We start from the raw sequence: 55,995 nt of genomic DNA on the forward strand, positions 1-55,995 counted from the left end.
GCAACGCCGCGCTGAATGGCATCAGCGAGAAACTGACCTGCATCGAAGGCGACGTGTTCGAGGCGCTGCGTGAGCTGAAGGCCGCCGAAGAACGCTTCGACGTGATCATTGCCGACCCACCCGCCTTCATCAAGCGCAAGAAGGACCTGAAAAACGGCGAAGCGGCCTACCGCCGCCTCAACGAGCAGGCGATGCGCATGCTGAGCAAGGACGGCATCCTGGTCAGCGCCTCGTGCTCGATGCACCTGCCCGAGGACGACCTGCACAACATCCTGCTGACCAGCGCCCGTCACCTGGACCGTAACCTGCAGCTGCTCGAGCGTGGCGGCCAGGGGCCGGACCATCCGGTGCACCCGGCCATTGCCGAAACCCGCTACATCAAGAGCATCACCTGCCGGTTGCTGCCCAACAGCTGATACGCACGGCCGGGGCGCAACGCGCCCCGGATCGGTGTCAGATTTCCAGCACCTGCGACGCGATCCCGAAGTACACCAGCACTCCCGCCGCATCGGCGACCGAGGTCACCAGCGGACCACTGGCAGTCGCCGGGTCGAGCTTCAGGCGAGTGAACAGAAACGGCAGGCTCATGCCGATCAGGCTGCCGATCAGCACGATCACCAGCATGCTGCTGGCCACGATCAATGCGACATCCGCGCCACCTCGCAATGCCCCCAGCGATGCCACCGCCAGGGCCATGGTGCCGCCGAGCGCCAGCGCCACCGCACATTCGCGGCCGAGCATGCGCATCCAGTCGCGCATGACCACCTCCCCCGTCGCCAGCGCCCGCACCATCAGGGTGGCCGACTGCGCCCCGGCGTTGCCTCCGCTGTCGACCAGCAGGGGCAGGAAGAACACCAGTACGATATGCGCGGCAATAGTTTCTTCGAAGGCGGCAATACCGGCACCGGAAAACAGGTTTCCGAACACCAGCAGCACCAGCCAGAGTACTCGCTTGCGGTACAACAGGCCGACAGTGGCATGGCGTAGATTGCCGACGTGATTGGTGATCGATGCACCTTTATGGAAGTCTTCGGTCGCCTCCTGGCGAAGCTTTTCCAAAGCTTCGCTGGCCTGGTCGCGCCCGAGCGGTTGATTACAGCGGATGCAGCTGGTGCAAATAGAGTACATGCGAGTCTCCAGGCGCCGATGCAGGCACCCACGAGCCTCGAACCCAGGGGGTCAAGCCTTCGCAAGCCCTGGCGACGACGCGCTCAGTGCCAATTTGCAGGTTCGCGATGAACTGAAACTGGGAAGGTCCATTGAGGTGATTTCTCGTGAAGCCGCACATGCGGCGCGGCGGATGATAGCCAGTCCGGCTGGCGAGGTCTGCCTCGCGGGGGGTGTTTCGGACGCGCCCTACAAGCAGTCGGGAATCCATCCCAAACCACCGCCCAGACACATCTTCATTCCCTCTCCGCGCCAGCGGTGTAGAATCGGGCTATTCATCGCCAGTCATCCCCGGCGGGTTTATGAGCTCTGGCCAAGCACGCGGCGATCCCGCGCGGTCTTCGGCCCCATCCGTGCCAGTGGCAACCGGCCTGCGGCGCAAAGGACAAGAGAAGCTCACTCCCCTTTTTGTGACCTGATTAAGCCGCCAGGAGTGTTTCATGCCTGATTACCGTTCCAAGACTTCCACCCAAGGCCGCAACATGGCCGGCGCCCGCGCCCTGTGGCGTGCCACCGGGATGAAGGACGAAGACTTCAAGAAACCGATCATCGCCATCGCCAACTCGTTCACCCAGTTCGTCCCGGGCCACGTGCACCTGAAGGACCTGGGCCAGCTGGTCGCCCGCGAGATCGAACGCGCCGGTGGCGTGGCCAAGGAATTCAACACCATCGCCGTCGATGACGGCATCGCCATGGGCCATGACGGCATGCTCTACTCGCTGCCGAGCCGCGAGATCATCGCCGACGCCGTCGAGTACATGGTCAACGCCCACTGCGCCGACGCCATTGTCTGCATCTCCAACTGCGACAAGATCACCCCCGGCATGCTGATGGCCGCCCTGCGCCTGAACATCCCGGTGATCTTCGTCTCCGGCGGCCCGATGGAAGCCGGCAAGACCAAGCTGGCCAGCCACGGCCTGGACCTGGTCGATGCCATGGTCATCGCCGCCGACTCCACTGCCAGTGACGAGAAGGTCGCCGAGTACGAGCGCAGCGCCTGCCCGACCTGCGGTTCGTGCTCCGGCATGTTCACCGCCAACTCGATGAACTGCCTGACCGAAGCCTTAGGTCTCGCCCTGCCGGGCAACGGTTCGACCCTGGCCACTCACGCCGACCGCGAGCAGCTGTTCCTTACTGCAGGCCGCACCATCGTCGAGTTGTGCAAGCGCTACTACCAGGAAAACGACGAGTCGGTGCTGCCGCGCAGCATCGCCAACTTCAAGGCGTTCGAGAACGCCATGATGCTGGACATCGCCATGGGCGGTTCGACCAACACCATCCTGCACCTGCTGGCTGCAGCCCAGGAAGGTGAAGTCGAGTTCGACCTGCGCGACATCGACCGCCTGTCGCGCAAGGTACCGCAGCTGTGCAAGGTGGCGCCGAACATCCAGAAGTACCACATGGAAGACGTGCACCGCGCGGGTGGCATTTTCAGCATCCTCGGTTCGCTGGCCCGTGGCGGCCTGCTGCACACCGACCTGCCGACCGTGCACAGCCGCAGCATGGAAGAAGCCATCGCCAAGTGGGACATCACCCAGACCGATGACGAAGCCGTGCACACCTTCTTCAAGGCAGGCCCGGCCGGCATCCCGACCCAGACCGCGTTCAGCCAGTCGACCCGTTGGGAAACCCTCGACGACGACCGTGAAAACGGCTGTATCCGCAGCTTCGAGCACGCCTACTCGCAAGAAGGCGGCCTGGCCGTGCTGTACGGCAACATCGCCCTGGATGGCTGCGTGGTGAAAACCGCCGGCGTCGACGAGTCGATCCACGTCTTCGAAGGCACCGCGAAGATCTTCGAAAGCCAGGACAGCGCCGTGCGTGGCATCCTCGCCGACGAAGTGAAGGCCGGCGACATCGTGATCATCCGTTACGAAGGCCCTAAAGGCGGCCCGGGCATGCAAGAGATGCTCTACCCGACCTCGTACCTGAAGTCCAAGGGCCTGGGCAAGGCCTGCGCCCTGCTCACCGACGGCCGCTTCTCCGGCGGTACTTCGGGCCTGTCGATCGGCCACGCCTCGCCGGAAGCCGCTGCTGGCGGCGCCATCGGCCTGGTGCGCGACGGCGACAAGGTGCTGATCGACATCCCCAACCGTTCGATCAACCTGCTGGTCAGCGACGAAGAGCTGGCACACCGGCGCATCGAGCAGGACAAGAAAGGCTGGAGGCCGGCTGAAGTGCGCCCACGCAAGGTGACCACCGCACTGAAGGCCTACGCCCTGCTGGCGACCAGTGCCGACAAGGGTGCTGTGCGTAACAAGGCGATGCTCGAAGGGCTGTGAGGCTCTGACCGCATAAAAAAACCGGCGCCTGGAGCGCCGGTTTTTTTTTGTTCATTAATGATCAATGAAGCGAGGCGGCTGAGCCAGAGCGAAACATTGACAGCTTGTGAAGAGCGATCCCAAGTGACTCATCATCGAACAATTTGCTTTTTCGAGCAGCGGCACCAGCCCCTCCAGACCAACTTTTCAGATGTTCGCGAACTGCCGGGACTGTCGGTTCTACACCATCCACATGCAAAAGCCAATCAACAGTGGCCAGTAGCTCCATACCAAAGGGAGACTCGAAACCATCGATCAAATCAGCCGTGAATTCCAACGCTGGCAAATAGGCCTTGGCTTCACTGTTCAAATACGCCTGCACAAATGACTTGCGCCCCTCATCAAACCAGATCACGTCCAGAGGGCCTGCATCGCTGATCCGCTTTCCGCAGTGCAAATAGCTGCCATCAAGGTTATCTAGCAGGTGCTCAAGTCGGTTCGCGTAAGGGCCATACTTATGAGCAACAAACTTCAACGCCAATGGGTTAATGCCTGGCGTGAATCGCTCGATTGATCGCTCCAGAAACCAGGCAAGCTTCTGGACTTCGAGCAAGCTGCACTCCATGCCAAGCACCCAGTAGCGGCGCACCAGCTCTGCAATCAAGGCTCGAGCCGGGGTTAGCTCCTCAACACCACTGCGTTTGGAAACGTTTTGATAATTTGCCGTGGGCTCGAAAACAAGAATATCCGCATCCAGATCATTCAGAACGCTCTGAATCTGTTCTCGCACCACAGCCCAAGGCAACCCTCCGTTGCCAGCGCCAAGGGGAGGGATAGCAATCGATGCCACTTGGTTTTCGACAATGAAGTTGCGCAAATCATGGAGACCATCGACGATCCAGCCAATTTGCGAGGGTGAACGCCAGTGCTGCTTGGTTGGAAAATTCACAATCCAGCGCGGCCCGTCCAGCTCACGTACTTCAGTGACAAACATCTTCCCGGTAACTACTTCTTTCGCTTTGCAGGCAGCAGCATACTGGCGATAGTTCTCGGCAAAACGCTCCTTGAACATCAGCGCAATACCCTTCCCCATCACCCCTACGGTGTTGACTGTATTAACCAGCGCTTCGGCCTTGGCCTCCAGCAGGTTACCTTGCATAAAGCGAATCATCAGAAGTACCACCTAGGGCGAGCATATACCGGGAGATTCAGCTGACGCTGCTGAACCTCCTTGTCGACACGACTCTTCAAAGCTTCGTTGTAGCAGACAATGCCCAGAAGGCCAGCGACCGGGACATGTCCATGGATAAGGGCCTCAGCCTGATAACGTTCCATTTTTCGAGGGTCATCAGGATCACGTTTGAAGTCCCTGCGCTGCAAAATCTCCCAATCGATCTTGTCCAGCTGCGTGAGGTCGCTGTAGTAGCCAGCCCAATGCGGGTAGGCATGGGCGTCCGTGAAGACAAACCGCAGACCTAGCGACTGCGCATGGTACAGGCTGGAGACAAGAATCACGATCTCTTCGTTCCGCCGCTGAGGAACGCCCCACCCCGATTGGATGTTCTTCATCATCACGGAGAACGGGGTGAAGTAGAAGGGAACATAATCAGACAATGTACCACCTGGAGAGACAGGCACGACCCTGTGGCTTCGCTTGTCTATGAGGTCAGGATTACCAATGCTCACGTAGTGCCCCGAACGACGGTCGGACGACATGGGGAATAGACCGTTATCCAGCAGCCAGCCCAGGTTGTCTCGGTGCACGATTCGCCAAATCAGCGCTTTGGAAGCGTTCAGGTTGCTGTAAAGCATCAGGAGAACATGGCTCTCATGACCTTGACCTCAGTGCCAACCTTGCTACCCCTGTTAGCGTTCACCGCTTCAGCAACCTCTTCTGAAGGAACAAAAATCATGAAGAACGATGCTGCCGGCACCGCATGCGGAGACAGACACTCTGCCATGCATACGTTCTTGCAGTCTTGGTCTTGATAGTCACGTCTGTTCATCATTTGCCAGTCTATAGCAGCAAAGCCTGCATGGTAATCGAGAAGCCTGAATTCCGTGCCTGCCAAAGGGTGACAAGGAATGACCTTCCAGTTAGCACGCTCCGCCAAGGATCGGCGAACTGTGATTAAGACAAATTGCTTGTGAAAGTGATCGCGCTGAACACGCCCGTCAAAGGGGTTGCGAGCAAACCAGTGGAATGGAACGTAGTTCTCCAAGCCGTGAGTTCCACGCCCTTTGATGATTTCTCGGTCAGCCACATCATGAAAGCCTGTCAGCTGAGAACGAGGCAGCAAACCATGCTCGAAAATAGAAGGGATATTCTCCAGACTTGTCAGGTGATAGAGCAGCTTACCGCTTTGGATTTCCTCAGGCATTTCCCTATCCTTGGATGGCAAAAAGATACCATTTAGCCATTAGCGTAGCTGCTCATTCTGATTTCTGACTGAGATCTACTGAATCTGCTCCGGTGTCACGATCACCCAGTTCTTGTCGGCCGTCACCGGCAACCCTTCCTTGGCCTGCGCCGCCGCGTGCTTCGCGATCATGCCGTTCAACTGGTCCATGTACTTGGCCTTGCGATTTATCCACAGGTGGATGCCGCCCTTGTTCACATCCACGCCATGGAACTGCATGTAACCATCACTGGTTGGGGTATCGCCGCCCACCAACACTGGCTTTTTCCATTCGTCGATGTAGGTCAGGATCGCCGCCTGCTTGCCTGCCATCCAGGTGGCCGGGGTCCACAGGTAAGGCGTCAGCTCCAGCCCTTCGTTGGCCTTGGCGTCATATTGCCCGGCGCTGATCTGCTTGCGCGCCGTGGTCAGCTGGCCGTTGGCGCGGTCCTTGAGCAACAGGCTGACACCAATCACGTTCTGCGGTTTGACGTTGTAGCCGTACTTGGGGTCGGAAGCGACCATGCGCACCAGCTCTTCGGAGGCTGCCGAGATCACGTAGACCTCGATGCCGTTCTCCATCAGCTTGTTGTACAGCTCGGCCTGGCCGGTGAAGACCTTCGGCGGCTGTACCTCGATGGCCTTGACCTGGTCGCCTTCGAAGTAGGTGCTGGGGATTGGCTTGTTCAAGGCCATCATCTCATCGACCTGAGCCTTGAGCTCCTTGAGGGTGAAGCCTGCAAACACCTGCGCGACCCATGGGTAGCAGACCATGTCGTCGATCTCGCACAGCCGGTAGTAGTAACTGAACAGGCTTTCCTTGTGCTCGGCCGTGTCCTTGAACGGGATCAGCTTGAGTGACGGGTCGAGTTTGTCGCGGGTCAGCAGGCCCTTGTTTTCCATGAACGGCAGCAGCGCTTCTTCGAGGTCGTAGCGGTAGCTGGTGTTGTCCATGTCGAAGACGGCGTAGTTACCTTTGTTGGCATTGGCGGCAATCATCGCGTCGAGCTGTCTGGCGGCATCAGCAGGCCAATGCTTGAGTTCGGTGGCGAAGCTTTCGACACTGAACAGCAGGGACAAACCCAGGGCGAGGGCTTTCGGAGCGAACTTCATGTGCGAATCTCCTGAAATGACCCAGAAAAACTAGTGCAACATGCGCCGATTCCTGCCTCTCACAACGACCCTGACAGAACCATAAACGTCGTGTTCATTGCTATCCGCGACAGCCTGTTATTCCATATACGACTAAGCAAATTACTTATGGATATAAATTCGTTTCTTTTCAGGCTGTTAGCATTTCCGTTCGCAATCGCTCACCAGAGGCGATGCCTCTTCTGCTTTTTCCTGGAGCTTCAATGAATCTGCCGCTGTCCCTCAACCTGCTGGCGTTCCTGGCCCTGCTGCTAGGCCTGGCGCAAACCGGCCGCACCGATTGGAGCCTGGCCAAGAAAGTCCTGCTGGGCCTGGCACTGGGCGTCGCGTTCGGCTTGGCCCTGCACAGCATCTACGGCGCCGGCCACCCGGTACTCAAGGCCACTATCAGCTGGCTGGACCTGGTCGGCAACGGCTACGTCGGCCTGCTGCAGATGATCGTCATGCCGCTGATCTTCGCCTCGATCCTCAGCGCCGTGGCCCGTTTGCACAATGCGTCGTCGCTCGGCCGCATCAGCGTGCTGAGCATTGGTACCCTGCTGGTGACCACGGCCATCGCCGCCTTGATCGGTATCGTCCTGGCCAACCTGTTCGGCCTGAGCGCCGATGGCCTGGTGGCCGGCGCCCAGGAAAGCGCGCGCATGCAGGTTATCCACAGCGACTACGCAGGCAAGGTTGCCGACCTGAATATCCCGCAGCTGCTGCTGTCGTTCATCCCCAGCAACCCGGTTGGTGACCTGGCACGGGCCAAGCCGACTTCGATCATCAGCGTGGTGATCTTTGCCGTGTTCGTTGGCCTGGCCGCACTGCAGCTGATCAAGGACGACGCCGAGAAGGGTGAGCGCGCCCTGCCGGCCATCGATACCCTGCAGGCTTGGGTAATGCGCCTGGTACGGGTGGTGATGAAGCTCACCCCCTATGGCGTACTGGCGCTGATGACCAAGGTAGTGGCCAGTTCGAACCTGGAAGACATCCTCAAGCTGGGTAGCTTCGTGGTGGTGTCGTACCTGGGCCTGGCCTTGATGTTCGTGGTCCATGGCATCATTCTCGCCGTCACGGGCGTGAGCCCGCTGCGCTTCTATCGCAAGGTCTGGCCAGTGCTGACCTTTGCCTTCACCAGCCGCTCCAGCGCCGCGAGCATCCCATTGAACATCGAGGCGCAGACGCGTCGCCTGGGTGTGCCGCAGTCGATTGCCAGCTTCAGTGCATCGTTCGGCACCACCATTGGCCAGAACGGCTGCGCGGGCCTGTATCCAGCCATGTTGGCGGTGATGGTAGCGCCAGCGGTGGGCATCGATACCTTCGACCCGCTGTGGATCGCGACCTTGGTGGCGATCGTGACGCTGAGTTCGGCGGGCGTGGCTGGCGTCGGAGGTGGTGCAACCTTCGCCGCGCTGATCGTGCTGCCGGCCATGGGCTTGCCGGTCGAGCTGGTGGCGCTGCTGATTTCAGTGGAGCCGCTGATCGACATGGGCCGCACGGCGTTGAACGTGAATGGGTCGATGACGGCGGGCGTGGTGACCAGCCAACTGCTGAAAGAGACCGACAAGGCAGTGCTGGCCGGCGATGAGCATGCCGAGCTGAGCCATAGCTGACGACAATCGGGGCCGCCGGGCGGCCCCAAACCGCTCAAACCTTGTCCCAGACCTCGAAGTGATAGGCAGGCTTGCCTTCTTCGGCCTGGGCCTCGCTCGACACCAACGTCCACTGGCTTTGGTCAAACGCGGGAAACCAGGCATCCCCTTCCGGCGACAGTTCGACCCGCGTCAGGTACATCCGGCTCACCAGCCCTTTCTCCAGCGCCTGCCCATAGAGCTGCGCCCCGCCAATCAGCATCAGCTCGCCGACGCCCTGCTCACGTGCCCACTGCTCGGCCCGGGCCACCGCCGCCTCCAGCGAGGCGTACACCTCGGCCCCGACCAGTTCCAGACCGGCCTGCCGGCTGACCACGATGTTCAACCGCCCCGGCAACGGCCGGCCCAGCGAATCCCAGGTCTTGCGCCCCATGATGATCGGCTTGCCCAGGGTGGTGGCCTTGAAGTACTTGAAGTCCCCCGGCAGGTGCCAGGGCATGGAGTTGTCGATGCCGATCACGCGATTTTCGGCGTGAGCCGCGATCAGGCTGAGGGGGAGTGATGTATTCATGCCAGCGAGGATAGCACCCGGCGTGTGGGTTATGCTTCTGCCCTGAACCACGCAATGGAAGACCTTGTGACTGCACCCACTCCACTGGACACGCGCTGGCTCACCGAAGCGGTACGCCTGCGCGAGGAACATGCAGGCCTGCTGGACGATCAGGAGGCCAACCGCCACGCCCGACAGCAAGGCGGCGACCTGGCAGCACGCATCGAAAGCCGCGCGCTGTTCCTCGCCGAACGCGATGGCATGACCACGGCCCTGCACCACTGGAAGCAGGGCGCCCGCCTGGCGCTGCTGGCCCTGCTGCTGCTGGCCGTATTCAGCGGCGCAGGCCTGGCCTTTGCCGCCTTGGGCGACGGGCAGCGACCGGTCAATGTGTTCTGGGCCCTGGGCAGCCTGCTCGGGCTGAACCTGCTGATGCTGCTGGGCTGGGCCGTGGGCTTTGCCTTGAGCGGCGAGCACGGCGCCAGCCTCGGCCGCCTGTGGTTGTGGTTGAGTGAGCGCTTCGCCCGCGATGCCAAGGCCGCACACCTGGCGCCAGCACTGCTGGTGCTGCTGCAACGCCAGCGCCTGAACCGCTGGCTGCTGGGTGCCCTTGTGCACGGCCTGTGGCTACTGGCGATGGTCACGGCCCTGGGCCTGCTGCTTACCCTGCTGGCAACCCGCCGGTACGGTTTCGTCTGGGAAACCACGCTGCTGGCCGCCGACCCGTTCGTTCACCTGACCCAAGCCCTGGGCGCTCTGCCCTCGCTGCTCGGCTTCGCCGTGCCGGACGAAGCCATGATCCGCGCCAGCGGCGATACCTTCCCCGCCCTGGATGCCGCCCGCCAGGCCTGGGCCAGCTGGCTGCTCGGCGTGGTGCTGGTGTACGGCCTGCTGCCACGCCTGCTGCTGGCCGGGTTGTGCCTGTGGCGCTGGCAGCAGGGCCGTGCCCGGCTGACGCTCGATCTCAGCCTGCCGGGCTATGCGCAGCTGCGCGACGCCCTGATGCCGCGCAGCGAACGCATCGGCGTGCAGGATGCCGCCCCCGATGCGCTGCCGCAGTTCCAGGCCGGCCAACTGGAAAGCGGCAGCAGCGGCGCTTTGCTGGTAGGCCTGGAACTCGATGACCAGCGCCCGTGGCCACCCGTCCTGCCCAAGGCGGTGACCGACGCTGGCGTGCTCGACAGCCGCGAATCGCGCAACAAGCTGCTGGAGCAGCTCAGCCGATTCCCGCCGGCACGCCTGGCCATCGCCTGCGACCCCCACCGCTCCCCCGACCGCGGCAGCCTGGCGCTGCTCGCAGAGCTGGCGCGCAATGCCGGGGCCACACGTATCTGGCTGCTCCAGGCCGCCCCCGGCCAAGCCCTGGATGCCGAACGCCTGGGCGACTGGCACGAGGCCCTCGACCGCCTCGGCCTGCCCCACGCCGACACCTCGCCCCTGACCTGGCTGGAGCATGGCCATGACTGAGCCGCTGAAACTGGCCGTGGTCGGCCACACCAACGTCGGCAAGACCTCGCTGCTGCGCACGCTCACCCGTGACGTCGCCTTCGGCGAGGTCTCGCACCGCCCCAGCACCACCCGCCATGTCGAGGGTGCGCGGCTGTCGGTGGACGGCGAACCGCTGCTGGAACTCTACGACACCCCCGGCCTGGAAGACGCCATCGCCCTGCTCGACTACCTCGAACGGCTGGAACGCCCCGGCGAACGCCTGGATGGCCCGGCCCGCCTCGATCGTTTCCTGCAAGGCAGCGAGGCACGTCAGCGCTTCGAACAGGAAGCCAAGGTGCTGCGCCAGTTGCTGGCAAGCAATGCCGGCCTGTATGTGATCGACGCCCGCGAGCCGGTGCTGGCCAAGTACCGCGACGAACTGGAAGTGCTGGCCGGTTGCGGCAAGCCACTGCTGCCGGTGCTCAACTTCGTCGCCAGCAGCCAGCACCGCGAAGCGGAATGGCGTGAAGCCCTTGCCCGGCTTGGGCTTCACGCATTGGTGCGGTTCGATAGCGTGGCGCCCCCCGAAGAGGGTGAGCGCCGGTTATACGAGAGCCTGGCACTGCTGCTGGAAGACGCCCGCCCGGCCCTGCAACGGCTGATCGATGACCAGCAGGCCCAGCGCCTGGCACGCCAGCACAGCGGCAAGCGGCTGATCGCCGAACTGCTGCTCGATTGCGCCGCCTGCCGACGCAGCGTCGCGGCCGACCCAGCGGCTGAAGCCAAGGCTATCGAAGCCTTGCGCCAGGATGTGCGCCAGCGTGAGCAGCGTTGCGTGGAGGCGCTGCTCAAGCTCTATGCCTTCCGCCGGGAAGATGCCAATGCCGGTGATCTGCCGCTGCTGGACGGGCGCTGGGGCGATGACCTGTTCAATCCCGAGACCCTGAAGTTGCTGGGCCTGCGCCTGGGTAGCGGCGTCGCGGCCGGGGCGGCGGCCGGTGCCGGGGTGGATCTGCTGGTTGGCGGGCTGACGCTAGGCGCCGCAGCGTTGGCGGGCGCAATTGCCGGGGGCGCGCTACAGACCGCACGTAATTATGGGTCGCGGCTGATGGGCAAGCTGAAGGGGCAGCGCGAGCTGACGGTGGATGACACCGTGCTGCGGTTGCTGGCCTTGCGTCAGCAACAGTTGATGGTGGCGCTGGATGGCCGCGGGCATGCGGCGCAGGACAGCATTCGGCTGGGCGAACTGGATGAGAAGATGTGGCGCGAAGGCAAGCTGCCGGAAGCCTTGAACAGGGCCCGGGCGCATCCGCAGTGGTCGACGCTCAACCCTGGGGCGAAGCTCAACCAGGCCGAGCGGCAGGAACAGCTTGAGGGGTTGGCTTCACAGATCTGAATCAGCAGGTTCGGCCTCTTCGCGGGCATGCCCGCGAAGGGGTCGGGTCCGGGCTTATTGCTGGGCCACTTTCTCCGACTTGCCGTCATAGCGCTTGCGCCATTCGCTCAGGATCTCGTCGCGGTTCTTCGAGGCCCAGGCAAAGTCGTTGTTGATCAGGCGCTGCTCATAGTCGGCCGGCAGCTCGGTCTGCGGCTTGGCAATGCCTGGCGCGGCCAGTACGGCAAAGTTGTCCTTGTACAGCTCCATCGCCGCCGGGCTTGCCGAAAAATCGGCGAGGCGCTTGGCCGCGTCAGCCCTGGGCGAGCCCTTGATCACGGCGGTCGCCTCGATCTCCCAGCCCAGCCCCTCCTTCGGCAGCACGATATCCAGCGGCGCGCCCTGGCGCTTGAGCTGCACGGCCGGGTACTCGAACGAAATGCCGATCGGGAATTCACCCGCTGCCGCCAGCTTGCAAGGCTTGGAGCCGGAGTGCACGTACTGGCCGATGTTCTGGTGCAGGGCATCCATATAGGCCCAGCCCTGCGGCTCGCCGAAGGTCTGCAGCCAGGCGCTCACGTCGAGGAAGCCGGTGCCGGACGAAGCCGGGTTGGGCATGACGATCTTGCCTTTGTATTCAGGCTTGGTCAGGTCCTGCCAGCTCAGCGGCTTGCTCAGGCCCTGCTTTTCGGCTTCGACGGTATTGAAGCAGAGCGTCGCGGCCCACACGTCCATGCCGACCCAGGCGGGCGGGTTGGCGGCATCGCGGTAGTTGGCGGAAATCTTGCTCAGGTCTTTCGGCGCGTAGGCTTCGAGCATGCCGTTCTGGTCGAGGATGGCCAGGCTGGAGGCGGCCAGGCCCCACACAGCGTCGGCTTGCGGGCGGTCTTTCTCGGCCAGCAGCTTGGCCGTGATGATGCCGGTGGAATCACGCACCCACTTGATCTCGATGTCCGGGTTGGCTTTTTCGAAGGCTTGCTTGTAGCGCGTGAGCTGCTCGGCTTCCAGGGCGGTATACACCGTCAGCTGGGTGGCTGCGGCCGATGCCTGCAGGCTGAAGACGGTGGATACGGCAGCGGCAAGTACAAGGGGCTTGAACATGATGCGGTTCCTGTGGGAGTGGGCAGTCGGTCAATGGCCGGGGGCGCGCTGGCGCCAGGCCTGGGAGCGGCGCAGCAGGCCGCGTGAAGCACCGGCCAGCAGCAGAGAAGCAGCGGCGCTGGTCAGCAGGATCAGGGTCGACATGGCAGCGGCGCCGCCGACGTTGCCGGCATCGTCCATGTTCAACACGGCGACGGCGGCGAGGATGGTGTCGGGGCTATAGAGGAAGATCGACGCCGACACGGTGGTCATCGCCGAGACGAACAAGTAACGGATGATGTCCAGCAGCGCCGGCAGGCAGATCGGCACGGTGACCCGCACGAAGTGCTTGTACAGCGGCGCCTTGAGCGACAGCGCGGCAGCCTCGAACTCGTCGTCGAGCTGGCGCAGCGCAGTGGCAGCGGTCATCTGCGCGGTGGTCAGGTAATGGGCGATGGTGCACAGCACCAACAGCGTCATACCGCCATAGAACACGTGCAGCGGGTTGCCATTGAGGTTGAAGAAGAACACGTAGCCCAGGCCCAATACCAAGCCAGGCACCGCCATGGGGATGAAGCTGAGCAGCCGCAGGGCCTGGTTGAGCAGGCGCTGGCCCTGGGTTTTCTCCATCAGGTAGGCGCCAGTGAAAATCACCAGGCTGCCGATCAGCGCCGTGCACAGGGCCATGGTCACACTGTTGCGATAGGCCAGCCAGCCGCCACCGGCAGTGTCATCGAACAGGTAGTGCCTGAACGACAGGGTCAGGTTGTACGGCCAGAACGTCACCAGCGACGCGTACACCGCCATGCCGATCACCACCAGCAGCGCCGCGCAAATCAGCAGCACGATGGCCAGAAAGCCGGTATCTCGGCAGCGCGATGGCTTGGGCACGAACACGTGGGCGCGGCCGCTCATTGCCTCTGCCTGGCGCCGACGGAGCCAGGCATCGACGCCGAAGCTGAGCAGCGCTGGCAGCAGCAACACCATGCCGATCAACGCACCGCGGCCGAACTGCTGCTGGCCGACCACCGCCTTGTAGGCTTCCAGCGCCAGCACCTGGTAGTCACCACCGACCACGACCGGCACGCCGAAGTCGGTGATGGTCAGGGTGAACACCAGGCAGAACGCGGCGAACACCGCCTGACGCGTGGCAGGCCAGGTGATGCTGCAGAACGCCCGCCACGGCCCGGCGCCCATGCTCGATGCCGCGTCGAACAGCCGTGCGTCGGCCAGCGCCAGGGCCGAGAGCAGGATCATCAGCGCATGGGGGAAGGTGTAGATGGCCTCGCCGAGCACGATGCCCCAGAAGCCGTAGATGTTGTCGTTGAGCAGGCTGCGCAGCACGCCCTGGTTGCCGAACAGGTAGACCAGCGCAATTGCCGGGAGCATCGACGGCGCCAACAGCGGCAGCAGCGAGATGCCGCGCCACAGGCCCTTGGCCGGGATCAGCGTGCGCTGCAGGGCGTAGGCGAACAGGTACGCCAGCGGCACCACGATGGCCGCCACGGTGAAGGCCACCGACAGACTGTTGCCGAGCAGCCAGTGGAAGTTTTCGCTGGCGAACAGTTCGCGGGCGGCCAACCAGCCTCCACCTTGGCCGGCTTCACCGCTGAAGCCTTTCCAGAAGATGGCCAGCAGCGGCAGCACCACGGCCAGCAGCAACAGGACCAACAGCAGGCTCTTGCCGCCGATGACGAACAGGCGGTCACCCAGGGCGACGTCGCCGCATCGCGCATCCTTGGGCTGGGTCAACGGCAGGGACATGGGCGCGGCCATTCAGGCAAACACCTGCAGGCTCTGCGGCGGCAAGGCCACCCAGATATCCTGCGAACCCAGGCGAGGCATGGCTTCCGGCGCCAGTTCGGCGAGCAACGCATGACCCGGCAGGGCCTTGAGCTCGAAGCTCATGCGGCAGCGGTTGCCCAGGAACGTGATTTCGCGAACCTTGGCCGGGAACAGGTTTTCCTCATGCATCACCGGGTTTACCGTGATCGCTTCCGGCCGACAGAACAACCGGCCGCTGCGGGCGGAGCCGGCGTCCGCCGCCAAGCGCATGCTCATGGCGCCGACCTGGGCATGGCTGTCGCCACTGCGCTGGAACGGTAGCCAGTTGCCCTGGCCGACGAACTCGGCGACGAACGGCGTGGCCGGCTGGTCGTAGATGGCTTGCGGGGTCGCGTACTGCTCGACTCGGCCGTTGTTCATCACCGCAATGCGGTCGGCCATGAGCATGGCCTCGTCCTGATTGTGGGTGACCATCAACGTGGTGATGCCCAGCTGGCGCTGCAACTGGCGAAGCTCGGTGCACAGGTGCTCGCGCACCCGGGCATCCAGCGCCGACATCGGTTCGTCGAGCAGCAGCAGCGACGGCGACGGTGCCAGCGCGCGGGCCAAGGCCACGCGCTGCTGCTGGCCGCCGGACAGCTGGCCGGGGTATTTCTTTTCGCTACCGGACAGGCCAATCAGGTCGAGCATGTCAGCTACGCGCTGGCGGCTCTCGTCGCGACTGCTGCCAGTCAAGCCGTAGGCAATATTGGCTTCGACAGTAAGGTTGGGGAACAGCGCGTAGGACTGGAACAGGATGCCGTAGTCCCGTGCCTGGGGAGGCAGCTCGGAAATATCGCGTTCACCGATGTACAGCGCACCACGGTCCTGGCGCTCGAGGCCGGCAATGCAGCGCAGCAGGGTGGTCTTGCCGCAACCGGACGGGCCGAGCAGGCAGACCAGCTCGCCCGCAGCGATGTCCAGAGACACGTCGTTGAGCGCGGTGAAGGCACCGAAACGCTTGTGGATACCGCGCACTTTCATCTGTGCGCCCGGAGTGGCGTGGTTCATGGCAAGGCCTCATCGAACAAGTGAGGGCCATGCTAGGAAGGCTGTGCGAAGGTTCTGTGGCTTTAGGGCAAAAGCCGGTGATAGTGATATAGGCAGATTTTGTAATGGCCTGACCTACAGGTGCGACCCCACCACTTCCTGCGCCACGCCAAGAAAGGCCGCTGGCAACCTGGCCTGGCGCCGCTCCTTCAGGCAATACAGGTACTCATGCATCACCGGCGCATTGTCCAGCGCCAGCACCCGCAGTTCCGGGTTGTGCGGGACCTCATGGCGGGCAATCACGCTGATGCCGATATTGCGCAGTACCGCCTCGCGGATCGACTCGCGGCTGCCGATCTCCAGCAACGAACCGGCCTTCACCCCCGCCTCATGCATCATCTGTTCGGTCAGCTGGCGGGTGGTCGAGCCCTTCTCGCGCATCAGCAGGCAATGCCCTGCCAGCACCTCGATGGATACCGCCTGCCGATGCGCCAACGGATGATTGCGATGCACCGCCACCACCAGCGGGTCGGTGCCCAACACCCGTCGCACCAGCCGGGCATCTTCCACCAGCTGCGACGAGGCGGCGATATCCACCCGGTAGTCTTCGAGCATCTCCAGCACTTGCTGCGAGTTGCCGATCTCCACCGTCAATTCGACCTGGGGCAGGCGCTCGCGAAAGATCTTCACCAAGTCGAGGATGTAGTACGGCGCGGTGGCAGCGATGCGCAAACTGCCCTGGGCCTGGCCGCTGTTACGCAGCTCGAACTCGATGTCGGCCTCTTGCTGCAGCAGCGCCTTGACCATTGGCAACAGCCGCACGCCCTCCTCGCTCAACACCAGGCGCCGACCGCCGCGGTAGAACAGCTCCACCGCATAGTGGCTTTCCAGGCTGCGGATCTGTGTTGTCACCGTCGGCTGGCTGAGCCCGAGCTTCTTCGCCGCCAGGGTGATGCTGCCCAGTCGGGCCACCATGTAGAAGGCTTTGAGCTCGGCACTCAGCATTGCAGGACCTCATTTGCGCAACAGGCGCAGACCGTTGAACACCACCAGCAGGCTCACGCCCATGTCGGCGAACACCGCCATCCACATGGTCGCCATGCCGGCAAAGGTGATCGCCAGGAATATCGCCTTGATGCCCAGCGCCAGAACGATGTTCTGCCTCAGGATCGCCGCACTTTGGCGCGACAGCCTGACGAACACCGGGATTTTACGCAAGTCGTCATCCATCAGCGCCACGTCGGCAGTCTCGATCGCCGTGTCGGTACCTGCCGCCGCCATGGCGAAACCAATCTCCGCACGGGCCAGTGCCGGCGCGTCGTTGATACCATCGCCGACCATACCGACCCGGTGCCCTTCGGCGTACAACCGCTCGATGCTGTGCAGCTTGTCGGCCGGCAGCAGGTTGCCCTCGGCCCGGTCGATGCCCACCTGCGCGGCAATGGCCTGGGCAGTGTGCGGATTGTCGCCGGTCAGCATGACGGTCTGGATACCCAGCGCGTGCAGTTCGGCAATGGCCTGGCGGCTGCTGTCCTTGACCGTGTCGGCCACGGCGAACAGGGCCAACGGCCCGGAACGGTCGAGCAGCAGCACCACCGTCCTGCCCTGGCGCTCCAGTGTGTCCAGTTGGGCCTCCAGCTCCGGCGAGCACAGGCCCAGCTCCTCGACCAAGCGATGGTTGCCCAGGTGGTAGGTTTCGCCGTCGATATCACCGCGCACGCCACGGCCGGCCAGGGCAGCGAATTCGCTGACCTCGCTCAGCGGCAGGTTCTGCGCCTTGGCAAACTGGGCGATGGCGCCCGACACCGGGTGATCGGAACGGTCGGCCAGGCTCGCCGCCAACGCCTGGGCGCGGCCCTCGAACAGCGGGTCAAGCACCTTGGCATCGGTTTGCACCGGTTTGCCGTGGGTGATGGTGCCGGTCTTGTCCAGGGCGAGGAAGTCCAGCTTGCGGCCGCCTTCCAGGTACACCCCGCCCTTGATCAGGATGCCTTTGCGCGCCGCAGCGGCCAGGCCACTGACGATGGTCACCGGGGTAGAAATGACCAGCGCGCACGGGCACGCCACCACCAGCAGGACCAGCGCACGGTATACCCAGTCGAACCAGGCGCCGGCCGTCAGCAGTGGTGGAATCACCGCTACCGCCAAGGCCACGGCGAACACCACCGGGGTGTAGATGCGCGAGAACTGGTCGACGAAACGCTGCGTGGGCGCACGCGCACCTTGTGCTTCTTCGACGGCCTTGATGATGCGTGCCAGGGTCGATTGCCCTGCGGCGGCCGTCACGCGATATTCCAAGGCACCGGCCTGGTTGATGGTGCCGGCGAACAGTTTGTCGCCCGCCGCCTTTTCCACAGGTAGGCTTTCGCCGGTGATCGGCGCCTGATCGACGCTGGATTGCCCGCTGACCACTTCGCCATCCAGGCCGATGCGTTCGCCCGGGCGCACCCGCACCAAAGCACCGATAGCTACCTCGCGCACCTCCACCTCGCGCCACTGACCATCGGCCTGCTGCACCGTGGCCATGTCCGGAGTCAGCTGCATCAGCCCGCCGATGGCATTGCGCGCACGGTCCAGCGAGCGCGCCTCGATCAGCTCGGCGACGGTGAACAGCACCATGACCATGGCTGCTTCCGGCCACTGGCCAATCAGCACGGCGCCGGTCACGGCAATGCTCATCAGCGCATTGATGTTGAGGTTGCGGTTTTTCAGGGCGATCCAGCCCTTCCTGTAAGTGCCCAGGCCGCAGCCGAGGATGGCCGCCAGCGCAAGCGCAGCCACCAGCCATTGCGGCGCGAGGCTGGCGAAGTGCACGATTTCGGCGGCGATCGCGGCAATACCCGACAGGGCCAGCGGCCACCAACGGGCCTTGTGCGGCTGCGCTGCGGCGCCGCTGCCGTCGTCTTCAGCAGTCAACGGCTCGGCCTTCATGCCCAGGCTGTCGATGGCGCGCTCAATCTCTCCGGTGCCGTTCAAGGTATGACGCACGCCAAGCACGCGGTTGATCAGGTTGAACTCCAGCTGCTCGATGCCCGCCAGCTTGCCCAGCTTGTCCTGGATCAGGGTCTGCTCGGTGGGGCAATCCATGGCGTCGATGCGAAAGCGGCTGAGCTGGGCGTGGCTGCTGGCCTTCTCGCTCAGTTGCACCCACGCGGGCGCAGCGCTTGAGCCACAGCAGCTGTGACCGTGGGCGACATGGCCATGGTCTTGTTCGCCATGGGCATGATCGTGTGGATGCGTGTGTTCGTGGCTGACAGGCTGGTTCATGGGGTCATCCTTAAATTGAGCCTGTTGCCAAGTGAACACCCTGTAGCCACTATAGGGTCAAGCCACTTGCTGGAGATTCGTGATGAAAATCGGAGAACTGGCCAAAGCCACCGATTGCGCCGTGGAAACCATCCGCTATTACGAGCGTGAACAATTGCTGCCGGAGCCGGCGCGCACCGAGGGTAACTACCGGCAGTACACCCAGGCCCATGTCGAGCGGCTGACCTTCATTCGCAACTGCCGAACGCTGGACATGACCCTGGACGAGATCCGCAGCCTGCTACGCCTGCGCGACAGCCCCGACGACGCGTGCGGCAGCGTCAATGCGTTGATCGATGAACACATCGACCATGTGCAAGCGCGGATCGATGGCCTGGTGGCGTTGCAGGAGCAGCTGGTGGAGCTGCGGCGGCGCTGCAATGCGCAGGGGGCGGAGTGCGCGATCTTGCAGCAGCTGGAGACGAACGGCGCGGTATCGGTGCCGGATACCGAGCATTCGCATGTGGGCCGAAGCCATGGGCACTAGATGAAAAAGCGTTCGCGGGCACGCCCGCGAACAGGCCAGCTCAGGCGATCTGCAACTATCAGACCGCCATCGGCGCCGTCATCGGCGCATGGTGCTCATACCCTTCCAGGCTGAAGTCGCTCGGCTCGATCTTCTCCAGCCACTCCGGCTCGTACTTGCCGGTCTTGGCGAACTCCGGCACACGGTCACTGATCACCAGCTTCGGCGCTTCCAGCGGTTCGCGCTTGAGCTGCTCGTTGAGCATGTCCAGGTGGTTTTCATACACGTGGGCATCGCCAATGAAGTAGGTGAACCAGCGCGGGGTGTAGCCGGTGAGGCGGCCGAACAGCGACAGCAGCGCCGCGCCTTCAGTGAGGTTGAACGGCGTGCCCAGGCCCAGGTCGTTGGAGCGGATGTAAAGCGTCAGGGATAGTTCCCTGGTCTCGACATTCGGGTGGAACTGGTACAGCAGATGGCACGGCGGCAGGGCCATTTCGTCGAGCTGGGCGCAGTTCCAGCCGTGGAACAGGATGCGCCGGCTGCCCGGGTCGTTGGCGATGGTGTCCAGGCACTGGCGCACCTGGTCGATGGCCTTGTACAGGATGACGAAGGCCACGCCATCCTCTTCGTCCTGGGCGATGCGGCGGAAACCGGCCTGCTCGGCCATTTCGATGGCTGCCGGGTTGCTCAACGGGATGCGCTTGTAGCCCGGCCACTGGCGCCATTGCACGCCATAGATCTCGCCGAGGTCGTCATGGCCCTGGCGGAACGGGTTGGCCAGCCACTGGGCGTTCTCGTTGGCGTTCTGGTCCCAGACCTTGCAGCCCAGTTCGCGGAATTCACCGGCGTTCTTCACGCCACGCAGGAAGCCGACCATCTCGCCGATCGCCGACTTGAACGCCAGCTTGCGCGTAGTGATGGCCGGGAAGCCTTTTTGCAGGTCGAAACGCAACATGGCGCCCGGCAGGCTGATGGTGCGGATGCCGGTGCGATTGCCCTGCAGGGTGCCGTTTTCGATGACGTCGCGGACCAGGTCCAGATACTGTTTCATGGCTTACCTGTAACGAAAACGGCAGGGGGATCACCCCTGCCGTGGGAATAATCAGGCGGGTTTCGCCGTGGGCTTGCGATTATAAGCCCACCAGATCAGGCCGAGGCCAGCCAGGATCATCGGCACGCAGAGAATCTGACCCATGGTCAGCCAACCCCAGGCGATGTAACCGAGCTGGGCGTCCGGCACCCGGACGAACTCGACGATGAAGCGGAAGATGCCGTAGAACAGCGCGAACATCCCGGATACCGCCATGGTCGGCCGCGGCTTGCGCGAGAACAGCCAGAGGATGAGGAACAGTGCCACGCCTTCCAGGGCGAACTGGTACAGCTGCGACGGGTGGCGCGGCAGCTGGGCCGGGTCGCTGAACGGTGGGAAGATCATCGCCCATGGCACGTCGGTAGGCTTGCCCCACAGCTCGGCGTTGATGAAGTTGCCGATGCGCCCGGCGCCCAGGCCGATCGGCACCAGCGGCGCGACGAAGTCCATCAGCTCGAAGAACGACTTGTTGTTGCGCTTGCCGAACCACAGCGCGGCCAGCATCACGCCGATGAAGCCACCGTGGAACGACATGCCACCTTTCCAGACCTCGAAGATCAGCGTCGGGTTGGCCAGGTAGGCGTGCAGGTCGTAGAACAGCACGTAGCCCAGGCGCCCACCGACGATCACCCCCATCGACAACCAGAACACCAGGTCGGACAGTTTCTCGCGGGTCCAGGTCGGGTCGAAGCGGTTGAGCCGGCGCGAGGCGAGCAGCCAGGCACCGCCGATGCCGACCAGGTACATCAGGCCGTACCAGTGGATTTTCAGTGGCCCGAGGGCTACGGCCACGGGGTCTATCTGCGGGTAAGGCAGCATGGAACTTCCTCTCGATTCAAATCAGAAAGCTGAGGCCGACGCAGAACAGCAAGGCTGCGAACAGGCGTTTCAACAGGCGTGGCGACAGCTTGTGCGCCAGGCGTGCGCCGAAGCGTGCGAAAAACATGCTGGTCACGGCAATGCCGATCAGCGCCGGCAGGTAGACGAAACCCAGGCTGTGGGGCGGCAGGTGTTCCTCATGCCAGCCCAGCAGCATGAAGCTCAGGGCACTGGCCAGGGCAATCGGCAGGCCGCAGGCTGACGAGGTCGCCACGGCCTTTTGCATCGGCAGGCCGCGCCAGGTCAGGAACGGCACGGTCAGCGAGCCGCCGCCGATGCCGAAGATCGCCGAAGCCCAACCGATCACCCCGCCGGCGCCAATCAACGCCGGCTTGCCAGGGATGTCACGGCTGGCCTTGGGCTTGAGGTCCAAGGCCATCTGCGCGGCGATGATCAGGGCAAATACGCCAATGATCTTCTGCAAGTGCGGGCCCTGGATCAGCGAAGCGGTCTTGGCGCCGACCCCGGCGCCGATGAGGATACCGAGGGTCATCCAGGCGAAGATCGGCCATTGCACGGCGCCCTTGCGGTGGTGCTCGAGCACGGCATTGATCGAGGTGAAGACAATGGTTGCCAGCGAGGTGCCGACCGCCAGGTGAGTCAGCACTGAGGCGTCGAAACCTTGCAGGGTGAAGCTGAACACCAGCACCGGCACGATGATGATGCCGCCGCCCACGCCGAACAGCCCGGCCAGCACACCGGCACAGGCGCCCAATAGCAGATAGAGCACGAATTCCATTCGTCGTCCCCGAGAAAACAATCCGGCATGGTAACGGAAGCCGGGCTCGGGGCTCTAGTGAAGTCTGTGACAGGATGGATCGACACCCGTGCAGTGGGTACAGTGGGCAAAAACACAGAGGCCCAACCTATGTGCCTGATCGTATTCGCCTGGCGGCCCGGGCAGGCCCTGCCACTGATCGTCGCGGCCAACCGTGACGAGTTCTACGCCCGCCCGACCCTGGCCCTGGCTGCCTGGGACGATGCGCCCGGGGTATATGCCGGGCGCGACCTTGAAGCAGGCGGTACCTGGCTGGGCGTTGGCCCCCAGGGGCGCTTTGCGGCGCTGACCAATATCCGCGACCCTGGACAGGTGCTGGGGCCGCGTTCGCGCGGCGAGCTGGTGGCGGCATATCTTCAAGGTGAACTGGGGGTAGAGGCCTACCTCGACCAGGTAGCCAGCCGCAGCGGCCAATATTCCGGGTTCAACCTGCTGGTGGGTGATGGCCATCAATTGGGCTACCTGCATGCCCGCGACGTGGCGCCTCGCTTGCTGGAGGCCGGGGTGTATGGGCTGTCCAATGCCGGGCTGGATACGCCATGGCCGAAGCTGGTGAAAGCGCGCGCTGGGCTGGAGGCGCTGCTTGAGTCGGCAGATCCGCAGCGATTGCTGGCGTTGCTGGCCGATAACGAGCCGGCAGCCGACGCTGAGCTACCGGAGACTGGCGTGGGAATGGCGACAGAGAAGTTGCTTTCGAGTGTGTTTATTGCCAGCCAGAACTATGGCACACGGGCGAGTACCGTGCTGATTGTCGATGATCAGGGGAGAAGGCAGCTGGTAGAGCGCAGTTTCGGGCCGTTTGGTGGCCACCTGGGCGAAGTCGAGCTTTTGGTTTGAGGGCCATGGGGCCGTAAAGCGGCCCCAGGACCTCAGAGGGTCTTGTTCGCCCCTGGCCCGATCATGCGCGCCAGCCCGAGGTTCTTCAGGGCCAGTTGCAGGGAGCTGTGGATAACTTGCGGGTTGTCATGGCTCAAGGCTTCGACCAGCAACTCCTTGGCCTTGCTCATGTTCACCTGGCGCAGCATCCACTTCACCTTCGGCAGGTTGGTGGCGTTCATCGACAGGCTGTCGAAGCCCATGGCCATCAACAGGATCGCTGCCGCCGGGTCGCCGGCCATCTCGCCACAGATGCTCACCGGCTTGCCTTCGCCATGCGCATCACGCACCACGGTATTGAGCGCCTGCAGCACCGCCGGGTGCAGGTAGTCGTATAGGTCGGCGACCCGCGGGTTGTTGCGGTCCACCGCCAACAGGTACTGGGTGAGGTCGTTGGAACCGACCGAGAGGAAGTCCACCTGCCGCGCCAGCTCCTTGGTCTGGTACACCGCCGCAGGAATTTCCACCATCACGCCCACTGGCGGCATCGGCACGTCGGTGCCTTCGTCGCGTACCTCGCCCCAGGCACGGTGGATCAGATGCAGCGCCTCTTCCAGCTCGTGAATGCCGGAAATCATCGGCAACAGGATGCGCAGGTTGTTCAGACCCTCGCTGGCCTTGAGCATGGCGCGGGTCTGCACCAGGAAGATTTCCGGGTGATCGAGGGTGACGCGGATGCCGCGCCAGCCGAGGAACGGGTTTTCTTCCTTGATCGGGAAGTACGAAAGCGCCTTGTCGCCACCGATGTCGAGGGTGCGCATGGTCACCGGCAGCGGGTGGAAGGCCGCCAGCTGCTCGCGGTAGATCGCCAGCTGCTCCTTCTCGCTGGGAAAGCGCTGGTTGATCATGAACGGCACTTCGGTACGGTACAGGCCAACCCCTTCGGCACCGCGCTGCTGGGCGCGGGCCACATCGGCGAGCAGACCGGTATTGACCCACAATGGCATGCGATGGCCGTCGGGGGTGACGCACGGCAGTTCGCGCAGGGCGTCAAGGCCTTGAGCCAGCTGGCGTTCTTCCTCGACCACATCGCTGTACTGCTTGCGCAGCACGTCACTGGGGTTGGTGAACACCTCGCCCTTGTAGCCGTCGACGATCATCTCGATGCCGTCGACCTTGGAATATGGCAGGTCGACCAGGCCCATGACCGTCGGGATGCCCATGGCGCGGGCGAGGATGGCGACGTGGGAGTTGCCCGAACCCAGTACCGAGACCAGGCCCACCAGCTTGCCTTCCGGCACTTCGCCGAGCATCGCCGGGGTCAGTTCTTCACTGACCAGGATGGTGTTGTCGGCATATACCAGCGACTGCGAGCGCGCTTCCTGCAGGTAGGCCAGCAGGCGCCGGCCAAGGTCCTTCACATCCGAGGCGCGCTCGCGCAGGTAGTCGTCGTCCATCAGCTCGAAACGGTTGACGTGCTCGCCAACCACCTGGCGCAAGGCACCTTGAGCCCATTGGCCGGTCTTGATGACTTCGATCACTTCGCCACCGAGGGCGGCGTCTTCGAGCATCATCAGGTACACATCGAACAGTGCGCGCTCTTCCGGGCGCAGCTGGGTCGCCAGCTTGGCCGACAGCTTGCGCATGTCTTCACGCACGCCTTCGAGGGCGTTCTGGAACAGTTTCAGCTCGGCGTCGATGTCATCGACGGTCTTGTCCGGCACCACTTCCAGGTCGGCCGGTGGCAGCATGACCACGGCACGCCCCACAGCAGCCCCCGGCGAGCCCGGCACACCGACGAAGCGCGCTTCCTGAATGCCCTTGCCCTGGCGGCCCAGGCCACGAATGGAGCCCGTGGCTTCGGCGTGGGCGATAACCCCGGCGAGCTGCGCGCTCATGGTGACGAGGAAGGCTTCTTCGCCTTCGTCGAACTGGCGGCGTTCCTTCTGCTGGATGACCAGTACACCCACCACACGCCGGTGGTGGATGATCGGCGCACCGAGGAAAGAGGCGAATTTCTCTTCGCCGGTTTCGGCGAAGTAGCGATAACGCGGGTGATCGGCGGCGTTTTCCAGGTTCAGCGGCTCTTCCCGGGTACCCACCAGGCCGACCAGGCCCTCGTTGGGGGCCATGCTGACCTTGCCGATGGAGCGCTTGTTCAGGCCCTCGGTGGCCATCAGCACGAAGCGGTTGGTTTCCGGGTCGAGCAGGTACACCGAGCAGACCTGGCTGCCCATGGCCTCCTTGACGCGCAAGACAATGATCCCCAACGCCGTCTTGAGATCTTTGGCGGAGTTCACTTCCTGGACGATCTTGCGCAGCGTATTGAGCATGGCTCGGGGTCGAACTCCGTCGTCAGTCGCGCGTCAGCAGACGCGGTGCAAGCTCTTTCAGGGCGCGGCGGTAGACTTCACGTTTGAATGTCACCACCTGGCCCAGCGGGTACCAATAGCTGACCCAGCGCCAGCCGTCGAACTCCGGCTTGCCGGTCAGGTCCATCCGCACCCGTTGTTCATTGCTCACCAGGCGCAGCAGAAACCACTTTTGCTTCTGGCCGATGCACAGCGGTTGGCTGTGGGTGCGGACCAGCCGCTGGGGTAAACGATAACGCAACCAGCCGCGGGTGCAGGCAAGAATTTCCACATCGTCGCGTTCAAGGCCAACTTCTTCGTTCAGCTCGCGGTACAGGGCATCTTCTGGCGTCTCGTCAGGGTTGATACCACCCTGGGGGAATTGCCAGGCATCCTGGTTGATCCGTCGAGCCCATAGCACCTGCCCGGCATCATTCGTGAGAATGATCCCAACATTGGGGCGAAAACCATCGGGGTCGATCACGGCAGCAACCTCGCAAACGCATGTCACCGCATTGTTCCACAAAGCCTGCGAGCGCAGCAACGCGCCCGCCACGCTTATGTGCAGTGCGGTGAAAACTCCTCGTATCGCAATGGCGCGCGAAGCCCTGCCCAGGCTTCAGACCGGCTTGGCGCCCATCAACCCGGCGATGGACAGCAAGCACACCCCACTGAACACCGCCAGGGCCAGGGTGAAGCGCAACCCCACCACTTCAGCCTTGCGCAGCCGGTTCAGCCGCACCAGCAGCCACCATCCGGCAAACGCGCCCAAGGTATAGAGGACGCTGGAGGCCAGCACCCAGGTCTGCCCCAGCGGCCACCCCACCAGATGCACCAGCCACCAGCCGGTGAACGGCATGCTCAACAGGCACAGCCCCATCACCCCCCAGACGAACACCAGCGGGCGGCGCAGCAGCTTGGCGTAGGCCTGGGCATCGCCGTGGCGACGGGCACGTATGGTCCAGGCCGTCAGCCCGAGGGCGCCCAGCAGCAACAGCACGGTGGCGATGATGTGCAGGGCCTTGAGGGTGGTCAGGTGTTCCATGTCTTCACGTCCTTGAGCGATAAGCCAAGCTTAGCCGCTCAACCCAGGAACAGCTTGTAGGCCGGGTTGTCTGTCTCGTCCCAGTACGGGTAACCGATCTTGGCCAGCGCCGCCGGTACCAGGTGGCGTTCGTCCTCCGGCACCTGCAAGCCGGCCACCACGCGCCCGTCAGCCGCACCGTGGTTGCGGTAGTGGAACATCGAGATGTTCCAGCGCCCACCCAGTTTGGTGAGGAAGTTGAACAACGCCCCCGGCCGCTCGGGGAACTCGAAGCGCAGCACGATCTCGTCGCTGGCGCCGGCCGAATGCCCACCGACCATATGGCGGATGTGCAGCTTGGCCAGTTCGTTGTCGGTCAGGTCGGTCACCGGGAAGCCTTGTTCGATCAGCTGCTGCACCAGCGCCGCCCGCGGGTCGTTTTCCGGGTGGGTCTGCACGCCAACGAAGATGTGCGCTTCATCGGAGGTGTGCTTGCGGTAGTTGAATTCGGTGATCTGGCGCTTGCCGATGGCCTCGCAGAAGGCCTTGAAGCTGCCCGGGCGCTCGGGGATGGTCACGGCGATGATGGCTTCACGTTTTTCGCCCAGTTCGGCGCGTTCGGCCACATGGCGCAGGCGGTCGAAGTTGACGTTGGCGCCCGAGTCGATGGCAACCAGGGTCTGCCCCGTCACACCCTTGAGCTCGACATACTTCTTGATGCCCGCCACGCCCAGGGCGCCGGCAGGTTCGGTGATCGAGCGGGTATCATCGTAGATATCCTTGATCGCTGCACAGATTTCATCGGTGCTGACAGTCACTACCTCATCCACATGGTGGCGGCAGATGTCGAAGGTGTGCTGGCCAATCTGCGCCACCGCCACGCCGTCGGCGAACAGCCCGACCTGTGGCAGCACCACGCGCTCGCCAGCCGCCATCGCTGCCTGCAGGCAGTTGGAGTCGTCCGGCTCGACGCCGATCACCTTGATTTCCGGGCGCAGATACTTCACATAGGCCGCAATACCGGCAATCAGGCCCCCGCCGCCCACCGGGACGAAGATCGCGTCCAGCTGCCCAGGGTGCTGACGGAGGATTTCCATCGCCACGGTGCCTTGGCCGGCAATGGTGTGCGGGTCGTCATAAGGGTGGATATAGACGAAGCCTTTCTCGTCGACCAGCTTCAGCGAGTAGGCCAGCGCTTCCGGGAACGAGTCGCCATGCAGCACTACCTTGCCGCCGCGCGAGCGTACGCCTTCGACCTTGATTTCCGGGGTGGTCTTGGGCATCACGATGGTGGCCTTGATGCCCAGCTCGCGGGCCGCCAGGGCCACGCCCTGGGCGTGGTTGCCAGCCGAAGCAGTCACCACGCCGCGGGCCAGCTCTTCCTGGGTCAGCTGCGCCAGCTTGTTGTACGCCCCGCGGATCTTGAACGAGAACACCGGCTGCAGGTCTTCGCGCTTGAGCAGAATCTGGTTGCCCAGACGCTTGCTCAGCTGCCCGGCGCTGTGCAACGGGGTTTCGACAGCGACGTCGTAGACGCGCGAGGTGAGGATCTTCTTGACGTACTGTTCGAGCATCGGGAAAGCATCACTGGCCGCGGGACAAGGGCTGCGAGTCTACCCCAGCGCTACGTCGGGCGACCACAGCAAAGCCGCCCGAGCCGTTATACTAGGCTCCTTTGACTACCGCCCTGCCCCTTTCCGGAGCCCGCATGACCCAGGACCAACTCAAACAGGCCGTCGCCCAGGCCGCTGTCGACTTCATTCTGCCAAAGCTGGATGAAAAGAGCGTCGTCGGCGTCGGCACAGGTTCGACTGCCAATTTCTTCATCGACGCCCTGGCTCAGCACAAGGCCGCCTTCGATGGCGCGGTCGCCAGCTCCGAAGCCACCGCCCAGCGTCTGAAGGGCCATGGCATCCCGGTCTATGAGCTGAACAGCGTCAGCGAGCTGGAGTTCTATGTCGATGGCGCCGACGAAAGCGACGCGCACCTGAACCTGATCAAGGGCGGCGGCGCGGCCCTGACCCGCGAGAAGATCGTCGCGGCCGTGGCCAAGACCTTCATCTGCATCGCCGACGGCAGCAAGCTGGTGCCGGTGCTGGGCGCCTTCCCGCTGCCGGTCGAGGTGATTCCGATGGCCCGCAGCCACGTGGCGCGTCAGCTGGTCAAGCTGGGCGGCGATCCGGTGTACCGGGAAGGCGTGGTGACCGACAACGGCAACGTGATCCTCGATGTGCACAACCTGCAGATCAGCAACCCGGTGGAGCTGGAAGCACAGATCAACGCCATTGTCGGCGTGGTGACCAACGGCCTGTTCGCGGCGCGCCCGGCGGACCTGCTGCTGCTGGGTACCGCCGAAGGCGTGAAGACCCTCAAGGCCGAGTAACGGCGTGCGCGAGCGAGCCGAGAAACCCGGTCAGTCGTTCTTCTTGAAGCGATAGAACAGGTTCGGCTCGCTGACCATGTACAGGTTGCCCTGATCGTCCATGGCAACGCCTTCGGCACGCGGGATGGTGTGCTGCAGGCCGTTGAAGCCACCCAGCAAGGTCATGAAGCTGACCTGCTGACCTTGCTCATCAAGCTCCAGCAGCATGTTGGAGTCGGCCGACAACACCAGCAGATGCCCCGTGCGTGGGTCGACGCCCAGGGCCGACAGGTTACGCACGTCGAGTTCGTCGTTGGCCAAGACCTGTTTGTCACCCTTGAGCGGGCTGCGCCCGTCGCTGCTCCAGGTGTACAGCTTCGGCGGCCGCTCCTCACCGATCACCAGGCGCTGGCGCATCGGGTCCCAGGCCACGCCTTCGTAGCCCTTGTTGCGCTTCACCGACTCGCCCAAGTCGTAACTCTGGAAATCCGCGTGGTTCAGCGAAGCGGTCTGGGCGTCCACCTTGACCACGGTGAGGTCGTGCAGGCGTTCATCGGTGATCGCCAAATGGCCGTCTTCCATCACGGCGACGCCTTCCGGGTTGTTCCAGCCCACCAGCGGGATCTTGCGCAGCACGTCGCCGTCGAGACTGAGCTCGACCAGGAACGCGTTCTTGCCCATCACCGCGAACAACGTGCGAGTGTGCGGGCTGTAGGCGATGTCCGAAGCTTCGTCATCGTCCATGCCCGGTAACACTTTGGCGTCGATGTCGACCTGATAGTCCGGCAGCCACACGCTTTCGCTACGCTCGGCGCTGGTTTCGAAGCCTTCCTTGACCCACAGCAGGCCGCGGTCATCCCAGTGCATGGCAACCGCCGCGCCGTAACCGATCACAGCCGCAACGGCCAGGCCGAAGGGCCAGCGCAGGTAGAAGCGGCGCTTGGGGGATGCGGGGGCGCTAGAGTGTGCTGGCATGCGGAAGTCCTGGGGGTACGGGCAAATATCTGCGCATTATCCGCATCGGGTGTGAAAAAACGGTAAACAGGGCCGGCCTCTTCGCGGGTAAACCCGCTCCTACAGGGATCGCGCCGCATCTGATGCCTGCGCTGTAGCTGTGGGAGCGGGTTCACCCGCGAAGCAGGCGACAGGGTTTCAGGTCAGAGCACCCGGCTCTCGAAGCGGCAGACGCCCGGCAGTTCCAGCACCAGCTCGTCACCGACATTGAACGGCCCGACACCGGCCGGTGTGCCGGTCAGGATCACATCCCCCGCCTGCAGCGAGAAATGCGCCGCCATGTACTGGATGATCGGCACGATCGGGTTGAGCATCATCGCGCTGTTGCCGTCCTGGCGGACTTCACCGTTGATGGTCAGGCGCACCGGAATATCGGTCACGTCTTCAAAGGACGCTGCGGAAACGAACGGTGGCAGCACGCAAGCACCGTCAAAGCTCTTGCACAGCTCCCACGGCAGGCCCTTTTCCTTGAGCTTGGCCTGCACGTCGCGCAGGGTCAGGTCCAGCGCCGGGGCGTAGCCGGAGATGGCGTCCAGCACTTCTTCCTCGGACGCACTGGACGACAGCGGCTTGCCCAGCAACACGGCAATCTCGGCCTCGTAGTGCACCGAGCCACGGTCGGTCGGGATCTTGAACCCGCCTTCCAGTGGCACCACGCAGCTGCCCGGCTTGATGAACAGCAGCGGCTCGGCAGGGATGGGGTTGTCCAGTTCCTTGGCGTGTTCAGCATAGTTGCGACCGATGCACACGACCTTGCCCAGCGGGAAATGAATGCGCGTGCCGTCTACGTACTGGTGCTGGTAACTCATGGCCGACTCCTTTGATTACTGCTCTTGTTCAGGAGCGAAGATCTTACCCGGATTCATGATGCCGTTAGGGTCGAAGATGGCCTTTATTGCCTTCATGCAGGCAATTTCTTCGGGCGAGCGGCTGTAGCCCAGGTAGTCGCGCTTGGTCATGCCCACGCCGTGCTCGGCAGAGATCGAGCCGTTGTAGCGCTGGACGATCTCGAACACCCACTTGTTGACCTTGGTGCACGAGGCGAAGAAGTCATCCTTGCTCATGTGCTCGGGCTTGAGGATGTTCAGGTGCAGGTTGCCGTCGCCGATGTGGCCGTACCAGACCACCTCATAGTCCGGATAATGCTCGCTGACGATGGCATCGATATCGCGCAGGAACGCCGGCACCTTGGAAACGGTGACGGAGATGTCGTTCTTGTAGGGCGTCCAGTGGGAGATGGTCTCGGACAGGTACTCGCGCAGTTTCCACAGGTTCTTCAGCTGGGTTTCGCTCTGGCTCATCACCCCATCCAGCACCCAGCCCTGCTCGACACAATGCTCGAAGGTGGTCAGCGCTTGGTTGGCAACCTCCTCGGTGCTGGCTTCGAACTCCAGCAAGGCGTAGAACGGGCAGTCGGTGTCGAACGGGGCAGGCACATCGCCACGGGCCATGATCTTGGCCAGGCCCTTGTCGGAAAAGAACTCGAAGGCGGTCAGGTCGAGCTTGCCCTGGAAGGCATGCAGCACCGGCATGATCGAGTCGAAATCCGGCGTGCCCAGCACCATCGCCGTGAGGTTGCGCGGGGCACGGTCCAGGCGCATGGTCGCTTCCACCACGAAGCCCAGGGTACCTTCGGCGCCGATGAACAGCTGACGCAGATCGTAGCCGGTGGCGTTCTTGATCAGGTCTTTGTTCAGTTCCAGCAGTTCGCCCTTGCCGGTGACCACTTTCAGGCCAGCCACCCAGTTGCGGGTCATGCCGTAACGGATGACCTTGATGCCGCCGGCATTGGTGCCGATATTGCCGCCAATCTGGCTGGAGCCGCTGGAGGCGAAGTCCACCGGGTAATAAAGGCCCTGTTCTTCGGCAAAGGCCTGCAACTGCCGGGTGATTACCCCGGGCTGGCACACCACGGTGCGGTCGAAGGCATTGAAACCGACAATCTGGTTCATGTAGTCGAAAGCGACCACAACTTCGCCATTGGCCGCCACAGCCCCGGCGGAAAGCCCGGTACGCCCGCCGGACGGCACCAGTGCAACGTGGTGCTGGTTGGCCCAGCGGACGATGGCCTGCACCTGTTCTACCGTCTTGGGGAACACGATGGCCGTGGGCGCGGGAGGGTAGTGCTTGGTCCAGTCCTTGCCGTAGGCGTCCAGGGAAACGGGGTCGGTCAGGACCTTGCCAGGGTCGACAAGGGTCATCAGTTCATCAATTACAGCGGGGTGGGTCATCGCTGGAACTCTCGACTTATTCATAGTCACCCTGAGCACACTTCACCTGTCGGGATAAGCTCAGATTGTGTCGCGTATGCTAGCATAGCCCTCCCGCTGTTCATGCTAAGGCTGCCGTAGCGCCTGGCATCAGTCCTCGCCATTTTTTCTCCGGGATACAGGTTTACGCAGATGAGCAAGACTTCTCTCGACAAGAGCAAGATCCGGTTCCTTCTTCTTGAAGGTGTGCACCAGAACGCAGTCGATACCCTCAAGGCTGCCGGCTACACCAACATCGAATACCTCACCGGTTCATTGCCGGATGCCGAGCTGAAGGAAAAGATCGCCGATGCCCACTTCATCGGCATCCGCTCGCGCACTCAACTGACCGAAGAAATCTTCGACTGCGCCAAGAAACTGGTCGCCGTCGGCTGCTTCTGCATCGGCACCAACCAGGTCGACCTGGCAGCGGCCCGCGAGCGCGGTATCGCCGTGTTCAACGCACCGTACTCCAACACCCGTTCGGTGGCCGAGCTGGTGCTGGCCGAGGCCATCCTGCTGCTGCGCGGCATCCCGGAGAAGAACGCTTCCTGCCACCGTGGCGGCTGGATCAAGAGCGCGGCCAACTCGTTCGAGATCCGCGGCAAGAAGCTGGGCATCGTCGGCTACGGCTCGATCGGCACCCAACTGTCGGTCCTGGCAGAAAACCTGGGCATGCAAGTGTACTTCTACGACCCGCTGACCAAGCTGCCGCTGGGCAACGCTGTACAGGTCACCAGCCTCAACGAGCTGCTGGGCCTGGCCGACATCGTTTCGCTGCACGTGCCTGAACTGCCATCCACCCAGTGGATGATCGGCGAGAAAGAAATCCGTGCGATGAAGAAGGGCTCGATCCTGATCAACGCCGCCCGTGGCACCGTGGTCGAACTGGACCACCTGGCTGCCGCAATCAAGGACAAGCACCTGATCGGCGCTGCCATCGACGTGTTCCCGGTCGAGCCGCGCTCCAACGACGAAGAGTTCGAAAGCCCGCTGCGTGGCCTGGACAACGTGATCCTGACCCCGCACATCGGTGGATCCACCGCCGAAGCCCAGGCCAACATCGGCCTGGAAGTCGCCGAGAAGCTGGTGAAGTACAGCGACAACGGTACTTCCGTTTCCTCGGTCAACTTCCCGGAAGTTGCCCTGCCAGCACACCCTGGCAAGCACCGCCTGCTGCACATCCACGAAAACATCCCGGGCGTGCTCAGCGAGATCAACAAGGTCTTCGCCGAGAACGGTATCAACATCTCCGGTCAGTTCCTGCAGACCAACGAGAAAGTGGGTTACGTGGTGATCGACGTTGACGCCGAGTACTCCGACCTGGCGCAAGAAAAACTGCAACAGGTCAAGGGCACCATCCGTTCGCGCGTCCTGTTCTAAGGTCGCTGGCGGCAAAAAAAGGGAGGCCCTGGCGGCCTCCCTTTTTTATTTCACTTCAACAGTGATCTTCTTCGATTCGACACTTGGCTTGAATGGCACGTGATATTGGTCACCCAATACCAGTTGCAGGGTGTGCTTGCCCGGCGTCAAGGTGATGGTCGTTTCGGTTTGCGCCTTGCCGAAGTGCAGCACTTGCGGGCCGGCCGGCAACGCGGTACCGGCTGCCGGCATCAGGCTGGTCGGCAGCGGCATGTCGGCGACAGGTTCCTTGTCCACATCCACCAGCAGGTGATGGTGGCCGGTATGCGGGGTCTGGTCTCCCGCAGGCTTGAGTTGCATGCCCTCGATGCCGAACTTGACGGTGAATGTCGCAGCGACCTGCTCGCCATCTTTGGGGGAAAGGATGGAAACCTTGGCACCCGCCGGCGGCTCCTGGCTCTTCAGGGCATCAGCGGCGCTGGCGAACACCGAGACGCCCATCAGCAAACCCGCTAAGGCAGCACGCGAAAATAGGCTGTTCATTCACTTCTCCTTGATTCATTTATTGACCGCTGCCCGTTAAACGAATGGCGGCGGTAGTTCACGATAGCCCACAAAGACAAATATTTCAGTTAGGGTTAAACCTCGCCAAGGCTTCAGGGTCATAGGCTGCGCTCGACTGCGACGGGGAAGAAAGTCGCGGCGAAAGTTACTCATCTGCTGAAGGAAAAGGGGCAATACATGCGTTCGACCATAGGCGTGCTGCTGGCAGTACTGATCAGTCCATTGGCTCAGGCCGAGCTGATAGACGACATCAACGACCGGGGCGAATTGCGCATTGCCGTGCAGCCCGACAACGCACCCTATTCATTCAAGGATCAGCAGAGCGAACGCCTGACCGGCTTTGAAATCGAGTTTGGCCAGGACCTGGCCAGTGAACTGGGCCTGCGTGCCGATTTTGTCGAGGCGACGGCAGCGGAAGTCCTGCCAGGTGTGGAAAAGGGCACGTACGACATCGCCCTGACCCCGGCGAGCGAATCGCTCAAGTCGGATGGCTCGTTCGATGTGAGCCAGGCATTTGGCGACAAGAAGCTGGTGATCCCATTCCAGAAGGACAACCCGGCGTTCGAGACCGCGTTGAACAAAGCGCTTGATCGCCTCAAGGAAAAAGGACGCACGGAGGAGCTGGAGAAGAAGTGGTTCAAGGCCATGCAGGCAGGCGAGCCAACGCCTGCTGCGCTTGTTCCAGCTCCAGCTCACTGAAGACCTGCACGCCCTCACGCCGCAGCAACGCCGTGGTCACCCCCTCGCCCGGTACCTTCACCCCGCTGAAGGTGCCATCGTAGGTCAAGCGGTTGCCACACGAAGGGCTGCCCGCCTTCAGCACCGCCACCCGAATGCCATGCCGCCGCACCAGCGCCAGCGCCTGCTGTGCCCCGGCGAGAAATTCGCCAGTGACATCCTCGCCGGTCACCGTCAGCACCTGCACGTCACCCGCGAGCACCTGCGAGCCCTGACCACCGGGGATCTCCGCCGGTGGCCGCGGTGTCGGCAAACCGCCCGCCACCTCCGGGCACAAGGGCACCACACGCCCTTCAGCCTGCCACTGCCGCAACACATCAGGATGTCCGCTGGCCCGGCCGTCATAGCGCACCGGCTGGCCCAGCAGGCAGGCGCTCACCAGCACCTTGGGCAGATCAGAACGGGTCATTGCCACGGCGCCGGAACCAGCCGGTCAATGACAGGCGCTCGCGCCTGGCCGGCAGCACTTCGTGCGGCACCTCACCGGAAAGGAATATCGCCAGGCAACCTGCCACCGGCTGCACATCGTGCTCGACATCGTCCGCCAGGAACATGCGCAGCTGCCCGCCGTCCTCCGGCAGCCAGTCTTCGTTCAGATAGAGCACCGCCGACACCATGCGCCGGTCATCGTCGCGGAAGCGGTCCAGATGCCGGCGATAGAACGCCCCCGGTGGATACAGGGCGAAGTGGCATTCGAAATCTTCCAGGCCCAGGAACAGGCCCTGGTTGATGGCCTGACGCAACTGGTCCATCGCCGCCAGGTACTGGTCGCAGGCCTCGGCCTGGCCGGGGTCGATCCACTGGATCTGGTCACCGCGAATGCTCTCGCGCACCTCCTGGGCATCACCGCGCCCGACGCCGGCCGGGTTGAGTTCGCCTTCGGCATCACGGCGCCGGCATTCGGCCGCCAGCGCGCGCACCAGGTCGGCAGGCAGGAAGAGCGCCTGCTGCGACCAGCCACGGGTGGCCAGATCGTCGACGACGGCCGCAAGCATCGGGTTTTCAGGGGAGATGTGCATGGCGCGCATCATATCCATTCGCCCTGTCGGCGCACAGCGCCACTTGGCTGAGAAGCGCTCGGATTGCTCGACAAAACGGCGCCGGGCCTAGGACAATAGCCACCTGCCGACAGGAGTCCTGAATGCACCGTCTGTTTTCCCTGCTTCTGCTGATGATCTGCACCATGCCTGTCTGGGCAGACACCCTTGATCAACTGTACAAGGCCGCCGGCTGGCCCGACCAGCGCGCCCACTTTTCCGATGCCGTGAGCGCGGCCCAGCAGCGCTACCGCAACAGCCTGCCGCCTGCGGTTTACCAGGCGCTGGTCAATAACAGCAACCAGCGCTTCCAGGCCCAGGCGATGGACAACCGTGCCTTGGCCAAGCTGCGCAGTACGTTGCCCAACCCGGCGCCGGCGCTGGCCTTCTTCCAGTCGCCACTGGGGCGCAAGATTGTCGCCGCCGAGCTGCTGGCCACGCGCAAAGACCAGCTGGCCAAGAACGCCAAGGGCCTGCCGAAGATGCAGGCCAGCGACAATCGCTTGCTGGTCATAGGCCACCTGGCCCGGGCCCTGCCAGCCCGCGAAGCCGGCGCCGAAGTCAGCCTGGCGATCGCCGGCGTAGCTGCCGACAGCCTGAGCTCGATGATCCCCGGCCTGTTTGGCGCCAGCCAGGCCCAAAGCCTGCTCGACGGCCAGCGCCAGCGTCTGATGGGACAGATCGGCGAAGACCTGAACAACACCCTGCTGTACGTCTACCGCGACCTGTCCGACGACGAGCTGGAAGAATTCGCGACCTTCGCCGAGTCGCCAGACGGCAAGGCTTATTACCAGGCTGCCGTGGCTGCGGTGCGTGCCGGCCTGGCGGTGGGCCAGAACAGCGCCGACCTCGAATGATCAGCCCAGGCGCTGCTCGATGAAATCGAAGTAACGCCGGCGAATGTCCGGCAGCTCGTTGGCCAGGTGATGGCGAGCTTCGGGCAACATCAGGATCTGTGGCTCGCTGAACTTGGCCTTGAGCACTTCGAGGTTGTAGGGCCAATCCACCGTACCGTCCGCTTCTCCCTGCACGATCAACGGCCGTCGCGCGCAGTGCGGCGCCGCCTCGATACGCTTGACCCAGGCAATCAAGGCGCCGACCCAGGCCGTGGGCAGCCGCCGCGGTTGCAGCGGGTCGGCTTCGAGGAAGGGCAGGAAAGTCGGGTCGTTGGTGTTCTCGCTGAAGCGCCGCTCTATACCGTTGACGAAGTGGCGCAATACCCGATAACTGAATTTCGACCAGCGCCAGGACCGGGGCCGCACCAGCGGCGCCAGCAGGATCACCTCGCCATCGATGGGACTGCGCTCGCCTTGGTTCAGCAAGTGATCGACAGCGATGGCGCCACCGGTGCTTTGCCCGCACAGGTGCCAAGGCCGTGGCAGTTCCAGGCCACGCGCCTGTTCGAACAAGGCCTCCAGCACCTGCTGGTACAACGCGAAATCGCTGATGTTGGCGCGCTCGCCACTGGACAGGCCGTGGCCTGGCAGGTCGCAGCTGATCACCGCGTAACCGAGTTTCAGCGCCCAGTTGATCACATGGCGATAGAGGCCCATGTGGTCGTAGTAGCCGTGCAGCAAGAATAACGTCGCGACCGGCTGTTCAGGCAACCAGACCTGTCCGACCAACTCGAACCCCGCGGCCTGGAAACCGCCCAGCCAGCTCTGCGCCGCCAGGTTCAGGCCATAGAAACGCTGGTAGTCCTGCGCCTGCGCGGCCAACGGCTGGCGTCTGGCCAACGGCGCGAGGCTGGCACGCAGGAGATCGGGGTGAAAGGCAGCGGGCATTGAGTACATCCAAGGCGGAGCGAGTATTGATCTGGGATATTCAGCTGTTGGCCGCATCGTGGCAAGCTTGGGCACCTTTTCATCAGGCAGATGCGCTGCCTGCACCGGTCTCATCGCCGGCACTGTGGATAACTCATGTCGAACCGTGTCAAATGCACACTGATGGTGTTAGTGCTGGTGCTCAGTGCCATTGTACTCTGGCAGGCCTACGCCACCTTCCAGTCCCGCTACCTGCGCCCGTTCGACAACCAGACCACGCTGTTCAACGGCAGCGCGCTGCGACTCCCCCCTGAACTCGCCGGCCCCGGGCCAATTCGCGTGGTGCACTTCTGGGACCCGGCCTGCCCGTGCAACGTCGGCAACCAGCAGCACCTGGGCGACCTGATTGCCCAGTTCGCAGGCCAGGGCGTGACCTTCCACGTCGTGCAGAAGGCTGGCAGCCACGGCCAGCTACCTGCCAACCTGAGCAGTCTGCAACCCATCGCCCACTTGCCCGGCAGCGAACATTTGCCCGCCTCTCCCGCCGTGGCCATCTGGGACCGCCAAGGTAACCTGGCCTACTTCGGCCCCTACAGCGAAGGCGCCGTGTGCAACGCCAGCAACAGCTTCATCGAGCCGATCATGAAGGCGCTGCTGGCCGGCCGCAAAGTCAGCGCCTCCAACACCCTGGCCCTGGGCTGCTACTGCCCATGGGCAGGCTGACGCACTCGCGCCGGATTGCCCACCGCCGTCGCCCCCGCAGGTACATCACGGGTCACCACGCTGCCAGCTCCAATCACGGCATTGTCACCAATGGTCACCCCCGGCAGGATGATCGCCGCGCCGCCGATCCACACGTTGTTGCCAATGGTCACCGGTCGCCCGCTCTCTAACCCGCTCCGGCGGACTTCGGGGTCGAGCGGGTGGTCGGCCGTGTAGATCTGCACGTTGGGGCCGATCTGGCAGTCGTCGCCGATGCGCACCGGCACCACATCGAGGATCACGCAGTTGAAGTTCATGAACGTGTTGCGCCCGACGCTGATGTTGTAGCCGTAGTCGCAGTAGAACGGCGGGCGGATCACCGCACCTTCGCCGACATGGCCGAAGTGCTCGGCCAGCAGGCCGTTGCGCGCGTCGTTGAGCAGCTCGACGCTGTTGTTGTAGCGGTGCATCCAGTGCTTGTTGGCAATCTGTTCGGCCTGCAGCTCGGGGCAGCCGGCATGGTAGAGCTGGCCACTGAGCATTTTCTGTTTTTCGCTGAGGGACATGGAAACTCCTTTGAGAGGGCTATGCTCTGTTCGCGAATCCGTTGATGATCGGACCACAGTTTCCCTTCGAATGCACAAGGAGTTTCGATGAAGCGCAGCCTGACCCTGTTGGCCGTGGTCGTTGCCGTGGCCGCTGGCGCCGGTTACTGGTACGTGCATGGCAAGCTGCCGCAGCGTGAGGGCGAAGTGGCCATGGCCGGGCTGCAAGGCCCGGTCAGCGTGCGCTACGACGCACGTGGCGTGCCTCATCTGCAAGCAGGGAGCGAAGCGGATCTGTACCGCGCCCTGGGCTACGTGCATGCCCAGGACCGCTTGTTCCAGATGGAGATCATGCGCCGCCTGGCCCGTGGCGAGCTGGCCGAAGTGCTGGGCGAAAAGCTGCTGCCCACCGACACCCTGTTTCGCAGCCTGCGCATCCGCGAGCAGGCTGCGCTGATGGCTCAGCGCCAGGACCCCCAATCGCCCGCCTGGCAAGCCTTGCAGGCCTACCTCGAGGGCGTCAATGCCTGGCAGGCCAGCCACCCCAAACCGATGGAATTCGACCTGATCGGTATCACCCCACGGCCGTTCACTGCCGAAGACACGCTAAGCATCGCCGGTTACCTGGCCTACAGTTTCGCCGCAGCGTTTCGCACCGAACCCGCACTGACCTACATCCGCGACCAGCTCGGCCCGCACTACCTGAAGATTTTCGACCTCGACTGGCAACCACAGGGCGCCCTGGGCACGCCCCTGGCGGCGGCGGACTGGCACAGCCTCGAAGCCGTGGCCCGCGCCAGCCACGAGGCGCTGGTCGAAGCCGGCATCCCGCAGTTCGAGGGCAGCAATGCCTGGGCCGTTTCCGGCAGCCGCACCGGCAGCGGCAAGCCCTTGCTGGCGGGCGATCCGCACATCAGTTTTGCCGTGCCCGCCGTCTGGTACGAGGCTGAGCTTTCGGCGCCCGGCTTCAACCTGTACGGCTACTTCCAGGCGCTGAACCCGTTCGCGATGCTGGGGCACAACCGTGATTTCGGCTGGAGCCTGACCATGTTCCAGAACGATGACGTCGACCTGATCGCGGAAAAGACCAACCCTGCCAACGCTGACCAAGTGATGATCGACGGCCAGTGGCAAACGCTGGAAAAGACCGCGCAGCAGATTGCAGTCAAAGGCGAGCCACCCGTCACCATCAACCTGCGCCGCTCCCCACACGGGCCCATCGTCAACGAAGTCCTCGGCGCCACGGCCGGGGCCACGCCGATTGCCATGTGGTGGGCATTCCTCGAAACCGAAAACCCGATCCTCGAAGGCTTCTACCAGCTCAACCGCGCCGACACCCTGGGCAAGATGCGCGAAGCGGCTGCCAAGGTGCAGGCGCCGGGGCTGAACTTCGTCTGGGCCAACGCCCGTGGCGACATCGGCTGGTGGGCGGCAGCGAAGTTGCCGATTCGCCCGGACGGGGTGAACCCGGCGTTCATCCTCGACGGCGCCAGCAGCCAGGCCGACAAACACGGTTTCTACCCGTTCAGCGTCAACCCGCAACAGGAAAACCCGGCCAGCGGCTACATCGTTTCGGCAAACTACCAGCCTCAGGCCGTGGTGCCGATACCGGGATACTACAACCTCGCCGACCGCGGCCGTCAGCTCGATCGCCAGCTGGCCAACCCCGAGGTGAAATGGGACATGCAAAACAGCCAGGCGCTGCAACTCGACACGGCCAGCGATTACGGCCCGCGCACCTTGGCACCGCTGCTGGCGACCCTGCGCCAGGTCGCCCAGGGTGACGAGGAAAAGGAACTGGTCGAGCAGCTTGCCGCCTGGCGCGGTGACTATCCGCTGGATTCCACCAGCGCCACGCTGTTCAACCAGTTCCTCTACGAGCTGGCCTATGCCGCATTACATGACGAACTGGGCGACACCTGGTTCCCGGTGCTGATCAGCACACGCGTCATCGATGCCGCGCTGCCGCGCCTGGCTGCAGACGCCGATTCGCCCTGGTGGAATACCCGCGGCGCCAACCAGCGCACCGACCGCACCGCCATCGTGCGCGTAGCGTGGCAGAAGAGCCTTGCCCACCTGCGCACCACCCTCGGCCAAGACCCGGCCAGCTGGCAATGGGGCAAGGCGCATACCCTGACCCACAACCACCCACTGGGTTCGAAAAAACCGCTGAACCTGCTGTTCAATGTCGGCCCGTTTGCCGCCCCCGGCACCCACGAGGTGCCGAACAACCTGTCGGCGAAGATCGGCCCGGCGCCGTGGCCGGTGACCTACGGGCCATCGACCCGGCGCCTGATCGATTTCGCCGATGCCGGGCAGGCACTGACCAGCAACCCGGTAGGGCAAAGCGGCGTGCCGTTCGACCGGTATTTCTCGGACCAGGCCGAGGGGTATGTCGAAGGCAAGTACCAGCGCGCGCAGATGGGCGTGATTCCGGCGCAGAGCACGCTGAGGCTGGTACCCAGCGCCAAGTGATTTCGAATAGCCTTTGCTCGGCCGCCTGGCGGCCCATGTGGGAGCGGGCATGTCGAGGCGTCGAACCGCCGCGAACACCGGCGCAGCCGGTGCCATGCGCCGCGTCGCCTGCTGCGCGGGCGCGCCGGCTCCCACAGCGGCCGCAATCAGCCGGTCAACCCTGCCACTTGCCACCTTCGACGATCACGCTTTCCGGCTTGGTGTCATCGCTCAGTTCCTTGCGTACATACTGGTCATAGAGTTTCAGCAGAAACTTCTCCTCCCCCAGCCTGGCCAGCTCGGCATTCACCCAGTCGCGCAGTTCGGTATTACCCTTCTCCACCGCCGGGGCAATCGGCGCTTCCTCACCGAGCAACTGCGGCAGCACACGGTACCCTGGGTTCTGCTTGGCCCAGCTGAACAGGATCAGGTTGTCCTGGGCATAGGCATCGCCACGGCCATTGGCCAGCGCTTGCAGCGACTCGCTGTTCTTCTCGAACTTGAGCAGTTTCCAGTCCGGGTGGTTCTTGGTCAGCCAGATATCGGCCGTGGTACCGGTGGTGACGATGATGGTCTTGTCCGCCAGGTCATCGAGCTTCTGCACCGGGCTGCCGTCGGCAACGATGGCCTGCACGGCCACGCGCAGGTTGGGGTTGGTGAAGTCCACCGCCTCCTTGCGCTCCGGGGTCACGGTCATGTTGGCGAGAATCAGGTCGACCTTGTCGCTCTGCAGGAACGGAATACGGCTGGCCGGCTCGACGGCGACGAACTCCACCTTGTTCTCGTCGCCCAACAGGTCCTTGGCCAGACGCCGGCCGATGTCGGTGTCGAAGCCGACGTAACGGCCGCTTGCGTCGACGAAGCCGAACGGCGGCTTGTCGGTGAACACGCCGACAATCAGCTTGTCGCGGGCCTTGATGGTTTCCAGGTAGCTGGTGGCCGGCGATGCAGCTGCGGGCTTTGGCGGCTCCTCGGCCTTGTTGCAGCCGGCCAGCAGGGCCAGGCCGAACAACGGCGCCAGCAGTTTGGTAAGCGGGGCAGTTTTCATGACAGTTCCTTTTGTGTTGTCTTCGGCAGGCTTTCGACAAAGGAGAATTTGTCCAGGAACTGCTGCGCGCGTGCGGTTCGCGGTTGGCTGAAGAAGCTCTCGGGGTCGCTTTGTTCAAGGATCCTGCCGGCCTCCATGAACACGATGCGGTCGGCCACCGCGCGAGCGAAGGCCATTTCGTGGGTAACGATGAGCAGGGTCATGCCGTCGCGGGCCAGGCCCTGGATCACCTGCAGCACTTCCTTGACCATTTCCGGGTCGAGCGCTGCGGTGACTTCATCGAACAGCATCACCTGCGGGTTCATGCACAGCGAACGGACGATGGCGATGCGCTGCTGCTGGCCACCGGACAACTGCCGCGGGTAGGCGTCACGCTTGTCCAGCAGGCCGACCCGCGCCAATAGCGCTTCGGCCTGAGCCTGGGCTTCGGCGCGTTCGCGTTTCTGCACCTTGAGCGGGCCGAGCAGCAGGTTGTCCATCACGCTCATGTGGCCGAACAGGTGATAGCTCTGGAACACCATGCCCACCCGCTGGCGCACCTGGCGCCAGTCGGTTGCACGGGTCAGCAACTCTTCGCCCTCCAAGCGCAGGTGCCCGCTATGGGCCTCTTCCAGGCCATTGAGGCAGCGTAGCAAGGTGCTCTTGCCGCAGCCGCTGGGGCCGAGGATCACCACCACTTCGCCGGTGCGGACCTTGAGGTCGATGTTATCCAGCACCTGGTGAGCGCCGAAATACTTGTTGAAACCCTGGAATTCGATCAGTGCGGTCATGAGTGGGCCCAGCGGCGCTCCAGCACGCGCGAGGCGGCGGACAGCGGGTAGCAGACGATAAAGAAGAACAGGAACAGTACGGCGTAGATCAGCAGCGATTCGTAGGTGCGCTCGATGATCTGCTGGCCGGCCTTGATCACTTCGACCACGCCGATCAGCACCGCCAGCGAACTGGTCTTGATGATCCGCGTGTAGATGTTGATGGTCGGTGGCGTCATGCGCTTGAGGGCCTGGGGCAGCAGCACGTAGCCGTAAAGCTGGCCAGTGGAAAGCCCGATCGACAGCCCGGCCTCGCGTTGTCCACGCGGCAGCGATTGCAGCGCTCCCCGCACCACTTCACCGACCTCGCTGGCACCCCACAAGCCCAGCACCAGTACCGCGCACCAGAAGCTGGGAATGCTCAGGGCAAAGAAGATCGGCAAACCGAAGAACACCAGGTACAGCCAGACCAGTACCGGGATCGCCCGAAACAGCTCCAGGTACACCTGCAAGGCGATGTTCAGCAGGCGATTGCCCAGGGTGGCCAGCGTGCCATACAGCACGCCACCGAGCGTTGCGAAGACAATCCCCAGTGCCGAAATGGCCAACGTTTGCGCCGCCCCCTTGGCCAGCAGCGGCAAAGACGTCAGCAACAGCTCAATTGCCGAACTGGCCATGTTGCAGCCTCCTTTCCAGGTAGCGCAGCAGCAGCGACAGCGGCAGGAACAGCAGCACGCAGAGCAGCGTCAGCACCGCGAGCATCTCGTAGGTCTTGTAGTACAGGGCGATGTAGCTTTTGGTGGTGTAGAGAATTTCAGGCACCGCCACGGCCGAGACCACGGTGGTTTCCTTGAGCAGGAAGACGAAGTTGGCGAACAGTGCCGGCAGGCTGAGGATGCCGGCCTGGGGCAGGATCACGTGGCGCAGCAGCTGGCCTTCCGACAGCCCGATGGAGCGGCCCGATTCCAGCTGCGCACGCGGCACGGCTTCGACTCCGGCACGCAGCACCTCGGTGAGGTAGGCACCGCCCATGAAGGTCATGGTGATGATCGCTGCGGCAAAACCGGAGATCTTCAGGCCCAGGCTCGGCAACGCGAAGTAGACGAAGAACAGCTGGATCAGCAGGGGGGTGTTACGCGCCAGTTCCACATAGCCTTTGACCAGGTGCCGCAGGTAGGGGGTGCGTAGCACCAGGACCGTGGCATTGAGCAGCGCCACCAGCAGCGAGGTGGCGATGGCAATCAGCCCGACCTGCAAGGTCACGCCGACCGCCTTGAAGAAGGCTGGCAATGTGCTAAGAATGAACGCGGTGTCGAAGGTCATGGATTCTGCCTCGACATCCGGTTTGCGAAGTACGACATAGGAAAGTCTGAACGATGCGCCAAGCGCGATCGCTAGACTCTAAAGGTATAAAAAGACTTTTCTAAATACCTTTATTGCATATCGATATCACTCTCCGGGCTATCGAAACTTTTCTGCATCACGCCTTTCAAACAGCTTCAGACAGCAAGGCCATCCCCACAAGGACGACAACGATGAATAGCCCCTGCTCACCTGATTCGAACGAACAATTGCTGTGGCTGCTGGCATTGCGCCGGGCCTTGGGCGGGCTGCCTTCGGCATAAGCCTGCACTGGCCTGCCAGTGAGGCCAGCTCAACCTTCCCCCAGCCGCCAACAAAAATGCCGACGCACAGGCGTCGGCATTTTCATGCACCGATCAAACAATCAGAACGCAGGCAGTACCGCACCTTGGTATTTCTTGGCGATGAATTCCTTCACCTCAGGGCTGGTCAGCGCCTTGGCCAGCTTCTGGATAGCCTCACTGTTCTTGTTGTCCGGGCGGGCTACCAGGAAGTTCACGTACGGCGAGTCGCTGCCTTCGATCACCAGCGCGTCCTTGGCCGGGTTCAGGCCGGCTTCCAGGGCGTAGTTGGTGTTGATCATGTCCAGATCGACCTGGTCCAGCACGCGCGGCAGCATGGCCGATTCAAGCTCGCGGAACTTCAGCTTCTTCGGGTTCTCGGCGATGTCTTTCGGGGTTGCCAGGGCATTCTTCGGGTCTTTCAGGGTGATCAGGCCAGCCTTCTGCAGCAGCAGCAGGGCGCGACCGCTGTTGCTGCCCTCGTTCGGGATGGCAACGCTGGCGCCTTCTTTCAGCTCGCTCAGGCTCTTGACCTTTTTCGAGTAGCCACCGAACGGCTCGACGTGTACGCCGATCACGGTTTCCAGGTGGGTGCCCTTGCCTTCGTTGAAGTTCTGCAGGTACGGCAGGGTCTGGAAGTAGTTGGCGTCCAGGCGCTTCTGGTCAACCTGTACGTTCGGCTGCACGTAGTCGGTGAACACCTTGATCTGCAGGTCCACACCTTCCTTGGCCAGGGTCGGCTTGATCAGCTCAAGGATCTCGGCGTGCGGTACCGGGGTCGCGGCTACGACCAGTTTCTCGGCGGCGGATGCCAGGCCAGCGAACGACAGAGCGGCAGCCAGGGCAGTGGTCAGCAGGGTCTTTTTCATGGTGTTCCTTGTTCTGGATCTGGGCCATAGCGGATGGCGAAGTCGGATGCCCAACCGTTTCACTGGAGGGCGTGATGCGGACGATACCGAGATTTTTTATTCCCTAACAATATCTTTTAATTAGCTGCTTATTCCAAAAACAAAATGCCACCACCCAGTTTGCTTATAGCTCGTCTAGCCCGCGGGGTTGGGCAAATCGAGGTCCTGCGGCAGCAGCTCGTCGCCGTCGCTCACCAACAGCGCGAAGTGGATCACATTCTCCAGTTCGCGGGTGTTGCCCGGCCAGGCATGGGCTTCAAGCAGCTGTTGCGCGGCCTCGCTGATCAGCGCGAGTGGGCGTTGCAGGCGCACGCTGTAGATACCCACGAAATACTCGGCCAACGGCAGGATATCGCCCGGGCGCTCACGCAGTGGCGGCAGCTCCAGCGCGCCCTCGCGCAGGTACTGGTACAGGCGCTCATTGAAGCGCCCGGCCTTCACCACCCGCGCCAGGTCGATGCTGGTCGCGGCTACCAGGCGGACGTCCACCGGCTGTGGTTGCTGCGCGCCGACACGGGTCACCTCGCGGTTCTCCAACGCCGCCAGCAGCTTGCCCTGGATCGCCAGCGGCAAGTCGGCAATCTCGTCCAGGTACAAGGTGCCCCCATTGGCCGAACCGAACCAACCGGCGCGGCTGCTGGCCGTACCGCCCTGGCTGCCGGCGCTGTAGCCGAACAGCTCGGCGTCGGCATAGGTCGGGCTGATGGCCGCGCAGTTGACCGAGACGAACAGTCCGGGGCGGTCACTGGCCCGGTGAATCTGCCTTGCCAGCAACTCCTTGCCGGTACCCGTCTCGCCGCGTATCAGCACCGGTACGGGCTGCGGCGCCAGCTGCTCCAGGGCCTGGCGTAACTGCTGCGAGCGCGGGTCGATGAACACCAGCGCCTTGGCACGGATGCTCAGTGGGCTCTTGTCCAGTTCAGGAAAGGTCAGCAATGGCTGGCCGAACGGGTTTTGAAAAGTCATGACGAACTCCCGCCCCAGGCCATCGTGGCCGGGCGTCAGGCAAACGTTGAACGATCGGGGCCGGTCAGGCGCGACGCAATGCGCGCTGCTCGACCCGGCTCTGCAGGCGGTACAGGTAGGCGAAGCCTTGTTCCCAGCGCTCGTGGCCGGACTTCACGTTGATATGCCCGGCATTGCTCAGCAGGCCCGCCTCGGCGCCCCAGGCCTGGGCCAGGTACAACGCACGTGGCACGCTGACCGCCGGATCGTTGTCCGAGCTGACCACCTGGCTTGGGAACGGTAGCGCCTGCAGCGGGATCGGCGCGAAGTTGCGCAAGGCCGGCGCACAGGCGGGCCGCTCGACATCCGCCGGCGCCACCAGCAACGCACCGCGCACCCGGCGCAGCAGGGCCGGGCTGGCGTGTGCGGCCCAGTGGGCGACGGTAATGCAGCCGAGGCTATGAGCGATGAGAATCACCGGCGAGCGTTCGGCGGCAATCGCCTGCTCCAGCGCCTGCACCCAATCGCCGCGCTGTGGAGTGAGCCAGTCCTGCTGCTCGACCCGGGCGCTGTTGGGCAGCGTGCGCTGCCAGTGACTCTGCCAATGGTTGTCTGGCGATCCTTGCCAGCCCGGCACAATCAGGTAACGGATTGACTCATTGCGCATGGGGACGCCTCCAGTAAGTTTGCGTGCTTGGGAATCAGTATAGGGAGGCATTTATATTCGTAAAGGAATAAGAAGCTATTTATTAATAACTATAATTGCACGTCGATAACAGGCAAAAAAAAGGGCCAACCCCTGCCAAGAGATGTGGCCCTTAAGCACTTGCCTGAAGAAGGTGAAGATTACCGTGCAGTTATTACCGCCAGCTTGCTGATCCCGGCGCGCTCGATCGCAGCCATGGCCCGCGCCACTTCGCCATAGTTCACGCCATCATCGGCCTGCAGCTGCACACGCACGTCGGCGTCCTTGTCCTTGGCCGCCTTGAGGTTGATTTCCAGCAGGTCCGGCTGGATCTCGTCCTTGTTGATGAACAGCTTGCCACCCCCATCGATGCTCACCACCAAGGGGTCCTTCTGCTCCACTGGCGCCACGGCCTCGGTCTTGGGCAGGTTGATCGGAATGGCGTTGGTCAACAGCGGCGCGGTGACGATGAACACCACCAGCAGTACCAGCATGACGTCCACCAGCGGCGTGACGTTGATTTCACTGAGGACTTCGTCGCTATCCTGGGTTGAAAAGGCCATGTCAGGACGCCTCCTTCACCGGCTGGGTGAAACCACCCTGGGCCTTGTGCACAGCCGGGTGCACCAGCACGCGGAAGGCACTCTTCTGCGCCAGGCTGTAGAAGTCGTGAGCGAAGTCATCGAGGTCGGCGGCCGTCAGCTTGAGGCGGCGCAGGAAATAGTTGTAGACCAGCACCGCCGGCACCGCGACGGCGATACCTACACCGGTGGCGACCAGCGCTGCGCCGATCGGCCCGGCCACGGTTTCAAGGCTGGCGGAGCCGGCCGCGCTGATACCCTTGAGCGCTTCCATGATGCCCCACACGGTGCCAAACAGGCCGATGAAGGGCGAGGTGCTGCCGATACTGGCAACCACTGCCAGGCCGGTTTCCAGCGAGCGACGCTCACGCACGATCTGCTGGCGCAAGGCACGTTCGAGGCGGTCCTGGTGGTTGATGGCGTGGCTCAGGTCATTGGCGTGCGCTTCACCGACCGCAATCGCCGCATAACCGGACTGGGCGACACGGGCGGCCGGGCCTGGCAGCTCGTGGCTGATTTCCGCCGCCGAGTCGAGGCTCGATGCGGCCCAGAATTGCTGGTGGAAGCGCTTGTCCTGATGCTTCAGCCGTACGAACTGAACGATCTTGACCAGGGCCAGGCCCCAGGTGACGACGGAAAAACCGACCAGCAGCCAGATGACTGCACTTTCAACGGATTCGAGGGGAGATGCCAGCAGGCTCATGATGATGTCTTCCTGTGTTCTGCGAAAAAGTTAGCGAAGCTTGAAATCGATCGGCACGCTGACCCAGCCGGCCTGGGCCACATCGCCCTGCTTGGCGGGGACGAAGCTCCAGCGCTTGACCGCAGCCAGGGCGGCGGCGTCGAGGGCATCGCGGCCGCTGCTCTGCTGGATCTGGATTTGCCCCGGCTTGCCGCTGGGCAGCACCTCGACGCGCAGCAGCACGGTGCCTTCCCAGCCACGACGCAGCGCCATCTGCGGGTACTCCGGCGCAGGGTTTTTCAGGTACGCGGCGTTGGCAGACGGCGGCGTGACCGGGGCTGGCGCAGGTGGCGCAGGGGGCGCCGGCGCAGCAACCGGCGCAGGCGGTGGCGCCTCGACCGGCTTGGGCTGTGGCTTGGGCGGTTGCTTGGCCACTGGCTTGGGCACAGGTTTAGGCTTGGGCTTGGGCTTGGCGGCCAATTCGTCGATCACCGGGGGTGGCTCGACCACTGGCGGTGCAGGCGCAGGTGGCGGCGGCTCCACGACCGGCGGTGCGGGCGCGGCGAACTCGATGGTCATGGGCGGAATCTGGGGCGGCACCACGGGCAGCGTGGGCGTGGGAGCCTGGCTGACCCAGTAGGCGGCGGCACCGTGCAAGGCCAGTACCAGCAGGCCCAGCGCCAGCTTGTCGCGGCGCTTGAGGCCGCTGACCGGGGTGCGTTGCAGGCGCAGCTGACCCAGTGGCAGGCGAAGCGTCCGTCCAAGGTCGACCAGGTCACCCGGGCTCGGGCGCCATGGCTGGTCGTAGGCCCTGACGGCCGACTGGACATTACCCATTGATCAAACTCCTGGGGTTCTTGATTCAGGTGTGTGGCTGAATCATCGCGGGCAGGGGCTTATCTCTTAAAGTAATGTTTAAAATTAAAGTTAGAGCTGTTTGGAATATTAATTTTACCGGTTTGGCTCTAGGCCGCGGGTTTCGCGGGGTGTGGGTTTGCGGCGATCAGGCGATGCTTTGCGGGCATATGAAATATTCATACAAGGCATCAGATTGCCGCGAGGGCTGCGCCCTCGATCGCGGGTAAACCCGCTCCTACAGGGGCCTCGTCAAGCTTGAGGCAATAAAAAACCCGGGAACATGCCCGGGTTTTTCATCGCTCAACGCAGCTTAGATATCCGCCACCTTCTGCCAGACCTTCGGCCGGAAGAACAGCGTTTCGCCACGCGCCAGCCCGGTCAGGCTGTCGTGGTCCTTGACCACCTCGGCCTCGATCAGCTCGCTCTGCCCTTCCACCTTCAAGGTCACCCGGGTGGTCGCGCCCAGCGGGCGGATATCGCGCACTTCGGCCGCATGGTGCCCCTCGGTCTCATGCCGCGACAGCGACACTTCGTGCGGGCGGAACAACACATGCTGGCCCTCGCTCAAGGCCAGGCGGTTGGAGTCGCCGAGGAAGTGGTAGACGAAATCGTTGGCTGGCTGCTCGTACACCTCGCCCGGCGAACCGATCTGCTCGATCACACCCTTGTTCATCACCACGATGCGGTCAGCCACTTCCATGGCCTCTTCCTGGTCGTGGGTGACGAACACCGAGGTCAGGTTGATGTCCTCGTGCAACCGCGCCAGCCAGCGGCGCAGCTCCTTGCGCACCTTGGCGTCGAGCGCACCGAACGGCTCGTCCAGCAGCAGCACCTTGGGCTCCACCGCCAGGGCGCGGGCCAGGGCGATACGCTGGCGCTGGCCACCGGACAGCTGCTCGGGGTAGCGGTCGGACAGCCAGTCGAGCTGTACCATGTTCAACAGTTCGTGGACTTTCTCGGCAATCTTGCTTTCGCTCGGGCGCTCGCCCTTGGGCTTCATGCGCAGGCCGAAGGCGACGTTGTCGAACACGCTCATGTGGCGGAACAACGCGTAGTGCTGGAACACGAAGCCGACGTTGCGATCACGCACGTCGTGGCCGGACACGTCCTCGCCATGGAACACGATGTTGCCCTGGTCCGGGGTTTCCAGGCCGGCGATGATGCGCAGCAGGGTGGTCTTGCCGCAGCCGGACGGGCCAAGCAGGGCCACCAGCTCGCCGCTGTTGATGTCCAGGTTGATAGCGTTCAGGGCCTGGAAGCTGTTGAAGCGCTTGCTGACGTTACGAACTTCGATCGACATGAATCATTCCTCCGCGGCGCTGTGGCGCAGGCGGTTAATACGGTTCTCGCTCCACTGCTTGAGCAGCAGGATGAAGAGCGCCAGGATCAGCAACAGGCTGGCCACGCTGAAGGCCGCGACGTGGTTGTACTCGTTGTAGAGGATCTCCACGTGCAGCGGCAAGGTGTTGGTCACGCCACGGATATGGCCCGAAACCACCGACACCGCACCAAACTCACCCATGGCCCGCGCGGTGCACAGCACCACGCCGTAGATCAGGCCCCATTTGATGTTCGGCAGGGTCACATGCCAGAACATCTGCCAGCCGTTGGCGCCGAGCAGGCGCGCGGCTTCCTCCTCCTGCGTGCCCTGCTCCTGCATCAGCGGGATGAGCTCGCGGGCGACGAACGGCACGGTGACGAAAATGGTCGCCAGCACGATGCCCGGAAGGGCGAACACGATCTGGATGTCATGGTCCTGCAGCCATGGGCCGAAAAGACCTTGGGCACCGAACATCAGCACGTAGACCAGGCCGGCGATCACCGGCGACACCGAGAACGGCAGGTCGATCAACGTCACCAGGATACTCTTGCCGCGAAAGCTGTACTTGCTCACGCACCACGCGGCACTGACACCGAACACCAGGTTCAGCGGCACCGAAACGACCACGGCGAGCAAGGTGAGCTTGAGCGCCGACAAGGCATCAGGCTCGAAGATCGCCTCGACGAAGGTGCCGAAGCCATTCTTCAGCGCCTGCGACACCACGATCACCAGGGGCAGCAGCAGGAACAGCGCGAACACCAGCCAGCCAAGGCCGATCAGCACGCGCCGCGAGGTGGCGCTGCCACGTCGGGCGGCGTTGGCGGCAGCGCTTGCACTCAGGGTTGAACCAGACATGCGGCCTCCTTCAAGGGGTTTCGATGCGGCGCTGCAGCAGGTTGATCAGCAGCAGCAGGATGAAGGAAACCACCAGCATCAGCACGCCGATGGACGTGGCGCCGGTGTAGTCGTACTGGTCGAGCTTGACCATGATCAGCAACGGCAGGATCTCGGTCTTCATCGGCATGTTGCCGGCGATGAAGATCACCGAACCGTACTCGCCGACACCGCGCGCGAAGGCCAGGGCGAAACCGGTGAGCCAGGCGGGCAACAGCGCCGGCGCAAGGATGTGGCGGAACACCTGCAACGGTTTCGCACCCAGGCATGCCGCGGCCTCTTCGACTTCACGCGGGATGTCGGCCAGCACTGGCTGCACCGTGCGCACCACGAACGGCAGGGTAACGAAGGTCAGCGCCAGGGTGATGCCCAGCGGCGTGTAGGCGATCTTGAAACCGAGGTCGGTGGCGAACTGGCCAACCCAGCCCGCAGGCGCGTACAGCGCGGTCAGGGCAATACCGGCAACGGCGGTGGGCAGGGCGAACGGCAGGTCGATCATCGCGTCGATGACCTTGCGCCCCGGGAACGTATAGCGCACCAGCACCCAGGCCAGGAGGGTACCGATCACTCCGTTGATGATGGCGGCGAACAGGGCGGTGCCGAAACTCAACTGCAGCGCGGCGATCACCCGCGGCGCACTGATGACGTTCCAGAACTGCTCCCAGGTGAGCTGCGCGGCATGCACGAACATGGCCGCCAGCGGTATCAGCACAATCAGGCTGAGGTACACCAAGGTGTAGCCCAGCGTCAGCCCGAAGCCGGGTATGACGGGGGAAATGCGACGTGACATAAATATCCCTGGTTGAACGCACGAAGCCCGGAAACAATTCCGGGCCGGTGCAGGCTTCTGAATCCTGGGGCTGCTACGCAGCCCTTTCGCGGCTGAAGGCCGCTCCTACGGTGACCGCCTTACTGTGCCTGATAGATCTGGTCGAACACACCGCCATCATTGAAGAATTTCGGTTGTGCAGTCTTCCAGCCACCAAAGTCCTTGTCGATGGTCACCAGCTCCAGTTTAGGGAATTGCTTGCCAAATTCGGCAGCGACTTTCTCGTCACGTGGGCGGTAGAAGTTCTCGGCGGCAATCTTCTGCCCGGCCGGGCTGTACAGGTGCTTGAGGTATTCAGTGGCAATCTCGGTGTTGCCCTTTTTCTCGGCGTTCTTGTCGACCACCGCCACCGGCGGCTCGGCAAGGATCGACAGCGACGGCACGACGATGTCGAACTTGTCGGCGCCCCCGTCTTCCTTGAGCGCCAGGAAGGCTTCGTTTTCCCAGGCCAGCAGCACGTCGCCCTGACCATTGTTGACGAAGGTGATGGTCGAGCCGCGGGCACCGGTGTCCAGCACTGGCACGTGCTTGAACAGCTCCTGCACGTAGGCTTTGGCCTTGTCTTCACTGCCGCCGGTCTTCAGGCCGTAGGCCCAGGCGGCGAGGAAGTTCCAGCGGGCGCCACCGGAGGTTTTCGGGTTGGGCGTGATGACCGACACGTCCTTCTTGATCAGGTCGCCCCAGTCCTTGATGCCTTTCGGGTTGCCCTTGCGCACCAGGAACACAATGGTCGAAGTGTACGGGGTGCTGGCGTCCGGCAGGCGCTTCTGCCAGTCCTCGGGCAGGGTCTTGCCGAGTTTGGCGACTTCGTCGATGTCACCGGCCAGGGCCAAGGTCACCACGTCGGCGCGCAGGCCATCGATCACCGCACGAGCCTGTTTGCCCGAGCCGCCATGGGATTGCTGGATCTTCACCTTGTCGCCCGGATGGGCCTGTTGCCAGTGCTTGATGAATTCGGCGTTGTACTGCTGGTACAACTCACGGGTCGGGTCATAGGACACGTTCAGCAGTTCGTAGTCCTTGGCGATGGCGGAACCGGCAAAAACAGCGCTGGCCAGGGCGGCAAGCGCATAACGGCGGATGGACATGGTGAAGCTCCCGATTGGCATTTTTCTAGTTTTGGATGTTGTGGTGCGAATCAGCCGGCCTTGTTGCCTGGCTGTTGCAGGCGGAACTTCTCCTTGCGCTCGATCTGCACGACCTGAGCGTTGTGCACGGTGATTTCCACCGCACCGAAACGCAGGTCGCGCAAGGCGCTCTGGATCTCACGCAGAATGGTGGCTTCGTCCTGACCGTCGATGCTACGCAGCGATGCACTCATGCTCGTTCTCCTTGGAATGAGGGTGCCGGGCATGGATGTGAAGGGGTTCATTGCCTGGCTTGAGGGCAATAGTAGTGAGGCGGGATTATTCTTAAAAATACTGTTTAAGAATGTTTATATAACCAAATTTACGTGATGATCGTGAGGGCGAGAAAATACCTCTGTGGGAGCGGGCGTGCCCGCCCCCACAGGGATCAGTGCTGGGTTTTGGTGCTGTTTTCAGGCTCGCGGATCTTGTACCAGGCTACGTACAGCGCCGGCAGGAACAGCAGCGTCAGCAGGGTCGCGACAATGATCCCGCCAATCATCGCGTAGGCCATCGGCCCCCAGAACACCTCGCGGGCAATCGGGATCATGCCCAGGCTCGCTGCCGCCGCCGTCAGCAGGATGGGGCGACGTCGGTGGTTGGTCGCCTCCACCACCGCATCCCACGGCGAGAGGCCCTGGGCCTCGAACTCGTCGATCTGGGTCACCAGGATCACCGAGTTACGAATGATGATGCCCGCCAAGGCGAGGATGCCGAGGATCGCCACAAAGCCCATCGGCGTGCCCGTCGGCACCAGTGCCAGCACCACGCCGATCAGCCCCAGTGGCGCCACGCTGACCACCAGTAACAGCTTCTGCACGCTGTGCAGCTGGATCATCAGGAAGGTCGCCATGAGGAACAGCATCAACGGGATGACCTTGCGGATCGGTCCCTGGGCCTTCGCGCTCTCCTCCACGGTACCGCCGGTGGCCACTTCGAAGCCCACCGGCAGCTTGCTGGCGAACTCGTCGATCTTCGGCTTGAGCTGGGCCACCAGGTCGGTCGGCTGGATATCGCCGTTGACCGAGGCCTTGATGGTGATGGTCGGCTTGCGGTCACGGCGCCATACCAGCGGCTGCTCCAGTTCGTAACGCACGGTGGCGAACGACAGCAGCGGGATCGAGGTACCGCTGGGCGTGAGAATCTGCAGGTTCTGCAGGGTATCAGGTGAGCCGCGCTCGCTGTCCTCGGCACGGGCGACCACATCGACCAGGTAAATGTTGTCGTTGACCTGGGTGATATCCACGCCGCTGACGATGCTGTTCATGACATTGGCCACGTCCTCCGACGACAACCCCAGCTGACGCGCCTTGTCCTGGGCGATTTCCACCCGCAGCACCTTACCGGGCTCGTTCCAGTCGTAGATCATCTCGCCGATGTGCTCGTTCTGGTCGAGCAAGGTGGCCAGGTCGATGGCATGCTTGCGCACTTCGTCGATATTGGCGCCACTGACCCGGTACTGGATCGGCCTGCCCACCGGCGGGCCCATTTCCAGCGATTGCACGTTGACGCCGATGCCGACGAACTCTTCATGCAGGATCTTCTGCAGCCGCTGCATCATGCCCTGGCGTTCTTCGAAGCCCTTGCTGACGATCACCAGCTGCGCGTAGTACGGGTTCTGCAACTGCTGGTCGAGGGGCAGATAGAAACGAATCGCACCCTGGCCGATGTAGGTGCTCCAGCTCACCATGTCCGGGTCATCCTTGATGCGGGCCTCGAAGCGGTCGACCACCTTGCGGGTTTCCTCGATCGAAGCGTTCTGCGGCAGGTTGAGGTCGACGAGGATTTCCGGACGGTCCGATGACGGGAAGAACTGGTTCTGCACGAAACGCTCGCAAAAGATCGCCAGGGCAAACAGCACGACAGTGCCGATGATGGTCAGCCAGCGGTTGCGCATGCACCACAGCAGGCCATGCTCGAAGGCCCGGCCGACGCGCCCTGGCTCGGCTTCATGGGCCTTGAGCTTGGCGCTGCTGAGAATGTGCACGCCCAGCACCGGGGCGAAGAACACCGCCACCACCCACGAGACCATCAGCGCCACGGCGATCACCGCAAACAGCGTGTAGGTGTATTCACCCGCGGAACTGGCGTTGAGGCCGATGGGCACGAAGCCGGCAACCGTCACCAGGGTACCGGTGAGCATGGGGAACGCCGTCGAGGTATAGGCGAACGTCGCCGCCTGCTCCTTGCTCTCGCCCATTTCCAGCCGTGTGACCATCACCTCGACCGTGATCATGGCGTCATCCACCAGCAAGCCGAGGGCGATGATCAGCGCACCCAGCGAAATCCGCTGCATGGTAATGCCGCTGTATTCCATGAACACGAACACCATCGCCAACACCAGTGGAATCGAACAGGCCACCACCAGGCCAGCGCGCATGCCAAGGCTGACGAAACTCACCGCCAGCACGATCACCACCGCTTC

55 protein-coding genes (2 of these 55 running past the window's edge) are annotated in these 55,995 nt (G+C 63.1%); 13 read left to right on the forward strand and 42 right to left on the reverse strand.

Translation table 11 applies throughout. The features are described from left to right. Positions 1–416 carry the 3' end of a class I SAM-dependent rRNA methyltransferase gene (locus tag HU738_RS07510; protein WP_186601850.1) on the forward strand. 781 nt of this gene lie to the left of the window's left edge, so the window shows 416 of its 1,197 coding nt (coding positions 782–1,197); the start codon falls outside the window, past its left edge; the stop codon is at positions 414–416. A 37-nt stretch (positions 417–453) separates the two neighbouring features. Here HU738_RS07510 and HU738_RS07515 read toward each other — a convergent pair whose 3' ends face one another. After that, positions 454–1,128: a magnesium transporter gene (locus HU738_RS07515; RefSeq protein ID WP_232244104.1), complete on the reverse strand. Its 675-nt coding sequence runs from the start codon at positions 1,126–1,128 to the stop codon at positions 454–456. A gap of 479 nt (positions 1,129–1,607) precedes the next feature. Between HU738_RS07515 and ilvD the strand changes: the two genes are divergently transcribed. Further along, positions 1,608–3,449 carry a dihydroxy-acid dehydratase gene (gene ilvD / locus HU738_RS07520; RefSeq protein WP_176507604.1) on the forward strand — a complete coding sequence of 614 codons (1,842 nt, stop codon included), beginning with the start codon at positions 1,608–1,610 and terminating at the stop codon, positions 3,447–3,449. Positions 3,450–3,510: 61 nt separating this feature from the next. Here the strand turns inward: ilvD and darG are convergent, their stop codons facing one another. The 4 genes from darG to HU738_RS07540 all read right to left on the reverse strand — a co-directional run bounded on the left by darG (position 3,511) and on the right by HU738_RS07540 (position 6,940). Next, positions 3,511–4,599 (reverse strand): type II toxin-antitoxin system antitoxin DNA ADP-ribosyl glycohydrolase DarG, encoded by a 1,089-nt coding sequence (gene darG / locus HU738_RS07525; protein ID WP_186601852.1) that lies wholly within the window; start codon positions 4,597–4,599, stop codon positions 3,511–3,513. Continuing rightward, the gene (gene darT, locus HU738_RS07530) at positions 4,599–5,240 is read right to left on the reverse strand and encodes a type II toxin-antitoxin system toxin DNA ADP-ribosyl transferase DarT (protein WP_186601854.1); all 642 of its coding nucleotides are present in this window, start codon (positions 5,238–5,240) and stop codon (positions 4,599–4,601) included. Before darT ends, darG begins: the two co-directional genes overlap by 1 nt. After that, positions 5,240–5,809, reverse strand: a complete 570-nt coding sequence (locus tag HU738_RS07535; protein ID WP_176507601.1) for a DarT ssDNA thymidine ADP-ribosyltransferase family protein — start codon at positions 5,807–5,809, stop codon at positions 5,240–5,242. The genes darT and HU738_RS07535 overlap by 1 nt, the downstream gene beginning before the upstream one ends. Positions 5,810–5,884: 75 nt before the next feature. After that, the gene (locus HU738_RS07540; protein ID WP_186601856.1) at positions 5,885–6,940 is read right to left on the reverse strand and encodes an HAD family hydrolase; all 1,056 of its coding nucleotides are present in this window, start codon (positions 6,938–6,940) and stop codon (positions 5,885–5,887) included. Between the two features lie 242 nt (positions 6,941–7,182). On the opposite strand from HU738_RS07540, the gene HU738_RS07545 reads away from it, so the two are divergent. Beyond that, positions 7,183–8,574 carry an L-cystine transporter gene (locus HU738_RS07545; protein WP_186601858.1) on the forward strand — a complete coding sequence of 464 codons (1,392 nt, stop codon included), beginning with the start codon at positions 7,183–7,185 and terminating at the stop codon, positions 8,572–8,574. Between the two features lie 34 nt (positions 8,575–8,608). Here the strand turns inward: HU738_RS07545 and HU738_RS07550 are convergent, their stop codons facing one another. Next, on the reverse strand, positions 8,609–9,124 hold the full coding sequence (locus HU738_RS07550; RefSeq protein ID WP_176507598.1) for a dihydrofolate reductase: 516 nt from the start codon (positions 9,122–9,124) through the stop codon (positions 8,609–8,611). 54 nt (positions 9,125–9,178) lie between these two features. On the opposite strand from HU738_RS07550, the gene HU738_RS07555 reads away from it, so the two are divergent. Both HU738_RS07555 and HU738_RS07560 read left to right on the forward strand, forming a co-directional pair. Beyond that, positions 9,179–10,570 carry a DUF2868 domain-containing protein gene (locus tag HU738_RS07555; protein WP_186601860.1) on the forward strand — a complete coding sequence of 464 codons (1,392 nt, stop codon included), beginning with the start codon at positions 9,179–9,181 and terminating at the stop codon, positions 10,568–10,570. After that, a complete protein-coding gene (locus HU738_RS07560; RefSeq protein ID WP_186601862.1) occupies positions 10,563–11,927 on the forward strand; it encodes a GTPase/DUF3482 domain-containing protein in 1,365 nt (454 codons plus the stop codon). Before HU738_RS07555 ends, HU738_RS07560 begins: the two co-directional genes overlap by 8 nt. A 54-nt stretch (positions 11,928–11,981) precedes the next feature. Here HU738_RS07560 and HU738_RS07565 read toward each other — a convergent pair whose 3' ends face one another. The 5 genes from HU738_RS07565 to HU738_RS07585 form a co-directional block, all read right to left on the reverse strand. Further along, the gene (locus HU738_RS07565; RefSeq protein ID WP_186601864.1) at positions 11,982–13,007 is read right to left on the reverse strand and encodes a putative 2-aminoethylphosphonate ABC transporter substrate-binding protein; all 1,026 of its coding nucleotides are present in this window, start codon (positions 13,005–13,007) and stop codon (positions 11,982–11,984) included. Positions 13,008–13,037: 30 nt separating this feature from the next. Next, a complete protein-coding gene (locus HU738_RS07570; RefSeq protein WP_186601865.1) occupies positions 13,038–14,762 on the reverse strand; it encodes a putative 2-aminoethylphosphonate ABC transporter permease subunit in 1,725 nt (574 codons plus the stop codon). After that, positions 14,763–15,821, reverse strand: coding sequence for a putative 2-aminoethylphosphonate ABC transporter ATP-binding protein (locus tag HU738_RS07575; protein ID WP_186601867.1), 1,059 nt, complete (start codon positions 15,819–15,821; stop codon positions 14,763–14,765). Positions 15,822–15,935: 114 nt separating this feature from the next. Continuing rightward, positions 15,936–16,805, reverse strand: a complete 870-nt coding sequence (locus HU738_RS07580; protein ID WP_186601869.1) for a LysR family transcriptional regulator — start codon at positions 16,803–16,805, stop codon at positions 15,936–15,938. Positions 16,806–16,814: 9 nt separating this feature from the next. After that, complete coding sequence (locus HU738_RS07585; protein WP_186601871.1) at positions 16,815–19,067, reverse strand: heavy metal translocating P-type ATPase; 2,253 nt, start codon at positions 19,065–19,067, stop codon at positions 16,815–16,817. An 82-nt stretch (positions 19,068–19,149) separates the two neighbouring features. On the opposite strand from HU738_RS07585, the gene cadR reads away from it, so the two are divergent. Further along, positions 19,150–19,593 carry a cadmium resistance transcriptional regulator CadR gene (gene cadR / locus HU738_RS07590; RefSeq protein ID WP_176507590.1) on the forward strand — a complete coding sequence of 148 codons (444 nt, stop codon included), beginning with the start codon at positions 19,150–19,152 and terminating at the stop codon, positions 19,591–19,593. A gap of 58 nt (positions 19,594–19,651) precedes the next feature. On the opposite strand, the gene HU738_RS07595 is transcribed toward cadR, so the two are convergent. From HU738_RS07595 to HU738_RS07605, 3 genes are read right to left on the reverse strand one after another with little or no spacing between them, the layout of a single operon-like run. Further along, a complete protein-coding gene (locus tag HU738_RS07595) occupies positions 19,652–20,623 on the reverse strand; it encodes a thymidylate synthase (protein WP_186601873.1) in 972 nt (323 codons plus the stop codon). A 51-nt stretch (positions 20,624–20,674) separates the two neighbouring features. Next, on the reverse strand, positions 20,675–21,481 hold the full coding sequence (lgt, locus tag HU738_RS07600) for a prolipoprotein diacylglyceryl transferase (protein ID WP_054885505.1): 807 nt from the start codon (positions 21,479–21,481) through the stop codon (positions 20,675–20,677). 16 nt (positions 21,482–21,497) lie between these two features. Next, a complete protein-coding gene (locus HU738_RS07605) occupies positions 21,498–22,280 on the reverse strand; it encodes a sulfite exporter TauE/SafE family protein (RefSeq protein WP_176507589.1) in 783 nt (260 codons plus the stop codon). A gap of 129 nt (positions 22,281–22,409) precedes the next feature. Here HU738_RS07605 and HU738_RS07610 point away from each other — a divergent pair, with 129 nt between their 5' ends. After that, entirely contained in the window at positions 22,410–23,156 is a 747-nt protein-coding gene (locus tag HU738_RS07610) for an NRDE family protein (protein WP_186601875.1), read from the forward strand. 32 nt (positions 23,157–23,188) lie between these two features. Here HU738_RS07610 and ptsP read toward each other — a convergent pair whose 3' ends face one another. The 4 genes from ptsP to ilvA form a co-directional block, all read right to left on the reverse strand. Next, a complete protein-coding gene (gene ptsP, locus HU738_RS07615; RefSeq protein WP_176507587.1) occupies positions 23,189–25,468 on the reverse strand; it encodes a phosphoenolpyruvate--protein phosphotransferase in 2,280 nt (759 codons plus the stop codon). Positions 25,469–25,490: 22 nt separating this feature from the next. Continuing rightward, the gene (locus HU738_RS07620; RefSeq protein WP_003249017.1) at positions 25,491–25,970 is read right to left on the reverse strand and encodes an RNA pyrophosphohydrolase; all 480 of its coding nucleotides are present in this window, start codon (positions 25,968–25,970) and stop codon (positions 25,491–25,493) included. A 135-nt stretch (positions 25,971–26,105) separates the two neighbouring features. Next, a complete protein-coding gene (locus HU738_RS07625) occupies positions 26,106–26,531 on the reverse strand; it encodes a DUF2269 family protein (RefSeq protein ID WP_186601877.1) in 426 nt (141 codons plus the stop codon). A gap of 38 nt (positions 26,532–26,569) precedes the next feature. Beyond that, complete coding sequence (gene ilvA, locus HU738_RS07630) at positions 26,570–28,084, reverse strand: threonine ammonia-lyase, biosynthetic (RefSeq protein ID WP_186601879.1); 1,515 nt, start codon at positions 28,082–28,084, stop codon at positions 26,570–26,572. 134 nt (positions 28,085–28,218) lie between these two features. Between ilvA and rpiA the strand changes: the two genes are divergently transcribed. Further along, entirely contained in the window at positions 28,219–28,893 is a 675-nt protein-coding gene (rpiA, locus tag HU738_RS07635) for a ribose-5-phosphate isomerase RpiA (RefSeq protein ID WP_186601881.1), read from the forward strand. A 30-nt stretch (positions 28,894–28,923) separates the two neighbouring features. Here the strand turns inward: rpiA and HU738_RS07640 are convergent, their stop codons facing one another. The 3 genes from HU738_RS07640 to HU738_RS07650 all read right to left on the reverse strand — a co-directional run bounded on the left by HU738_RS07640 (position 28,924) and on the right by HU738_RS07650 (position 32,117). Next, the gene (locus HU738_RS07640; RefSeq protein WP_186601883.1) at positions 28,924–29,847 is read right to left on the reverse strand and encodes an SdiA-regulated domain-containing protein; all 924 of its coding nucleotides are present in this window, start codon (positions 29,845–29,847) and stop codon (positions 28,924–28,926) included. A gap of 182 nt (positions 29,848–30,029) precedes the next feature. Further along, entirely contained in the window at positions 30,030–30,695 is a 666-nt protein-coding gene (locus HU738_RS07645; RefSeq protein ID WP_054885497.1) for a fumarylacetoacetate hydrolase family protein, read from the reverse strand. A gap of 15 nt (positions 30,696–30,710) precedes the next feature. Further along, a complete protein-coding gene (locus HU738_RS07650; protein ID WP_186601885.1) occupies positions 30,711–32,117 on the reverse strand; it encodes a D-2-hydroxyglutarate dehydrogenase in 1,407 nt (468 codons plus the stop codon). Positions 32,118–32,288: 171 nt separating this feature from the next. Here HU738_RS07650 and serA point away from each other — a divergent pair, with 171 nt between their 5' ends. After that, complete coding sequence (gene serA, locus HU738_RS07655) at positions 32,289–33,518, forward strand: phosphoglycerate dehydrogenase (protein WP_054885495.1); 1,230 nt, start codon at positions 32,289–32,291, stop codon at positions 33,516–33,518. Positions 33,519–33,563: 45 nt separating this feature from the next. Here serA and HU738_RS07660 read toward each other — a convergent pair whose 3' ends face one another. After that, complete coding sequence (locus HU738_RS07660; RefSeq protein ID WP_186601887.1) at positions 33,564–34,040, reverse strand: DUF4399 domain-containing protein; 477 nt, start codon at positions 34,038–34,040, stop codon at positions 33,564–33,566. 198 nt (positions 34,041–34,238) lie between these two features. On the opposite strand from HU738_RS07660, the gene HU738_RS07665 reads away from it, so the two are divergent. Next, entirely contained in the window at positions 34,239–34,760 is a 522-nt protein-coding gene (locus HU738_RS07665) for a substrate-binding periplasmic protein (protein ID WP_186601889.1), read from the forward strand. On the opposite strand, the gene HU738_RS07670 is transcribed toward HU738_RS07665, so the two are convergent. Further along, positions 34,699–35,208, reverse strand: coding sequence for a 2-thiouracil desulfurase family protein (locus HU738_RS07670; protein WP_176507579.1), 510 nt, complete (start codon positions 35,206–35,208; stop codon positions 34,699–34,701). The two genes, HU738_RS07665 and HU738_RS07670, sit on opposite strands and share 62 nt — an antisense overlap. Continuing rightward, positions 35,195–35,827, reverse strand: a complete 633-nt coding sequence (locus tag HU738_RS07675; protein ID WP_054885531.1) for a 2OG-Fe(II) oxygenase — start codon at positions 35,825–35,827, stop codon at positions 35,195–35,197. Before HU738_RS07675 ends, HU738_RS07670 begins: the two co-directional genes overlap by 14 nt. A 113-nt stretch (positions 35,828–35,940) precedes the next feature. On the opposite strand from HU738_RS07675, the gene HU738_RS07680 reads away from it, so the two are divergent. After that, complete coding sequence (locus HU738_RS07680; RefSeq protein ID WP_186601891.1) at positions 35,941–36,693, forward strand: DUF2059 domain-containing protein; 753 nt, start codon at positions 35,941–35,943, stop codon at positions 36,691–36,693. On the opposite strand, the gene bipL is transcribed toward HU738_RS07680, so the two are convergent. Next, positions 36,694–37,620, reverse strand: a complete 927-nt coding sequence (gene bipL / locus HU738_RS07685; RefSeq protein WP_186601893.1) for a phospholipase BipL — start codon at positions 37,618–37,620, stop codon at positions 36,694–36,696. It abuts the gene before it with no gap. A 135-nt stretch (positions 37,621–37,755) separates the two neighbouring features. On the opposite strand from bipL, the gene HU738_RS07690 reads away from it, so the two are divergent. Continuing rightward, entirely contained in the window at positions 37,756–38,322 is a 567-nt protein-coding gene (locus tag HU738_RS07690; RefSeq protein WP_186601895.1) for a DUF6436 domain-containing protein, read from the forward strand. Here HU738_RS07690 and HU738_RS07695 read toward each other — a convergent pair. Continuing rightward, positions 38,301–38,867 carry a sugar O-acetyltransferase gene (locus HU738_RS07695; RefSeq protein WP_176507575.1) on the reverse strand — a complete coding sequence of 189 codons (567 nt, stop codon included), beginning with the start codon at positions 38,865–38,867 and terminating at the stop codon, positions 38,301–38,303. The genes HU738_RS07690 and HU738_RS07695 overlap by 22 nt on opposite strands. Positions 38,868–38,954: 87 nt before the next feature. Here HU738_RS07695 and HU738_RS07700 point away from each other — a divergent pair, with 87 nt between their 5' ends. After that, positions 38,955–41,321, forward strand: a complete 2,367-nt coding sequence (locus HU738_RS07700) for a penicillin acylase family protein (protein ID WP_186601897.1) — start codon at positions 38,955–38,957, stop codon at positions 41,319–41,321. 154 nt (positions 41,322–41,475) lie between these two features. Here the strand turns inward: HU738_RS07700 and HU738_RS07705 are convergent, their stop codons facing one another. From HU738_RS07705 to HU738_RS07780, 16 genes are all read right to left on the reverse strand, one after another. Next, positions 41,476–42,348, reverse strand: coding sequence for a transporter substrate-binding domain-containing protein (locus tag HU738_RS07705; protein WP_186601899.1), 873 nt, complete (start codon positions 42,346–42,348; stop codon positions 41,476–41,478). Further along, on the reverse strand, positions 42,345–43,118 hold the full coding sequence (locus HU738_RS07710) for an amino acid ABC transporter ATP-binding protein (protein ID WP_186601901.1): 774 nt from the start codon (positions 43,116–43,118) through the stop codon (positions 42,345–42,347). The genes HU738_RS07705 and HU738_RS07710 overlap by 4 nt, the downstream gene beginning before the upstream one ends. Beyond that, a complete protein-coding gene (locus HU738_RS07715; protein ID WP_176507571.1) occupies positions 43,115–43,774 on the reverse strand; it encodes an amino acid ABC transporter permease in 660 nt (219 codons plus the stop codon). Before HU738_RS07715 ends, HU738_RS07710 begins: the two co-directional genes overlap by 4 nt. Continuing rightward, positions 43,755–44,420, reverse strand: a complete 666-nt coding sequence (locus HU738_RS07720; RefSeq protein WP_054885482.1) for an amino acid ABC transporter permease — start codon at positions 44,418–44,420, stop codon at positions 43,755–43,757. The genes HU738_RS07715 and HU738_RS07720 overlap by 20 nt, the downstream gene beginning before the upstream one ends. Positions 44,421–44,823: 403 nt before the next feature. Continuing rightward, entirely contained in the window at positions 44,824–45,609 is a 786-nt protein-coding gene (locus HU738_RS07725) for a MetQ/NlpA family ABC transporter substrate-binding protein (RefSeq protein ID WP_054885481.1), read from the reverse strand. Positions 45,610–45,783: 174 nt separating this feature from the next. Beyond that, on the reverse strand, positions 45,784–46,614 hold the full coding sequence (locus HU738_RS07730; RefSeq protein ID WP_186601903.1) for a sigma 54-interacting transcriptional regulator: 831 nt from the start codon (positions 46,612–46,614) through the stop codon (positions 45,784–45,786). A gap of 64 nt (positions 46,615–46,678) precedes the next feature. Next, complete coding sequence (locus tag HU738_RS07735) at positions 46,679–47,260, reverse strand: alpha/beta hydrolase (RefSeq protein ID WP_176507569.1); 582 nt, start codon at positions 47,258–47,260, stop codon at positions 46,679–46,681. Between the two features lie 179 nt (positions 47,261–47,439). Beyond that, positions 47,440–47,841, reverse strand: coding sequence for an ExbD/TolR family protein (locus HU738_RS07740; protein WP_186601905.1), 402 nt, complete (start codon positions 47,839–47,841; stop codon positions 47,440–47,442). A gap of 1 nt (position 47,842) precedes the next feature. Further along, complete coding sequence (locus HU738_RS07745) at positions 47,843–48,562, reverse strand: MotA/TolQ/ExbB proton channel family protein (protein WP_176507568.1); 720 nt, start codon at positions 48,560–48,562, stop codon at positions 47,843–47,845. Between the two features lie 30 nt (positions 48,563–48,592). After that, the gene (locus HU738_RS07750; RefSeq protein WP_186601907.1) at positions 48,593–49,378 is read right to left on the reverse strand and encodes an energy transducer TonB; all 786 of its coding nucleotides are present in this window, start codon (positions 49,376–49,378) and stop codon (positions 48,593–48,595) included. A gap of 331 nt (positions 49,379–49,709) precedes the next feature. Next, on the reverse strand, positions 49,710–50,699 hold the full coding sequence (locus HU738_RS07755; RefSeq protein ID WP_027920905.1) for a sulfate/molybdate ABC transporter ATP-binding protein: 990 nt from the start codon (positions 50,697–50,699) through the stop codon (positions 49,710–49,712). A gap of 3 nt (positions 50,700–50,702) precedes the next feature. Beyond that, positions 50,703–51,575 (reverse strand): sulfate ABC transporter permease subunit CysW, encoded by an 873-nt coding sequence (gene cysW, locus HU738_RS07760; RefSeq protein WP_176507565.1) that lies wholly within the window; start codon positions 51,573–51,575, stop codon positions 50,703–50,705. Positions 51,576–51,585: 10 nt separating this feature from the next. After that, positions 51,586–52,404, reverse strand: coding sequence for a sulfate ABC transporter permease subunit CysT (gene cysT / locus HU738_RS07765; protein ID WP_176507564.1), 819 nt, complete (start codon positions 52,402–52,404; stop codon positions 51,586–51,588). A 119-nt stretch (positions 52,405–52,523) separates the two neighbouring features. After that, complete coding sequence (locus tag HU738_RS07770) at positions 52,524–53,531, reverse strand: sulfate ABC transporter substrate-binding protein (protein ID WP_186601909.1); 1,008 nt, start codon at positions 53,529–53,531, stop codon at positions 52,524–52,526. 50 nt (positions 53,532–53,581) lie between these two features. After that, positions 53,582–53,764 (reverse strand): sulfur starvation response protein OscA, encoded by a 183-nt coding sequence (oscA, locus tag HU738_RS07775; protein WP_016712582.1) that lies wholly within the window; start codon positions 53,762–53,764, stop codon positions 53,582–53,584. A 194-nt stretch (positions 53,765–53,958) separates the two neighbouring features. Further along, on the reverse strand, positions 53,959–55,995 hold the 3' portion of the coding sequence (locus HU738_RS07780) for an efflux RND transporter permease subunit (protein ID WP_186601911.1). 1,029 nt of this gene lie beyond the right edge of the window; the window shows 2,037 of its 3,066 coding nt (coding positions 1,030–3,066); the start codon falls outside the window, past its right edge; the stop codon is at positions 53,959–53,961.

Origin of the sequence: Pseudomonas vlassakiae, from assembly GCF_014269035.2 — a bacterium.
Taxonomy (GTDB): Bacteria; Pseudomonadota; Gammaproteobacteria; order Pseudomonadales; family Pseudomonadaceae; genus Aquipseudomonas; species Aquipseudomonas vlassakiae.

Coding starts and splice junctions, on each gene's coding strand:
- HU738_RS07690 (WP_186601895.1), top strand. CDS start 37,756: ATGTCGAACCGTGTCAAATGCACACTGATGGTGTTAGTGCTGGTGCTC.
- HU738_RS07735 (WP_176507569.1), bottom strand. CDS start 47,260: ATGCGCAATGAGTCAATCCGTTACCTGATTGTGCCGGGCTGGCAAGGA.
- HU738_RS07550 (WP_176507598.1), bottom strand. CDS start 9,124: ATGAATACATCACTCCCCCTCAGCCTGATCGCGGCTCACGCCGAAAAT.
- HU738_RS07750 (WP_186601907.1), bottom strand. CDS start 49,378: ATGGGTAATGTCCAGTCGGCCGTCAGGGCCTACGACCAGCCATGGCGC.
- lgt (WP_054885505.1), bottom strand. CDS start 21,481: ATGCTGCCTTACCCGCAGATAGACCCCGTGGCCGTAGCCCTCGGGCCA.
- HU738_RS07695 (WP_176507575.1), bottom strand. CDS start 38,867: ATGTCCCTCAGCGAAAAACAGAAAATGCTCAGTGGCCAGCTCTACCAT.
- ilvD (WP_176507604.1), top strand. CDS start 1,608: ATGCCTGATTACCGTTCCAAGACTTCCACCCAAGGCCGCAACATGGCC.
- HU738_RS07605 (WP_176507589.1), bottom strand. CDS start 22,280: ATGGAATTCGTGCTCTATCTGCTATTGGGCGCCTGTGCCGGTGTGCTG.
- HU738_RS07720 (WP_054885482.1), bottom strand. CDS start 44,420: ATGACCTTCGACACCGCGTTCATTCTTAGCACATTGCCAGCCTTCTTC.
- HU738_RS07705 (WP_186601899.1), bottom strand. CDS start 42,348: ATGAAAACTGCCCCGCTTACCAAACTGCTGGCGCCGTTGTTCGGCCTG.
- HU738_RS07540 (WP_186601856.1), bottom strand. CDS start 6,940: ATGAAGTTCGCTCCGAAAGCCCTCGCCCTGGGTTTGTCCCTGCTGTTC.
- HU738_RS07645 (WP_054885497.1), bottom strand. CDS start 30,695: ATGAGTTACCAGCACCAGTACGTAGACGGCACGCGCATTCATTTCCCG.
- HU738_RS07725 (WP_054885481.1), bottom strand. CDS start 45,609: ATGAAAAAGACCCTGCTGACCACTGCCCTGGCTGCCGCTCTGTCGTTC.
- HU738_RS07585 (WP_186601871.1), bottom strand. CDS start 19,067: ATGAACCAGCCTGTCAGCCACGAACACACGCATCCACACGATCATGCC.
- HU738_RS07755 (WP_027920905.1), bottom strand. CDS start 50,699: ATGTCGATCGAAGTTCGTAACGTCAGCAAGCGCTTCAACAGCTTCCAG.
- HU738_RS07700 (WP_186601897.1), top strand. CDS start 38,955: ATGAAGCGCAGCCTGACCCTGTTGGCCGTGGTCGTTGCCGTGGCCGCT.
- darG (WP_186601852.1), bottom strand. CDS start 4,599: ATGATTCGCTTTATGCAAGGTAACCTGCTGGAGGCCAAGGCCGAAGCG.
- HU738_RS07745 (WP_176507568.1), bottom strand. CDS start 48,562: ATGAGCCTGCTGGCATCTCCCCTCGAATCCGTTGAAAGTGCAGTCATC.
- HU738_RS07715 (WP_176507571.1), bottom strand. CDS start 43,774: ATGGCCAGTTCGGCAATTGAGCTGTTGCTGACGTCTTTGCCGCTGCTG.
- bipL (WP_186601893.1), bottom strand. CDS start 37,620: ATGCCCGCTGCCTTTCACCCCGATCTCCTGCGTGCCAGCCTCGCGCCG.
- serA (WP_054885495.1), top strand. CDS start 32,289: ATGAGCAAGACTTCTCTCGACAAGAGCAAGATCCGGTTCCTTCTTCTT.
- HU738_RS07575 (WP_186601867.1), bottom strand. CDS start 15,821: ATGAACCACGCCACTCCGGGCGCACAGATGAAAGTGCGCGGTATCCAC.
- darT (WP_186601854.1), bottom strand. CDS start 5,240: ATGCTTTACAGCAACCTGAACGCTTCCAAAGCGCTGATTTGGCGAATC.
- HU738_RS07580 (WP_186601869.1), bottom strand. CDS start 16,805: ATGCTGAGTGCCGAGCTCAAAGCCTTCTACATGGTGGCCCGACTGGGC.
- HU738_RS07730 (WP_186601903.1), bottom strand. CDS start 46,614: ATGACTTTTCAAAACCCGTTCGGCCAGCCATTGCTGACCTTTCCTGAA.
- HU738_RS07515 (WP_232244104.1), bottom strand. CDS start 1,128: ATGTACTCTATTTGCACCAGCTGCATCCGCTGTAATCAACCGCTCGGG.
- HU738_RS07535 (WP_176507601.1), bottom strand. CDS start 5,809: ATGCCTGAGGAAATCCAAAGCGGTAAGCTGCTCTATCACCTGACAAGT.
- cysT (WP_176507564.1), bottom strand. CDS start 52,404: ATGTCACGTCGCATTTCCCCCGTCATACCCGGCTTCGGGCTGACGCTG.
- cadR (WP_176507590.1), top strand. CDS start 19,150: ATGAAAATCGGAGAACTGGCCAAAGCCACCGATTGCGCCGTGGAAACC.
- HU738_RS07610 (WP_186601875.1), top strand. CDS start 22,410: ATGTGCCTGATCGTATTCGCCTGGCGGCCCGGGCAGGCCCTGCCACTG.
- HU738_RS07650 (WP_186601885.1), bottom strand. CDS start 32,117: ATGACCCACCCCGCTGTAATTGATGAACTGATGACCCTTGTCGACCCT.
- rpiA (WP_186601881.1), top strand. CDS start 28,219: ATGACCCAGGACCAACTCAAACAGGCCGTCGCCCAGGCCGCTGTCGAC.
- HU738_RS07565 (WP_186601864.1), bottom strand. CDS start 13,007: ATGTTCAAGCCCCTTGTACTTGCCGCTGCCGTATCCACCGTCTTCAGC.
- HU738_RS07545 (WP_186601858.1), top strand. CDS start 7,183: ATGAATCTGCCGCTGTCCCTCAACCTGCTGGCGTTCCTGGCCCTGCTG.
- HU738_RS07660 (WP_186601887.1), bottom strand. CDS start 34,040: ATGAACAGCCTATTTTCGCGTGCTGCCTTAGCGGGTTTGCTGATGGGC.
- HU738_RS07560 (WP_186601862.1), top strand. CDS start 10,563: ATGACTGAGCCGCTGAAACTGGCCGTGGTCGGCCACACCAACGTCGGC.
- ptsP (WP_176507587.1), bottom strand. CDS start 25,468: ATGCTCAATACGCTGCGCAAGATCGTCCAGGAAGTGAACTCCGCCAAA.
- HU738_RS07640 (WP_186601883.1), bottom strand. CDS start 29,847: ATGCCAGCACACTCTAGCGCCCCCGCATCCCCCAAGCGCCGCTTCTAC.
- HU738_RS07740 (WP_186601905.1), bottom strand. CDS start 47,841: ATGGCCTTTTCAACCCAGGATAGCGACGAAGTCCTCAGTGAAATCAAC.
- HU738_RS07665 (WP_186601889.1), top strand. CDS start 34,239: ATGCGTTCGACCATAGGCGTGCTGCTGGCAGTACTGATCAGTCCATTG.
- ilvA (WP_186601879.1), bottom strand. CDS start 28,084: ATGCTCGAACAGTACGTCAAGAAGATCCTCACCTCGCGCGTCTACGAC.
- HU738_RS07670 (WP_176507579.1), bottom strand. CDS start 35,208: ATGACCCGTTCTGATCTGCCCAAGGTGCTGGTGAGCGCCTGCCTGCTG.
- HU738_RS07555 (WP_186601860.1), top strand. CDS start 9,179: ATGGAAGACCTTGTGACTGCACCCACTCCACTGGACACGCGCTGGCTC.
- HU738_RS07595 (WP_186601873.1), bottom strand. CDS start 20,623: ATGAAACAGTATCTGGACCTGGTCCGCGACGTCATCGAAAACGGCACC.
- HU738_RS07675 (WP_054885531.1), bottom strand. CDS start 35,827: ATGCGCGCCATGCACATCTCCCCTGAAAACCCGATGCTTGCGGCCGTC.
- HU738_RS07770 (WP_186601909.1), bottom strand. CDS start 53,531: ATGTCCATCCGCCGTTATGCGCTTGCCGCCCTGGCCAGCGCTGTTTTT.
- HU738_RS07710 (WP_186601901.1), bottom strand. CDS start 43,118: ATGACCGCACTGATCGAATTCCAGGGTTTCAACAAGTATTTCGGCGCT.
- cysW (WP_176507565.1), bottom strand. CDS start 51,575: ATGTCTGGTTCAACCCTGAGTGCAAGCGCTGCCGCCAACGCCGCCCGA.
- HU738_RS07680 (WP_186601891.1), top strand. CDS start 35,941: ATGCACCGTCTGTTTTCCCTGCTTCTGCTGATGATCTGCACCATGCCT.
- HU738_RS07625 (WP_186601877.1), bottom strand. CDS start 26,531: ATGGAACACCTGACCACCCTCAAGGCCCTGCACATCATCGCCACCGTG.
- oscA (WP_016712582.1), bottom strand. CDS start 53,764: ATGAGTGCATCGCTGCGTAGCATCGACGGTCAGGACGAAGCCACCATT.
- HU738_RS07570 (WP_186601865.1), bottom strand. CDS start 14,762: ATGGCCGCGCCCATGTCCCTGCCGTTGACCCAGCCCAAGGATGCGCGA.